Genomic DNA, 57,461 nt, shown 5'->3' with positions numbered 1-57,461 from the left:
GCCGCCCCGCGCGCCGCCGCCGCGGGCGCGCCCCGTATCGCGGTGGTCGGCGCCGGCATCGCCGGACTCACCGCCGCGCTCACCCTGTACGACGCCGGTCACCGCTGCACCCTGTACGAGGCCCACCCCGACCGGGTCGGCGGCCGTATGTACTCCCAGCGCGACCACTGGGCCTGGGGGCAGACCTCAGAGATCGGCGGCGAGCTGATCGACACCAGCCACAAGAAGATGCTGGAGCTGTGCCGCCGCTTCTCCCTGCCCGTGGAGGACTTCCTCGGCGGCGGGCCCAACGGCGCCGAGGAGGTCCTGTGGTTCGACGGCGCGTACTACTCGCGCGAACAGGCCGACGAGGACTTCAACGCTGTCCACCAGGCCCTCCACCGCGACCTGCAGGAGGCCGGCGAGGTGAAGTGGAACCGGACCACGCCCACCGGCACCGCGCTGGACAACATGTCCCTGTACGAGTGGATCGAGTCGCGCGTGCCGGGCGGCCACGCCTCACCGCTGGGCCGGTGGTTCGACGTCGCCTACAACGTCGAATACGGCGCCGACACCACCGACCAGTCCTCCCTGGCCCTGGTGCTGCTGATGGGCTACCAGACCAACCCCGGGAACTTCAACATCTGGGGCCTGTCCAACGAGCGCTACCACATCGTCGGCGGCAACGACCGACTCCCGCACGCCATCGCCGACTTCCTGCCCGACGGCACCATCCGCCACGGCTGGTCGCTGAAGGCGGTGAAGGCCGACAGCGACGGCACCCAGACGCTCACCTTCACCGAGTCGGGCGTCACCCGGACGGTGACCGCCGACCACACGATCCTGTGCGTGCCCCTGCCGGTCCTGAAGCAACTCGACCTCAGCCGGGCCGGGTTCGACACCCGCATGACGAACCTGATCCGCGACGCCCGCATGGGGTACTGCACCAAGCTCAACATGCAGTTCTCCAGCCGCCCCTGGCGCGGCACCGGCGCCTGGCCGGGCGTCTCCGCGGGCGACTGCTTCACCGACAGCCGCGTCCAGCAGACCTGGGACACCACCAAGGTCCAGCCCGGCACCGGCGGCATCCTCATCCAGTACCACGGCGGCACCCTCGCCAAGTCCCTCGCCCCGGCGGGGCCGTTCGGCGTCGAGAGCGACCCGTACGTGGCGAAGCTGGCGTCGGCCTACACCAAGGACATCGACGCCTTCTACCCCGGCACCTCCGCCGCCTTCACCGGCCGCGCCCAGCTGTCGGCCTGGCACCTCAACCCGTACGCCCAGGGCGCCTACTCCTACTGGCCGGTCGGCTACCTGCACCGCTACGCCGGCTACGAAGGCACCCCGCAGCGCAACATCCACATCGGCGGCGAGCACTGCTCCTACGACTTCCAGGGATTCATGGAAGGCGGCGCCACCGAGGGCGAGCGCGCCGCGCGGGAGGTGATCGCCGCTCTCTGACCGCCCCCGCTCTCCGACCGCCCTACGCCGGCTTGATGTTGTGGTTGAAGCGGAAGACGTTGTCCGGGTCGTACTTCCGCTTCAGCTCCGCCAGCCGCCGGGCGTTGTCGGCGCCGACCCCGGCCACCACCCGGTCGGCGCCCTCGTCGCCGATGAAGTTCAGGTACACGGCCCCCGTGCTCCAGGGGCGGGCGTCGGCGCGCACGTCACGCACCCACCGCACGGCCCGCTCGTCGTCCGCGGGGTCCTCCCACAACCCGAAGGGATGCACCCCCCAGGGCGCGTCCCGGTAGGGCACCGGATACTCGTGCGGACCTTCGGCGATCGCCCCGCCCAGCGGGAACAGCGCGTGCATGCTGCCGGACGGCACCGGCATGGACGCCGCGCGGGCGCAGTAGAGGTCCAGATAGGCGTCCGGGGCCCCGGTCAGGTACTCCGCCGACCAGTAGTTCCGGAACCCCGGCGGGTCGTCGATCATGCACTGGACATCGGCGTACGGCATCGCCCCCACGATCTCCGACACGTGCGGCAGCGCCAGCAGCGGCTCGGCGACCTTGCGCATGTCGGCCTCGGGCCCGGCGTAGGTCAGCAGTACACCGCACAGCAGCGTGCCGACCAGGTGCGGCGGTACGAACTCCTCCGGCGGGCCGGTGAAGTAGAGCAGGGCGCCGCTCGCCTCGTTCGGCCCGGCAGTGATCACATCGCGGTAGGTGCGCGCCACCTCGGGGCCGTTCTCCGGCAGGTACAGCAGCAGCGCGATGGCGAACTCGGGCAGTGGGTGCAGTCTCAGCGTGAGCGCGGTGGCCACGCCGAAGTTGCCGCCACCGCCGTGCAGCCCCCAGAACAGGTCCGGGTTGTCCTCGGCGCTCGCCCGGACGCGTTCGCCGTCGGCGGTGACCAGCTCCACCCCGAGCAGGTTGTCGACCGCGAGGCCGCACCAGCGGTCAAGCCAGCCGCTGCCGCCGCCCAGCACGAACCCGCCGACCCCGGTGGTGGAGGCCCGGCCGCCGGTGGTGGCCAGATGGTGGGGCTCGGTGGCGCGGTCCAGGTCGCTCATCGTGGCCCCGCCGGCGACCCGTACCGCCTGAGCGCCGGGATGGACGGTGACCGCCCGCATATGGCGCAGGTCCACCACCAGGCCGTTGTCGTTGAGCGCCGAGCCCGCCACGCTGTGGCCGCCGCCGCGCACGGCGATGTTCAGGTCCAGCTCCCGCCCGAAGCGGACGGCCCGCACGACGTCGTCCTCGTCCACGCACTGGGCGATCACGGCCGGCCGCTTGTCGATCATCGAGTTGAAGACCACCCGGGCCTCGTCGTACCCCGGGTCGCCAGGGGCGAACACATCGCCCGACAAATCCTCGCGCAGCGCGGTGAGGGCCGCGCCCGCCTTCGAGAGGGAAGCCATGGCCGCCCCCTTCATGTGCGGGGGGATGGTGTGCTTCCAGCCTAGGCAGGTGCGGCCCGGGCGGCGCGCTCAGCCGCCGTACGCCCCCGAAGCCGTCAGCCGCAGCGCGGTGTCGATCAGCGGGACGTGGCTGAAGGCCTGCGGGAAGTTGCCGACCTGGCGCTGCAGGCGCGGGTCCCACTCCTCGGCGAGCAGGCCCAGGTCGTTGCGCAGGCCGAGCAGCTTCTCGAACAGCCGGCGGGCCTCGTCGACCCGGCCGATCATCGCCAGGTCGTCCGCCATCCAGAACGAGCAGGCGAGGAAGGCGCCCTCGTCGCCCGGCAGGCCGTCGACGCCCTCGGACTCGCCCTCGGTGGGGTAGCGCAGGATGAAGCCGTCCGGGGTGGACAGCTCGCGCTGGATCGCCTCGATGGTGCCGATGACCCGCTTGTCGTCCGGGGGCAGGAAGCCCATCTGCGGGATCAGCAGCAGGCTCGCGTCCAGCTCCTTGGAGCCGTAGGACTGCGTGAAGGTGTTGCGTTCCTTGTCGTAGCCCTTCTCGCACACCTCGCGGTGGATGTCGTCGCGCAGTTCCTTCCAGCGCTCCAGCGGGCCGTCCGCGTCACCGGACTCGATCAGCTTGATCGTGCGGTCGACCGCGACCCATGCCATCACCTTGGAGTGCACGAAGTGCCGGCGCGGTCCGCGTACCTCCCAGATGCCCTCGTCCGGCTCCTGCCAGTGCTTCTCCAGGTAGCTGATCAGCTTCAGCTGGAGCAGCGAGGCGTAGTCGTTGCGGGCGAGGCCCGTCATGTGCGCCAGGTGCAGGGCCTCGGTGACCTCGCCGTAGACGTCCAGCTGGAGCTGGTGCGCGGCGCCGTTGCCGACCCGGACCGGGGCGGAGTTCTCGTAGCCGGGCAGCCAGTCCAGCTCGGCCTCGCCCAGCTCGCGCTCGCCGGCGATGCCGTACATGATCTGCAGGTTCTCCGGGTCGCCCGCGACCGCGCGCAGCAGCCACTCGCGCCAGGCTCGGGCCTCCTCGCGGTAGCCGGTGCGCAGCAGCGAGGACAGGGTGATCGCCGCGTCCCTGAGCCAGGTGTAGCGGTAGTCCCAGTTGCGCACGCCGCCGATGTCCTCCGGCAGGGAGGTCGTCGGCGCGGCGACGATGCCGCCGGTCGGGGCGTACGTCAGCGCCTTCAGCGTGATCAGGGAGCGGACCACCGGCTCGCGGTAGGGGCCGTGGTACGTACAGTGCTCGACCCAGTCGCGCCAGAAGTCCTCGGTCGCCGTCAGCGACTGCTCCGGCTCCGGCAGCGGCGGCGCCTCCTTGTGCGAGGGCTGCCAGGAGATGGTGAAGGCGATCCGTTCGCCGGGCGCCACGGTGAAGTCGGAGTACGTCGTCAGCGAGTGGCCGTAGGTCTCGGCCTCGGTGTCGAACCACACCGAGTCGGGGCCCGCGACGGCGACCGTGCGCTCGTCGTCATGCTTGTGCACCCAGGGCACCACACGGCCGTAGCTGAAGCGCATCCGCAGCGCCGACTGCATCGGCACCCGGCCGGAGACGCCCTCGACGATCCGGATCAGCTGCGGGGCGCCGTCACGAGGGGGCATGAAATCGGTCACCCGGACGGTGCCGCGGATGGTGTCCCACTCGGACTCCAGGATCAGCGAGTCACCGCGGTAGGTGCGCCGGTCCGCGACGGGCGGCGCGGTGTCGGGGGCGTGCGCCGGTCCGATGCGCCAGAAGCCGTGCTCCTCGGTGCCCAGCAGACCGGCGAAGATGGCGTGCGAGTCGAAGCGGGGCAGGCACAGCCAGTCCACTGTGCCGTCCCGGCAGACCAGGGCAGCGGTCTGCATGTCTCCGATGAGTGCGTAGTCTTCGATGCGCCCGGCCACGTGCATCTCCAGTCGAACGGCCACGTCACCCCATGTCGGGGCGGTCGCTAGTGCGGTCAAGGGGTCGTTGTGGTGCGTCGTTGAGCCGTGAGGCGGAACCGTCCCCGAGCCAGGGACACGGTCGACCATTCTCTGCTCAACGAACTGACGAGCTCTTGTTGTTCCGGGGTGTAACGGGCGGGGGTGGTGCCGTGTTTCCGGCCGGCTCGACAGCCAATGTCCGAGCAGGATACGACGCGCTCGGATGATCTGCGTCCGCCTCCGGGCAACCGGACTGGGCCGAACGGGTGAGCTGCGGGTGAGCCGCCGCCGGACCGGCGTCCGCCCAGTTCGGACGGGTGTCCGGACGTGCGCGGAGCGTGGCCGGAAGCCACCGGGCCGAGGCGCTGATACGCTGGTAGCCCGTGGACCGGTGGGCGTCCCTCCCAGGACAACGCACCCCCGAACCGCAGCGACGGCGCCCCCGGAGAACTCCGGCCCGGCAGCCGTACCGCCACTCCAGACAGCGACCACGGGAGCCCCCTCTTGGCCATGACGCCCAAATCCACGACGACCAAGCACATCTTCGTCACCGGGGGTGTCGCCTCCTCTCTCGGCAAGGGTCTGACGGCCTCCAGCCTCGGCATGCTGCTCAAGGCGCGGGGACTGCGGGTCGTGATGCAGAAGCTCGACCCGTACCTCAACGTCGACCCGGGCACGATGAACCCGTTCCAGCACGGTGAGGTGTTCGTCACCAACGACGGCGCCGAGACCGACCTGGACATCGGCCACTACGAGCGCTTCCTCGACCGCGACCTGGACGGCTCGGCCAACGTCACCACCGGTCAGGTCTACAACACGGTGATCGCCAAGGAGCGCCGCGGCGAGTACCTGGGCGACACGGTCCAGGTCATCCCGCACATCACCAACGAGATCAAGCACCGCATCCGCCGCATGGCGACCGACGAGGTCGACGTCGTCATCACCGAGGTCGGCGGCACGGTCGGCGACATCGAGTCGCTGCCGTTCCTGGAGACCGTCCGCCAGGTCCGCCACGAGGTCGGCCGCGACAACGTCTTCGTGGTGCACATCTCGCTGCTGCCCTACATCGGCCCGTCCGGCGAGCTGAAGACCAAGCCGACCCAGCACTCGGTCGCCGCCCTGCGCAACATCGGCATCCAGCCCGACGCGATCGTGCTGCGCTGCGACCGCGAGGTGCCGACCGCGATCAAGCGGAAGATCTCGCTCATGTGCGACGTCGACGAGGACGCCGTGGTGGCCTGCCCCGACGCGCGCTCCATCTACGACATCCCGAAGACGGTCCACGGCGAGGGCCTGGACGCCTACGCCGTGCGCAAGCTGGACCTGCCGTTCCGCGACGTGGACTGGACGACCTGGGACGACCTGCTCGACCGCGTCCACAATCCCGAGCACGAGGTCACCCTCGCCCTCGTCGGCAAGTACATCGACCTGCCCGACGCCTATCTGTCGGTGACCGAGGCGCTGCGCGCCGGCGGCTTCGCCAACCGCACCCGCGTCAAGATCAAGTGGGTCACCTCCGACGACTGCAAGACCCCGGCCGGGGCCAAGGCGCAGCTCGCGGACGTCGACGGCATCTGCATCCCCGGCGGCTTCGGCGACCGCGGTGTGCAGGGCAAGGTCGGCGCCATCCGCTACGCCCGCGAGAACAAGATCCCGCTGCTCGGCCTCTGCCTCGGTCTGCAGTGCATCGTGATCGAGGCCGCGCGCCACCTCGCCGACATCCCGGACGCCAACTCCACCGAGTTCGACCCGGCCACCGCCCACCCGGTCATCTCCACGATGGCCGAGCAGATGGACATCGTCGCCGGTGAGGGCGACATGGGCGGCACCATGCGGCTCGGCATGTACCCGGCCAAGCTGGCCGAGGGCTCGATCGTGCGCGAGGTCTACGACGGCAAGGAGTACGTCGAGGAGCGGCACCGCCACCGCTACGAGGTCAACAACGCCTATCGCGCGGAGCTGGAGAAGAAAGCGGGTATCCAGTTCTCCGGCACCTCCCCGGACGGCAAGCTCGTCGAGTACGTCGAGTACCCCCGTGACGTCCACCCCTATCTGGTCGCCACGCAGGCGCACCCGGAGCTGCGCTCGCGTCCGACGCGCCCGCACCCGCTGTTCGCCGGGCTGGTGAAGGCGGCCGTCGAGCGCCGGCGGGCGTAGGACGTGCGCAAGACCGCCGAGTGACACACCGGTTGTACGGTTGCCGGGGTGCGTTCCTTCAATGGAGCGCACCCCGGTTTCGTTTCCGCAGTTGAAAGGTCTGGCATGACGATCAAGGACACCCCCGCGGAGTGGGAGATCCGGGGCTCGCAGACCCCCTTCGTGGGCAACAAGACCTCCGTGCGCACGGACGAGGTGGTCATGCCCGACGGGACCGTGGTGCGGCGGGACTACCAGGTGCATCCGGGGTCGGTGGCGGTGCTCGCGCTCGACGAGCAGGACCGGGTGGTCGTGCTGCGGCAGTACCGGCATCCCGTGCGGCAGAAGCTGTGGGAGATCCCGGCCGGGCTGCTGGACGTGCCCGGGGAGAACCCGCTGCACGCGGCGCAGCGGGAGCTGTACGAGGAGGCGCACGTCAAGGCGGAGACCTGGCGGGTGCTGGCCGACGTGTACCCGACGCCGGGCGGGTGTGACGAGGCCGTCCGCATCTTCCTCGCGCGGGATCTCTCCGCGGCCGAGGGGGAGCGGTTCGAGGCGGAGCACGAGGAGATCGACCTGGAGCTGGACCGGGTGCCCCTGGATGAGCTGGTGAGGGGTGTGCTGGCCGGGGAGCTGCACAACACGTGCCTGGTCGTGGGGGTGCTTTCGCTCGTTGCCGCCCGGCAGGGTGGAGGGCTCGACTCGCTGCGTCCTGCGGACGCGCCCTGGCCTGCGCGGCCGTTCGACGCCTAGCGTGTGCCCTCATCTGTCGCCGTGCGGCTGACCCGCTGTCGTGGCTCGTCGCGCCCACGCGGCGGAGCCGTATGCCGATACGGCCCCGCGCCCCCGGGAAACCGTCCTACTGTCCGTTGATCCGATCGGGGAGTCCTGCCCGGCGTCGGCCCGCTCCTGCCCGGGGTGTTGCAGAGCGTGAACTAGGCTCTGGAAACGCCCTGACCGGAGTCCCGGCGGGCCTGGGCGTGTGGTGGGACGGGAGTGTGGCCCGTGACGGATCAGGTGGTGGACACGGACGCGTCTGTCCTGGCCGAGGAGGGCCGGTTCCTCGGCCGCACCCGGGAGTTGAAGGACCTGTGCGCCGACATCGAGCGGGCCGGTCTGGACACCCTGTCCGGGCGCAAGGCCCCCCGCGCGCGGGTGCTGCTGATCGCCGGGCGGCCCGGGTCGGGGCGGACCGCCCTCGCCGAGGAGCTGGTGCGGCAGATCGCGGACCGTTACGAGGACGGGGTGCTGCGGGCCCGGCTCAGTGAGCCCGACGGTACGCCCGTCGCGGTCGGGCGGGCGGCGCGGGAGATGCTCACCGCCCTCGACGTGGCGGTGCCGCCCGGGGCCGACGAGGACGAGGTGGCCCAGGTGCTGCGCGAGGCCCTCGCCGACCGCAGGACGCTGATGCTGCTCGACGACGCCGCCGACGCGGCGCAGGTGGACGCGCTGCTGCCGGAGGCGCCGCAGTGTCTGGTGGTCGCCGTCTCCGGGGGGCCGCTGACCGGGATCTCGGACGTGCGGCCGTGCACCCTGGGCGGCCTCGACACCAAGTCGGCCGTGGAGCTGCTGTCCCGGCACACCGGCTCGGTGCGGATCACCGTCGATCCACGGGCCGCCGAGGGGCTGGTCGAGGAGTGCCAGGCCCAGCCGGCCGCGCTGCGGCTGGCCGGCGGCTGGCTCGCCGCCCGGCCGAAGGCCGCTGTCGCGGATCTCGCCAAGCATCTGCACGCCGAGGGCGACGAGTCCGCCACCCCGCTCGCCCGGGTGTTCCGGCTCGCCTACACCTCGCTGCCCGCCCCGGCCGCCCGGATACTGCGACTGCTCTCCCTCGCCCCGGCCGGGCTCGTCGACCCGCACACCGCCTCCGCGCTGGCCGGCTGCTCGGTCAGCGGGGCCCGCACCACCCTGGACGACTTCGTCTCGCTCGGTCTGCTGCACGCCGTGGACTCGCCGCTGCCGCAGTACGAGGTGCCGGCCTGTCTGTATCCGATGCTGAAGGCCCTCGCCGAGTCCCAGGACCGCCCCGCCGAGATCCAGCTGGCCCGCGCCCGGATGCTGGAGCGGACCGTACGACTGCTGCAGTCCTGCCGCGCGATCACCGAGACCGACAGTCCGCAGGCCCGCGAGAAGCTCCTCGGCATGCCCCGCTCGCTGCGCTTCCCCAGCCCGCGTGCGGCCGCCGAGTGGCTGCGGCTGCGCAGGCCCGCGCTGCTCGCCTCGGCACGCCTCGCGGTCGCCGACGGTGAGCTGGACACCCTCGCGCGCCGGCTGATGTCCCAGCTGGTGCGGGCGATGGTCGCGCACTGGGGCACCCAGGCGGCGGCCGCCGACCTGTACCTCGTCCACGGTCTCGTGCTGGACGTGGCCGAGCGCCGGGGGCTGCACCGTGAGCGGGCCGCCGCGCTGCTGAACCTGGCCGACCTGGACGCTCGGACCGGGCGCACGGCCGAGGCGCTGGTGCGATATCGCACGGCTCTGGACGCCGGACGCAGAGCGAATGACCCGTACGCGACCGGTCGCGCAATGGAATCCGTAGGTGGCGCGCACCTGGAGCTGGGGGACTACGACCGGGCAGCCGACTGGTTCGGCCGGGCGCTGGCCCAGCGGCTGGCCCGCGAGGAGCGCGCGGACGCGGCCCGGCTGTACGGCCGTATCGCCACGGCGCACACCTACGCGGGCCGCTACGGGGAGGCGCTCAGGGCCTGGCGGGCCGCGGTCGCCGGGTTCCGCAAGGAGGGCGATGTCGCCTCCCAGGCACGGGCGTTGAGCGAGCTGGCCCGGGTGCAGGAGTACGCCGGCAGGCCCGAGGAGAGTCTGCGCACCTGCCAGGAGGCGGTGGAGTGGGCGCGGCGCGCGGAGGACGTACGGCTGCAGGCCGCGCTGCACCTGCGGATGGCCGACACCCTGGAGCACCTCGGGGACCCGGTGGCCGCCGCGCTGCAGCGCAGTACGGCCGAGCGCATGCTGGGGGAGGAGCTCCAGGAGGGCGATACCCCAGAGATCGTCCCGGAACAAGACGCTAACGCCTGCGAAATCCGCAGTGCATCCACTGAAGATTGATGCAATGAAAGGCTAGACAGCGGGAACGCCTTCATTAGACTGGCTCTGCCGCACGTTCTCCTGCGGTGTCTCCCGGTGTGCCCGTGGGTAGCCGGTATGTCGTGTAATACCCCCTCTGAGCCAAGGACCGTGATCGACGTGAAGGTCGGCATCCCCCGCGAGGTCAAGAACAACGAGTTCCGGGTGGCCATCACCCCCGCCGGTGTGCACGAGCTGGTGCGCAACGGCCACCAGGTCGTCATCGAGCGGGGCGCCGGTCTCGGCTCCTCGATCCCCGACAGCGAGTACATCGCCGCCGGCGCCGAGATCCTGGACACCGCCGACGAGGTGTGGGCCGCCGCCGACCTGCTGCTGAAGGTCAAGGAGCCCATCGCGGAGGAGTACCACCGCCTCCGCAAGGACCAGACGCTCTTCACCTACCTGCACCTGGCCGCCTCCAAGGAGTGCACGGACGCCCTGCTGGAGTCCGGCACCACCGCCATCGCCTACGAGACGGTCGAGCTGCCGAACCGCGCGCTGCCGCTGCTCGCCCCGATGTCCGAGGTCGCGGGCCGGCTCGCCCCGCAGGTCGGCGCCTACCACCTGATGCGCTCGGCCGGCGGCCGCGGTGTGCTGCCCGGCGGTGTCCCCGGTGTCGTCCCGGCCAAGGCCGTCGTCATCGGCGGTGGCGTCTCCGGCTGGAACGCCGCGCAGATCGCCATCGGCATGGGCTTCGACGTGACCCTGCTCGACCGCGACATCAACAAGCTGCGCGAGGCCGACAAGATCTTCGGCACGAAGGTCAAGGCCGTCATGTCCAACGCCTTCGAGCTGGAGAAGGCCGTCCTGGAGGCCGACCTCGTCATCGGCGCCGTCCTCATCCCGGGCGCCAAGGCCCCGAAGCTCGTCACCAACGAGCTGGTGTCCCGTATGAAGCCCGGAAGTGTCCTTGTCGACATCGCGATCGACCAGGGCGGCTGCTTCGAGGACTCCCGTCCGACGACCCACGCCGAGCCGACCTTCCAGGTCCACAACTCGGTCTTCTACTGCGTCGCCAACATGCCGGGCGCGGTGCCCAACACCTCCACCTACGCGCTCACCAACGCCACGCTGCCGTACATCGTGTCGCTCGCGAACAACGGCTGGGTCGAGGCGCTGCGCCGCGACGCCGCGCTCGCCAAGGGTCTGAACACCCATGACGGCAAGGTCGTCTACAAGGAGGTCGCCGAGGCCCACGGCCTGGAGCACGTCGAGCTGGAGAGCCTGCTCGGCTGACCCGCCGACCGACTGGACGGCCGCGCGCTCGGTTAAGTCACCTTCGCGCAAAGGCGATACGTCAACAAGACGCGTCAACCACACGCACCCGGCCGGACCTTGCCCGACAAGGTCCGGCCGGATGTGTGTATGGTCACTTTGCGGCTCTAGGTCAACTCGCCTCGAACGTAACCCTTGAACCGATTCGCACACCGGTGAAACCTGTCGTGCGACGGCCGTACGCCCTTGACAGGGGGTTGTTTCATTGCCGACACATCCTGCCGGGTCCGGCGGATTGTGTTGCTGCGGACCGCCGACACGCCATAGAGTCGCCAACCGTCGGCATGGTGCCACGCTGACCTTGTCTAGAAGTTTCCTGGTCACCAAGGAGGTAAGACGACTTGTGAATGAGTCGACATTTTCTCCCGGGGGTGGTCAACCAGGAATGCCTACGCGGGGCCAGGGCTCCACGGGGCTCGAGGCTGTCGGCTCCGTCGCTGTCCGAACCTTCGCAGCCCACCAGAGCCAGACCAGCCCCCACACGGCTCTGTCAGCACACCAGAGCATGGATGGCCATCACGTGAACGCCATGGCCGGCGACGGAAGTGGCGCGCCCCACAACCACTTCGCCGACTACGACGAACTGCCCGAAGGGCACTTCTACGATCCCGACGCCGAATACGAGCCGGACCCGGAGTACGCGGCCACGCTCGCACCCGACGCTGCCCGTCAGCGCCGTGAGCGCATCGGCCCGACCGGACGCCCGCTGCCGTACTTCCCGATCCCGGGCCCGCTGACCGAGCACGGACCCGCGAAGATCATCGCGATGTGCAACCAGAAGGGCGGCGTCGGCAAGACGACGTCGACCATCAACCTGGGTGCCGCGCTCGCGGAGTACGGACGCCGCGTGCTGCTCGTGGACTTCGACCCGCAGGGCGCGCTGTCGGTGGGTCTCGGCGTCAACCCGATGGAGCTCGACCTCACGGTCTACAACCTGCTCATGGAGCGGGGCATGTCGGCCGACGAGGTGCTCCTGAAGACGGCGGTCCCCAACATGGACCTGCTGCCCTCCAACATCGACCTGTCGGCCGCCGAGGTCCAGCTGGTCTCGGAGGTCGCGCGCGAGTCCACACTGCAGCGTGCGCTCAAGCCGCTGATGGACGACTACGACTACATCGTGATCGACTGCCAGCCCTCGCTGGGCCTGCTCACGGTCAACGCGCTGACGGCCGCCCACAAGGTGATCGTCCCGCTGGAGTGCGAGTTCTTCGCGCTGCGCGGTGTCGCGCTGCTGACCGAGACCATCGAGAAGGTCCAGGAGCGGCTCAACCCGGAGCTGGAGCTCGACGGGATCCTCGCCACGATGTACGACTCGCGCACGGTCCACAGCCGCGAGGTGCTGGCCCGCGTGGTCGAGGCATTCGACGACCACGTCTACCACACGGTCATCGGCCGCACGGTCCGCTTCCCGGAGACCACGGTCGCCGGTGAGCCGATCACCACGTACGCCTCCAACTCCGTCGGCGCCGCCGCCTACCGCCAGCTCGCCAGGGAGGTGCTCGCCCGGTGTCACGCCGAGTGAGTCTGCCCGGGGCCGACGAACTCTTCCGTACGACAGGCGGGATGGCGCTACAGCCGTCCACTCCTCGGCGCACGGCCAACGGTGAGGCCCGGGTGCCGGCTCCCGCGGGGGAGGGCGACGCCGCTGCCGCCGCCGTGGAGGACGCGCCGCAGTCGGTGCCCGTGCAGGGCGGCGACGGCGACGGCGCCGAGCATGTCGCGGCCGACCCGGAGCCGGCGGACGCCGGGGAGTCCCGCAGCCGGGCCGAGCGCTCCGCGCGGCGGCAGGCGACGCAGGAAGGTTCTGCCGCGGGTGCTTCCGGCGGTTCCGCGGCCGGTGCCGGCGCTGCCGCTCCGCGCAAGCGGGGGCGGTCGGGCACCCGGCGGCCGAGCGGGCGCGAGCGGCACGACGAGAAGATCACCGTGTACGTGTCCGCCGAGGAACTCATGGACCTGGAGCACGCGCGTCTGGTGCTGCGCGGTGAGCACGGACTCGCCGTGGACCGCGGGCGCATCGTCCGCGAGGCCGTCGCGGTCGTGCTCGCCGATCTGGAGACCCGTGGGGACGCCAGCATCCTCGTACGCCGGCTGCGAGGGCGCTAGAGGTAGCCTGCGGAGGCCATGACCTCGAACGACGTTCCGCCTCCCCGTGCCGGCCGTCGGCGCGCGCTGGGGCGCGGGCCGGGGCTGACGCACGAGCACGCGCCCGCGCCGCCGGCGGAGCGGTCCGGGGCCCAGGAGCCGCCGGGCGAGGAGCCGACGGGTAAGGGGCCGACGGGTAAGGGGCCCGAGGAACCGCCGGGCCAGGGGCCGAGGGCCCAGGAGCCGCCCGGGGGAGCCGGGGACGGGGAGCCCGCCCCGCGCGAGGAGGTCTCGGCGGAGCAGCCGGGGTCCGACGACGGTGTCTTCAAGGTCCGCCTCGCCAACTTCGAGGGACCCTTCGACCTGCTGCTCCAGCTGATCTCCAGGCACAAGCTGGACGTCACGGAGGTGGCCCTCTCCAAGGTCACCGACGAGTTCATGGCGCACATCCGGGCGATGGGGCCGGACTGGGACCTGGACCGGACGACCGAGTTCCTCGTCGTCGCCGCCACGCTGCTCGACCTCAAGGCCGCTCGGCTGCTGCCCGCCGCCGAGGTCGAGGACGAGGCCGATCTGGCGCTGCTGGAGGCGCGGGACCTGCTGTTCGCGCGGCTGCTGCAGTACCGGGCGTACAAGCAGATCGCCGACATCTTCGACCGGCGGCTGGACGAGGAGGCCCGGAGGTGTCCCCGTACCGTCGGGCTGGAGCCGCACCTCGCCGACCTGCTGCCCGAGGTCGTCATCAGCATCGGCGCCGAAGGGTTCGCGAAGCTCGCCGTGAAGGCGATGCAGCCCAAGCCCAAGCCGCAGGTGTACGTCGACCACATCCACGCCCCGCTGGTGAGCGTGCAGGAGCAGGCCGGGATCGTCGTCGCGCGGCTCAGGGAGCTGGGCGAGGCCAGCTTCCGGGCGCTGGTGGACGACACCGAGGACACCCTGACCGTCGTGGCGCGGTTCCTGGCGCTGCTGGAGCTGTACCGGGAGAAGGCCGTCGCGCTGGAGCAGGAGGCGGCGCTGGGGGAGCTGCTGGTGCGCTGGACCGGTGGGGACGGGGACGAGACGCCGCGGGTGACCGACGAGTTCGACCGGCCGCCCGAGGAGCCGAAGGAGGAGAGCAAGCCGTGAGCGAGACCGTCGCCGACCTCGACCTCAAACCGGCCCTGGAGGCCGTCCTGATGGTCGTGGACGAGCCCGCCGGCGAGGAGCACCTCGCCAAGATCCTCGAACGCCCCCGGCGGCAGATCGCGGACGCGTTGCGCGAGCTGGCCGACGAGTACGCCCGGCAGGGCCGCGGCTTCGAACTGCGGTACGTGGCGGGCGGCTGGCGGTTCTACACCCGGCCCGAGTACGCCGCGGCCGTGGAGAAGCTCGTGCTGGACGGGCAGACCGCCCGGCTCACCCGGGCGGCGCTGGAGACCCTCGCCGTCGTGGCGTACCGCCAGCCGGTCAGCCGCAGCCGGGTCTCGGCGGTGCGCGGAGTCAACTGCGACGGCGTGATGCGCACCCTCCTGCAGCGGGGTCTGGTCGAGGAGGCGGGCACGGAACCCGAAACAGGTGCGATCCTGTATGTGACGACGAACTACTTCCTGGAGCGGATGGGCCTGCGCGGCCTGGACGAGCTCCCGGAGCTCGCGCCCTTCCTCCCCGAGGCGGAGGCGATCGAGGCCGAGACCCAGGAAGGGGTTCCGTCATTCGATCCGGACGCTCCGGATTCCGACGAGGCAGACGACAAGACGGAACATTGATGCGAAGCAGCAGCGGCAGGAACAGCAGCGGAAACAACGGCGGGAGCCGTGGTGGCAACAGCGGCGGCCGCGGCGGGAGCAGCGGGAGCCGCGGGAGCCACCGCGGCGCCGGTGGCAACCGCGACGACAAGCAGGGAGGCCGTCCGAAGAAGCCCCGCCCCGAGGAGCGCCGCTACGACGTGGGCCCGGGCGCGACCAAGGACGGCCCCAAGTCCGGGCGCGGCGCCTCGGCGCGCGGCGGCGCCAAGGGCGGCCCCAAGCAGGGCCAGCAGGGCGGCGGACGCGGTCGTACGGCCCCCGCGCGCTCGCGCGAGTTCGAGACGCGGGTCGAGGAGCGCAACCGGGAGCGGTACGCGGGCAAGAAGGACGTCAAGCTGCCCAAGACCTTCCCCGGCGCCGAGCAGGAGGGCGAGCGGCTGCAGAAGGTCCTCGCCCGCGCGGGCTACGGCTCCCGGCGCGCCTGCGAGGAGCTGATCGACGAGGCGCGCGTCGAGGTCAACGGCGAGATCGTCACCGAGCAGGGCCTGCGGGTGGACCCGGAGAAGGACGAGATCAAGGTCGACGGCCTGACGGTCGCGACGCAGTCGTACCAGTTCTTCTCGCTGAACAAGCCCGCCGGTGTCGTCTCCACCATGGAGGACCCCGAGGGACGCCAGTGCCTCGGCGACTACGTCACCAACCGTGAGACGCGGCTCTTCCACGTCGGCCGGCTGGACACCGAGACCGAGGGCGTCATCCTGCTCACCAACCACGGCGAGCTGGCGCACCGGCTGACCCACCCGAAGTACGGCGTGAAGAAGACCTACCTCGCGCACATCGTCGGGCCGATCCCGCGCGACCTGGGCAAGCGGCTCAAGGACGGCATCCAGCTGGAGGACGGCTACGCCCGCGCGGACCACTTCCGGGTCGTCGAGCAGACCGGCAAGAACTACCTCGTCGAGGTGACCCTGCACGAGGGCCGCAAGCACATCGTGCGCCGCATGCTCGCCGAGGCCGGCTTCCCGGTCGACAAGCTGGTCCGGGTCGCCTTCGGCCCGATCACCCTCGGCGACCAGAAGTCGGGCTGGCTGCGACGGCTGTCGAACACCGAGGTCGGCATGCTGATGAAGGAAGTCGACCTCTAAGGGTTTGCCATCGGCTCCCACCCCCTTTTATAGTCGTGATGACTATTAAAGGGGGTGGGCGTCGTCATGGGCATGGACGGCTACGACAAGCACGCCCACGAACCCTTCGCCGTGACCGTCGACCTCGCGGTCCTGACCCTCCGCGACGGCGCCCTGCACGTGCTGCTCGTCGAGCGCGGACAGGAGCCGTACGCCGGCCGCTGGGCGCTGCCCGGCGGCTTTCTGCTGCCCGAGGAGTCCGCCGAGACCGCGGCCAGGCGCGAGCTCGCCGAGGAGACCGGGCTCGCGGACCTCTCCGGGCTGCACCTGGAGCAGCTGCGCACCTACAGCGAACCGGACCGCGACCCCCGTATGCGGGTGGTGTCGGTCGCCTTCACCGCGCTGCTGCCCGACGCCCCCGAGCCGCGCGGCGGCGGGGACGCGGCGCAGGCCCGCTGGGTGCCCCACCGCACCGCGGGGCCGCTCGCCTTCGACCACGACCGCATCCTGGCCGACGCCCACGCGCAGGTGGGCGCCCAGCTCGAACACACCTGCCTCGCGACCGCCTTCTGCCCGCCCGAGTTCACCCTCGGCGAGCTCCAGCAGGTCTACGAGACCGTCTGGGGCGTCCCGCTGGACCGGCCCAACTTCCGCCGCAAGGTGCTCGCCACGCCCGGCTTCGTCGAGCCGGTGCCGGGTGGCGCCCGGCTGACCGGAGGGCGGGGGAAACCGGCCGCCCTCTACCGCGCGGGCACCGCGACCACGCTGCATCCGCCCCTGCTCCGACCGACCCGGGAAGGACGTCCCGCATGACCGCCTTCGCAAGGAAGCACGCCGCGACCGGAGCCCTGCTGGGGCTCGCGCTCGGGGACGCGCTCGGGTTCCCCACCGAGTTCAACGACGTCCCCTCGATCCTCGCCAAGTGCGGACCCTGGCGGGAGATGGAGCTGCCGACCCCCGCGTTCGTCACCGACGACACCCAGATGACCCTCGCCCTCGGCCGTGGCCTGCGCACCGCCATGGACCGCGGGCACCTCGCGCCCAAGCGGCTGGAGCGGCCGGTGCGCGAGGAGTTCGTGGACTGGTACGAGTCGCCGGAGAACAACCGGGCGCCGGGCAACACCTGCCTCGTCGCGTGCGGTCTGCTCAAGGAGGAGGGCCGGGCCTGGCAGGACGCCAGCCAGATCCACTCCAAGGGCTGCGGCGCCAACATGCGGGTCGCGCCCCTCGGGCTCGCCCCCGGCCTCAGCGACGAGCAGCGCGCGGGCGCCGCCCAGCTCCAGGCGGCCCTCACCCATGGGCACCCGACCGCGCTCGCCGCGTCCGACCTCACCGCACACGCCGTACGGCTCCTCGCGCAGGGAGCCGAGCCGACCGGCCTGGTCGGGCTGCTGCGGTCGTACGCGCTGGACAACCGCACCCGGTACCACCACACCTGGCTCGGCGACCTGTGGACCCGGTCGCAGGACCCCGGCCCCGAGCACTTCATCGCGCGCGGCTGGGACGACTGCCTCGTCGTCCTGGAGCGGCTCCGGGAGGCGCTGCGCCGGCCCTCGCCGGAGACCGACCCGTGCCTGGCCACCGGGGAGGGCTGGCTCGCGGAGGAGGCGCTGGCGAGCGGGCTGCTGTGCTTCCTGCTCTTCGTCGACGAGCCGCTCACCGCGCTGCGCCGGGCCGCCTGCTCCTCCGGCGACTCCGACTCCATCGCCTGCCTGGCGGGCGCCTTCGCGGGGGCGTACCACGGGGCGAAGGCCTGGCCCGATGCGTGGGCGGACCGGATCGAGTACCACGGGGAGCTGGTGGCGCTCGGGGCGCTGTGGGACGAGTGACCGGCCGGTCCGGTGGCGGAGGGCGGGTACCCGGGTGACAGTGGGCCTCGCCGGAGGAGCTGATCCGGCGGCGGCCGCCGTGACGCGTCTCAGCGTGCGGGCGCCGGTGATCGACCCCGTGCGGGCTGACTAGGCTGGTCGGGCAGAACAGCCGTACAGCAGCAAGGAGCAGTGCCGTGGCGGTACGAGCGGTCCGCGGGGCCGTGCAGTTGGAGCGGGACGAGGCCGGACACATGGCGGAGCAGGTCACCGCGCTGCTCACGGCCGTCCTGGAGCGCAACGGGCTGACCGCCGACGACCTGATCAGCATCTGGTTCACGGCCACGCCCGACCTGCACAGCGACTTCCCGGCCGTCGCCGCCCGCAAGCTGGGCATCGTCGACGTGCCGCTGATCTGCGCGCAGGAGCTCGACATCGAGGGCGCCATGCCCCGGGTCGTCCGCCTGCTCGCGCACATCGAATCCGACAAGCCCCGTGCCGACATCGCACACGTCTACCTCGGTGCGGCGGCCGCCCTGCGCAAGGACATCGCCCAGTGAGGACCGCACTCGTCATCGGAACCGGGCTGATCGGCACCTCGGCCGCCCTGGCCCTCGCCCAGCGCGGTGTCGTCGTGCACCTCGCCGACCACGACCCCGAGCAGGCCCGCACCGCCGCCGCGCTCGGCGCCGGCACCGACGAGGCACCCGAGGGGCCCGTCGACCTCGCGATCGTCGCCGCCCCGCCCGCCCATGTCGCCGGGGTCCTCGCCGACGCCATCCGGCGGGGCGTGGCCCGCGGCTACCTGGACGTGGCCAGCGTCAAGGGCGGGCCGCGCCGCGAGCTGGAGGCGCTCGGCCTGGACCTCACCACGTACATCGGCACCCACCCCATGTCCGGCCGGGAGAAGTCCGGGCCGCTGGCCGCCACCGGCGACCTGTTCGAGGGCCGCCCCTGGGTGCTGACCCCGACCCGGGACACCGACACCGAGGTGCTGAACCTCGCGCTGGAGCTGGTCTCGCACTGCCGTGCCGTGCCGGTCGTCATGGACGCCGACGCCCACGACCGTGCCGTCGCCCTGGTCTCGCACATGCCGCACCTGGTGTCCAGCCTGGTCGCGGCCCGGCTGGAGAACGCCGAGGAGTCCGCCGTACGGCTGTGCGGGCAGGGCATCCGCGATGTGACGCGGATCGCCGCCTCCGACCCGCGGATGTGGATCGACATCCTCTCCGCGAACCCCGGGCCGGTCGCCGACCTGCTCGCGGACGTGTCCGCCGACCTCGACGAGACGGTGCGGGCGCTGCGGGCCCTGCAGTCCTCCGACGAGGACAAGCGGCGCGCGGGCGTGGCCGGCATCGAGGACGTGCTGCGGCGCGGCAACGCCGGGCAGGTCCGGGTCCCCGGCAAGCACGGCTCGGCCCCGCGGGTCTACGAGACCGTGGTGGTGCTCATCGACGACCAGCCCGGGCAGCTGGCCCGGATCTTCGCCGACGCCGGGCGGGCCGGGGTCAACATCGAGGACGTGCGCATCGAGCACGCCACCGGGCAGCAGGCCGGCCTGGTGCAGCTCGTGGTGGAGCCGAAGGCGGTGCCGGTGCTCACGGCGGCGCTGCGCGAGCGGGGCTGGTCGGTCCGGCAGTAAGGACCCTGCGCCGGGGCCGGTAACCTTGTGCGGGGCGCCCTCGCGTCCCGCACCCCACCGCCACACCGCACCAGGAAGGTGTCCCTCCGTGGAAAACGGCGCCGCCCCGACTGTGCCGCCCGTGATCGTCGCCATCGACGGTCCCTCCGGCACGGGCAAGTCGAGCACCTCCAAGGCCGTCGCCGCGCAGCTCGGCCTGAGCTACCTGGACACCGGCGCCCAGTACCGGGCGATCACCTGGTGGATGGTGAGCAACGGCATCGACATCGACGACCCGACCGCGATCGCCGCGGTCGCGGGCAAGCCGGAGATAATCTCGGGCACCGACCCGTCGGCCCCGACGATCACCGTCGACGGCGTCGACGTCTCCGGGCCGATCCGCACCCAGGAGGTCACCTCCCAGGTCAGCGCGGTCAGCGCGGTGCCCGAGGTGCGCGCCCGGATCACCGAGCTGCAGCGCTCCATCGCCGCGTCCGCGGAGCGGGGCATCGTCGTCGAGGGCCGGGACATCGGCACGACCGTGCTGCCCGACGCCGACCTCAAGATCTTCCTGACCGCCTCGCCCGAGGCCCGCGCCGCCCGCCGCAGCGGTGAGCTCAAGGGTGCCGACGTGCACTCCACCCGCGAGGCGCTGCTCAAGCGGGACGCGGCCGACTCCAGCCGCAAGACCTCGCCGCTCGCCAAGGCGGACGACGCGGTCGAGGTGGACACCACCGACCTCACCCTTCAGCAGGTCATCGAGTGTGTCGTCACCCTCGTCGAGGAGAAGCGGGCCGGCAAGTGAGTCTCCCTTCGCAGGAGGGCCTGCCGTCGGAGCGGGGCGCGGAGGTCGGGCGCCGGATCGGCGTCGGCCTGATGTACGGGCTGTTCAGGCCGAGGGTGCTGGGCTCCTGGAAGGTGCCCGCGACCGGGCCGGTGATCTTCGCGATCAACCACTCCCACAACGTCGACGGCCCGATGGTCATGGGCGTGGCGCCCCGGCCGACGCACTTCCTGATCAAGAAAGAGGCGTTCGTCGGGCCCCTCGACCCCTTCCTGACCGGCATCGGCCAGCTGAAGGTCGACCGCTCGGGCGCCGACCGCACGGCGATCGGCCGGGCGCTGGGCGTGCTGGAGAGCGGCGGCGTCCTCGGGATCTTCCCCGAGGGCACACGCGGCGAGGGCGACTTCGCCTCGCTGCGCGCCGGGCTCGCCTACTTCGCGGTCCGCAGCGGGGCGCCGATCGTCCCGGTCGCCGTGCTGGGAAGCTCCGAGCGCCGCGGACGGTTGATAAAGGGGCTGCCCCCGCTGCGCAGCCGCATCGACGTCGTCTTCGGCGACCCGTTCGAGGCGGGCGACGGTTCGGGGCGGCGGACGCGCACGGCGCTGGACGAGGCGACCGAACGCATCCAGAAGCAGCTCACCCTCCACCTGGAAAACGCCAGGCGCCTGACCGGGCGCTGAGCGACACTGAGTAGTGGATCACCTCCAAACCGGGGCAATCCACCGATCACCACGATGAACGACGAGGTACGGACTTCATGAACGACCAGATCCAGCCCGGCGGCTCGGACCACTTCGAGCACGACCACGGGGCGCTCGGCGACGCCGAGTACGCGGAGTTCATGGAGCTCGCCGCGGAAGAGGGCTTCGACCTCGAGGACGTCGAGGGTGCCATCGAGGCGGCCGGGCACGGCCCGCTGCCGGTGCTCGCCGTCGTCGGCCGCCCCAATGTCGGCAAGTCGACCCTGGTGAACCGCATCATCGGCCGCCGCGAGGCCGTCGTCGAGGACAAGCCGGGCGTCACCCGTGACCGCGTGACCTACGAGGCCGAGTGGGCGGGCCGCCGCTTCAAGGTCGTCGACACCGGCGGCTGGGAGCAGGACGTCGCCGGCATCGACGCCTCCGTGGCCGCGCAGGCCGAGTTCGCGATCGACGCGGCCGACGCGGTCGTGTTCGTCGTCGACGCCAAGGTCGGCGCCACCGACACCGACGAGGCGGTCGTACGGCTGCTGCGCAAGGCCGGCAAGCCCGTGGTGCTGTGCGCCAACAAGGTCGACGGCCCGAGCGGTGAGGCCGACGCCTCCTACCTCTGGTCGCTGGGCCTGGGTGAGCCCCACCCCGTCTCCGCGCTGCACGGCCGCGGCACCGGCGACATGCTGGACGCCGTCCTGGAGGCCCTGCCCGAGGCGCCCGAGGCCGGCTTCGGCGGCGCCGGGGTCGGCGGCCCGCGCCGCATCGCCCTGATCGGCCGCCCGAACGTCGGCAAGTCCTCGCTGCTGAACAAGGTGGCGGGCGAGGAGCGCGTCGTCGTCAACGAGCTCGCGGGCACCACCCGTGACCCGGTCGACGAGCTGATCGAACTCGGCGGCGTCACCTGGAAGTTCGTCGACACGGCCGGTATCCGCAAGCGGGTCCACCTCCAGCAGGGCGCCGACTACTACGCCTCGCTGCGCACCGCGGCCGCCGTCGAGAAGGCCGAGGTGGCGGTCATCCTGATCGACGCCTCCGAGTCCATCTCGGTGCAGGACCAGCGCATCGTGACGATGGCCGTGGAGGCCGGGCGCGCGATCGTGCTGGCCTTCAACAAGTGGGACACCCTCGACGAGGAGCGCCGCTACTACCTGGAGCGGGAGATCGAGACGGAGCTCGGCCAGATCGCCTGGGCGCCCCGGGTGAACGTCTCGGCGCGCACCGGCCGGCACATGGAGAAGCTGGTCCCGGCGATCGAGACGGCCCTCGCGGGCTGGGAGACGCGTGTCCCGACCGGCCGTCTGAACGCCTTCCTCGGTGAGCTGGTAGCCGCCCACCCGCATCCGATCCGGGGCGGCAAGCAGCCGCGCATCCTCTTCGGCACCCAGGCCGGCACCAAGCCGCCGCGGTTCGTCCTCTTCGCCTCCGGCTTCATCGAGGCCGGCTACCGCCGCTTCATCGAGCGCCGGCTGCGCGAGGAGTTCGGCTTCGAGGGCACCCCCATCCACATCTCGGTGCGGGTGCGCGAGAAGCGCGGCCAGAAGAAGAAGTGACGAGAAGGGGCGGCCCGAGCGGGCCGCCCCTTCTCCCGTCCGCACGTCGTGTGCGTCAGATGCCGCGCGTCCTGGGCGGCAGTCCGGCCGGCACATGTGTCATCGTGCCGTGCTGTCCGAGCTGACCGACCCGCTGCCACTGCGACGGGGACTGCTGCTGCCCCGTCCCGCCGCGCGCGCTGCTCGCTCCCGCGCTGTAGGCGCTGTACGAGCTGCCGTACGACCCGCTGCCGTACGTCCCCGGGTGCCGACTGCCGAACGCCGTGAAGCCCAGCTCCTCCTCCCCGCTGCGGTCACCCGGCAGGGAGCGGAACGTCCTGACGTACTCGGCGTACAGCTTGTCGTAGATCGGCGTGGCCGATGGACCGCCCTGCGGTTCATGGGCCGACCGGGCAGACGGGATCGGCGGAGGAACCTGGCGGCGGGGGACGTCGTATGAGTGCACGTAACTCCAAACGACGGGACACCCTCAGGGGATGCGCCCCTGGAAGGGGCACGGGGCTGTGCCGATGTGCGGCTCCGCCACGTGGGCGCGGCCGGCCGTGACCACCCGCAGCCGCCGACGACATGAGGCACCACCTCGGTGGGCGAGACTCACGTCCCCGCCAGAGGCAGCGCCGCCCCCACCAACTTCCCGTTCGCCGCGGCCTTGTCGAGCGCGTCCCGCAGAAGATCCTCCCGCGGCTGCCGCCCGATCGACCCCACCGGCGCGGCGAACATCAGCACCTGCTGGTGCTTGTTGGCCGCCGCCCGCCAGCCCTCGGTGACCTGGAGCGGCTGGTGCGCCTGCCACCAGGCGACCGGCTGCCCGCCGTTCGGCCCCGGCTGCAGCACCGCGTGCAGCTGCCCCATCGCCAGCAGCACCGACCAGCCGTGCTGCACCGGCGGCGCCGTCGACAGCTCGGTGACCGGCATGAACCCCTGCTCGATGAGCAGCGGCAGGAAGTCGTCCCCGAGCCCGGTGGAACCGGGCCGTACGATCGGTCCGGTCGGCTCGACCACCAGCGCGGGGTGCAACTCCCCGGAGATCAGGACGAGTCCGCTGGTCACCCCGAGCACGGCCTGCTCGGGCACGACCTTCTCGGGCTCCAGGTTGACGGTGTCGCCGCTGATCGACCGCACGGCACCGCGCAGCTGCTCCTCGGTGACCTGGACGACCTGCGAGGGCAGACAGCTGGCGTGGGCGAAGGCGAGGACGGCGGTCTCGTCCCCGACGAACAGGACGGTGCTGGTGCGCTCGTGCTCGGAGTCGCCCGGGGTGCGGCAGGACGTGCAGTCGTAACTGCCGGGGGCGTTGTCTCCGGCGAGCAGCCGGTCTGCTTCTTCGTCGCCGATCTCGGCGCGTACCTCGTCGCTGAGGTCGAGCATGCGCGGCACGGGTGGCTCCCTAGAGATGCGGTGGGATGAGACCGGGCGGCCTCATGAAGGACACAACGGGCCAGCTGTGGCGGGAGTCACGCTGCTGCACGAACGGAATCGCATCATCCGACGCGCAGGGTCACATGTGGCACGGAATCGGCCACTCATTGTCAAGTAATCGGAAGTCAAAGGAACTTGGCCGGGTGAGGTGGGTCACAGACTGTCATTTCCGGTCGGTCGACAAATCGGGATATCCACGGATCGAGCGGGTCATGCACAGAAGTTGATACCGGCGGTAACCCTGAACTGGCCTGGATCGACGGGCAGTTGGTTGATGTGCACTCGCCACGCTCCGTACATTCATCGGCCGTGTGCAACGAGCACCGCTCGGGTACGTCCGCCGGCCGCACCACCACAGCTCGAAGACCGACCCCACCGGCGGAGGGGGCGGAGCACGCGGAACGCGCCGACGCGCGGGACCGTGCCCCGCTCCGGGGGACCCCGGGTCCGTAGAGAGGGATGCTCATGTCCGAATGTGCCGATACCACCACGCACGACACCTCCTCCCGTAAGGCGCGTACGACCGCGGCTCTCGCCGGGGCGGCCCTGCTGGCACCGCTCGGCCTGCTGGCCGCGAGCGGCGGCGCCCACGCGGCGGACAGTGGCGTGTGGGACCGCATCGCCCAGTGCGAGAGCGGCGGAAACTGGCACATCAACACCGGGAACGGCTACTACGGCGGGCTCCAGTTCTCCGCCGGCACCTGGCGCGCGTACGGCGGCACCGCCTACGCCCCGACCGCGGACGGGGCCAGCCGCGAGCAGCAGATCGCCGTGGCCACCAAGGTGCAGCAGTCGCAGGGCTGGGGCGCCTGGCCGACGTGCTCGGCCCGGGCCGGCGCGTACGGCGGCGCACCGGCGGCCCCGGCGACCGGAGGGGCGTCGAACCCCCAGAGCACCGAGAGCACCGGGAGCGCCGGGAGCGCCGGGAGCGCCGGGAGCGACCGCGGCCCCCGGAGCGGCCCGGGCGCTTCGAGCGGCTCCGGCACCGCGAAGGCGGCTCCCGCCGCGCCCGCCCGCGCCTTCGGGCACACCGACCGGAACGCCTCCCGCGGGGACTACACCGTCCGCCGGGGCGACACGCTCAGCGCCATCGCCGCCCGGAACGGCACCAGCTGGCAGGCGCTGTACGCCGCCAACAAGGCCGTCATCGGCGGCGACCCCGATCTGATCGTGCCCGGCCTGCGACTGGACGTCTGAGCCGCGCATCCCCGTACGACCCGTACGACCCGTACGACCCGTGACCCGTACGACGTAAGACCCGTACGACGTAAGACCCGTACGACGTAGGACCCGTACTACCCGTGACACGTACGACGTAAGACCCGTACGACCCGCACGTCCCGCATTCGAGGCCCCGCCCGGTCCGCCGACCGGGTGGGGCCCCTGGCCCGGCGGGCGTGGCGGGAAGGGCCGGGCGAGGTCCGCTGCCTAGCGTGGCCGGATGTCCGTCCCACGCCGTGTCACACTCGCCGCCCTCGGCGCGGCGCTCCTGACCGCAGTCACCTCCGCGGGCGCGCCCGCCGCGCCCCTGCCGCCCGCGCCCGCGGCCGTCACCACCCGCGTGCCGTACGCCTGCGCCGAGGACGAGTGGCCCTGGGGGTGCATCGCCGAGTGCGAGAGCGGCGGGCGCTGGCACGCCGACACCGGCAACGGCTTCTACGGCGGGCTGCAGTTCGGGCAGGCCACCTGGGTGGACTTCGGCGGCCTGGAGTACGCGCCCCGCGCGGACCTCGCGACCCGCGCCGAGCAGATCGCGGTGGCCCGCGAGGTACTGGCCACACAGGGCTGGCAGGCCTGGCCGGTGTGCTCCCGGCGCTACGGGCTGACCGGCCGGATGCACACCGTGGCGGCCGGCGACACGCTCGCCTCGATCGCCCGCAAGTACGGCGTCAAGGACGGCTGGCAGGGCCTGTACGCGGCCAACGAGGAAGTGCTGGGCCAACGACCGGACCTGCTGCGCATCGGCATGCTGCTGGTCATCCCCGACGACTCGGCCCGGACGCAGGACCAGGACGGTCGTGGCCCGGCGGTGTTCGGTCCGCCGCTGCCCGCAGCTCCCACTCGGACGCCTCGCCGCTGAACACGACCGCGCCCCGGCGCAGTTCGTGCACGAACACCGTCCGGCCGCGCAACACCGGCGGCAGCCGCTGCTCGGCCACGACCACGCACGCGTCGAGCCCCGCCAGCAGCTCGTACGTACGGGCGGCGACCGGCGGCGCCATGCCCTGCGCGGGCTCGTCGACCAGCAGCACCCGCGGACGGGACAGCAGGGCGCGGGCGACGGCGAGCATCCGCTGCTCACCACCGGACAGCGTGCCCGCGCGCCGGTCGAGGAGCGGGGCGAGCTGCGGGTAGGCATCGAGGGCGGGCTGGTGCGCGGGGGAGGCGATGTCCAGGTTCTCCCGTACCGTCAGGGAGTTGAACACGGCCTGCCGTTCGGGGACGAGCCGCAGTCCGCGGCGTGCCCGCCGGTGTGCGGGCAGCCGGGTCACGTCGACGCCGTCCCACTCGACCGCCCCGCCGGACAGGGGCACGGTTCCGGCCAGCGCCCGCAGCACCGTCGTACGGCCCGAGCCGTTGCGGCCGAGCAGCACGGTCAGGCCGGGGGAGGGGGCGGTCAGGGTGACGCCGTGCAGGGCCTCCAGGGGGCCGTAGCGCACGCGTGCGTGCCGCAGGGCGAGGCTCATGCGCCCACCTCGCGCGCGTGCAGGACGCTGTCCGGCGGGCCGGTGGCGACGATCCGGCCGGCCGCCATGACGTGCACCACGTCGGCGAGACCTGCGACCAGTCCGAGGTCGTGCTCCACGACGAGCAGGGCGGTGCCGTCGGCGGCCAGGGCCGCGAGCACCCGGGTCAGCGCGGTGACCTCGGCGGTGTCGAGGCCGGCGGCGGGTTCGTCGAGCAGGAGGACCCGGGGATCGCCGGCGTAGGCGCGGGCGAGTTCGACCCGTCTGAGGGTGCCGGTGGGGAGGTCCGCGGCGGTCAGGTCGCGCAGCGGGCCGAGTCCGAAGAGTCCGAGGGCCCGGTCGGTCGTGTCCGTGCTTCCCCGGCCGTGCTCGGCGCCCACCTGGACGTTCTCGCGGACCGTCAGGGACGGGAACACCGCGAGCTGTTGGAAGCCGCGGGCCAGGCCGAGGCGGGCGCGGGCGTGCGGGGGGAGGCCGGTGATGTCCCGGCCGTCCAGCAGGACACGGCCCCGGCTGGGGCGCAGCGTGCCGGCCAGGCAGTGGAACAGGGTGCTCTTGCCCGCCCCGTTGGGGCCCACGACGGCGCTGACCTGCCCGGCGGACACGGTCAGGCCGACGCCGTCGAGCGCGGTGAACCCGCCGTAGCGCGCGTGCAGGCCGTGGGCGGCCAGGACCGGCTGCCGACCCGCACCACCCGTGCGGCTGTCGTCGCCGGGCGGCCCCTGCGGGAGGCGGGTGACGTCGGGGCCGAGGCCGGGCCGACGGCGGGCTCGCGGGCTGAGCGGGGCGGATGCGCGGTGAGCCGGGCCCGCGGCCTGCGGCGCGGCGTCTTCGCGCGGCCTGCCGCGTGCCGTGCCCCGGGTGGGTCCGGTGGCGGCGCCGGAGGGTCCTGGCGCCGTGTCTCCGAAGGGCCCGGCGGCGTCGGACGGTCCGTGTGCCGCGTCTTCGGCGGGCGCGGTGCCCCCGCCGGACGCACCGCGTGCCGGGGCCGCGAACCCCGCCCCCGCCGGTGCCGGGGCCGCGACCCCGCCCCCGGCCCCCGCCCGGAGTCTCGCGCGCAGCTCGCGCCCCCGGGGTGTGAGCCGCGGTGTCCGCCTCCGCCGTACGCCCTCGACCGCCGTGCGCAGTGCCTCGGGCACGCCTCCCGGGAAGCGGCCCACCAGTACCGCGAGGACGCCGATCAGGGCCGCCGCCACGCCGCCGCGGGTGCCGGCGTCCAGGCCGACGAGGAGCGCTGCGGCGGCGAGGGCGCCGAGGGTGCTGTCGGCGCCGAGGACGACGACCGCGGCGAACCACAGCAGGCCGCGGACGGGGTCGTAGGCGCCGGGGTCGAAGGCGCGCAGGCCCATGCCCAGCAGGCCGCCGCCCAGGGCCGCCAGGGCGGCTCCCGCGACGAAGGCCCGCAGTTTCAGGGACGGGACGCGCACGCCCGCCGCCTGGGCGCCCGCCTCGTGGTCGCGCATGGCCGCCAGTGCCCGGCCCGTGCGGCCCCTGCGCAGGGCGTGCACCGACAGCAGTGCGGCCGCGAGCAGCACCAGCTCCAGGACGTAGTACGCGCGGTCCCCCTCGAAGCCGGCAGGGCGGGCCAGGGACAGCCCGTGGGTGGCGTACGGCTGGGCGAAGACGAATCGGCTCACCGCGACACCGACCGCGAAGGTGGCCAGCGCCAGCGCGAGGCCCCGGCGGCCGATCGCGGGCCAGCCGGTCAGCAGGCCCAGCGGCGCGACCAGGAGCACCGCCGCGGCCAGGGCCGCCAGCTCCGGCAGCCGCGGCAGGCCCGGGAAGCGCCCTGCCGCGAGCAGCGCCGTGAACAGCGCGCCGAGCCCCGCGTACGCCGCCTGGCCCAGGGAGATCTGGCCGCCGCGGCCGGTCACCACCACCAGCGACAGCAGCACCACCGCGAGCGCCGGCACCTGCACCGAGGTGTGCAGGTCCGAGCCGGCGAAGCCCAGCGGCAGCAGGAACAGCACGACGGCCACCGGCCGGGCGCCCGGCGGGGCGGTGACCCGGGCGGCCGCCGGGCGAGGCAGCGCGTCCCGCGAGCCGACCCCGGGCAGGACCAGCGCCGCGACCAGCAGCGCCACCACGAACAGGTTGGCACCGACCGCCTGGAGCAGCGGTTCGCCCCAGCCGGAGGGATGCAGCCGGGTCAGCTGGCTCTGCGCCACCCCCACACCCAGCGCCACCACCACCGCCACCGCCAGGCTCCGCATCCGCGCGGCCACCGCGACCGCCACCACCTCCATCACCAGCAGCGGCAGACCGTACGGGTCGAGGCGGACGTACGGCGCGAGCAGGACGCCCGTCAGGCCCGCGGTGAACGACCCGAACGCCCAGCCCGCCGCCGCGACCCGGTCGGCGTCGAGGCCGGCGAGGACGGCGAGCCCCCGGTCGTCCACGACCGCGCGCAGCTCCCGCCCGAACCGCGTCCAGCGGATCACCGCCGCCACGCCCGCCGCGAGCACGACCACGACCGCCAGCTGCCCCCACGGATCGGCCGGCAGCAGCTCGGGCGCGTCGTCCCGCGCGCCCGGCCCCCACAGCAGCGCCGCCCCGCCCACCAGCAGCACGAACACGCCGAGCGACGCCACCAGGGTCTGCGCCGGGCCGCTCCCACGGACCGACAGGGGGCGGAAGACGAACCGTTCCAGGACCGCCCCGGTGCCCGGCGCCAGGACCAGCAGCACCATCGCCGCACTCGGCCACAGCGGCCAGCCCCGGTCGACCACGCAGGAGCGCAGCGCGTACGCGCAAACCATCGCGATCGCCCCGTGCGCGAGGTTCAGCACGCCCGTCGCGCGGTACGTCACCACCAGCCCGATCCCGGTGAGCGCGGCCGCGCCGCCGACGGACAGACCGGCCAGGGTGAGGTCGTAGGTGAGCGAGGACATCAGACGTCCGGCGCGCACACGGGGCACGGGTCGAGGCCGGCGCGGCCGTGCTCGTCCACCGGCCCCGCCTCCGCCTTGCCCGCCACCAGCGGGCAGTCCGCGCGGTGGAACAGGGTGCCGCCGGGGACCGCCACCAGTTCGCCCGCGACCGGCCGTTCCCCTTCCGCTTCCTCCCGCGGCGGTTCGGCCGCCACCAGCAGCGCGTACAGCTCCTCCACGCGCGCGGCCGCGGTCGCGTCCCGGCCGTGGGCCAGCAGCACGGCGGCCGCGACGATCAGGGCGGCTCCCGGAACGGTGCAGGACGCGAGATAGGGCAGCTGGCGTTCGGCGAACCGCTCGCCGGAGACGCCGTACCAGCCGATGACGCACAGCACCGCCCCCGCCGCGAGGGCGGCCCAGCCGGCCCACAGGACGGTGTGCGAGGTCCCCGCTCGTGACGTCCTCATCCTCGGCCTCCACACGTCCTGCGCCGGCGATCTGCCCAAGGCGGCCAATGGCTTGCACTATGCCTTCTGCCAGCTGACCCTGAAAGGACCGGGCGCGCACGCCCGGACCGACACCCGGTGGTGAGCCAGATGGTTAGCGGGAGCGACCTCATCAGGCGGCGCGACATGACGCGGCGGGGCACGGCGGTGGCGGCCGCGCTGCTGCTGTTCCTGGCCCCGGCCCTCACCGCGTGCAGCGACGACGAGGGCGGCGGCGGCCGGAGCGCGACCCCCGTGCCGACGCTCGACACCCCGACCGTGCTCCCCACGGTCAGCGAGCCCGAGGCCCGGCCCCGCCCGTCCGACCCGCAGGCGGCCGAGGCCGAGATCAGGGCGAACTGGCAGAAGTTCTTCGACCCGGAGACCTCCCTGAAGGACAAGCAGGCGGTCCTGGAGAACGGCGAGCGGATGGCCCCGGTGCTCCAGGCGTTCAACGGGGACGAACGCGGCGGCCAGGTCGGCGCGCAGGTCGAGAAGGTCGTCTTCACCTCGCCGACAGGCGCCGACGTGACGTACACCCTCACCCTCTCGGGCCGGACCGCGCTGCCGAACGCCTCCGGCACGGCGATCGAGCAGGACGGCACCTGGAAGGTCTCCGTCAGGACCCTGTGCGCGCTGGTGCAGCTGAGCCGGACCGGCAGTGCCTCCCAGTCGCCGATCCCGGGCTGCTGAGGCCGCCGCCGCGGCGCTGCTGGCGCTCCTGGCCGCGGCCTGCGGCAGCCGGCTGCCGGAGAGCGACTTCGAGCACCGCGACCGGGGCACCTCCACCCAGGCCGCGGCCCCGATCCGGGTCGGGATCATCACCAGCGCCACCAGCCCCGTCGGCGGCACCGCGTTCACCGGCCCGCGCGACGGCGCCAAAGCCTGGTTCGACCGGCTCGACGCGCACGGTGGCATCGACGGCCGGCGTGTCGAGGTGCGGGAGTGCGACGACGGCGGCAGCGGCGTCGGCAACAACGAGTGCGTGCACCGGCTCGTCGACGAGGACCGGGTCGTCGCCCTGGTCGCCACCACCGCCCTCGACTACGCCGGCGCCTCCCGCGTCTCCCACGCGCGCGTGCCCGACATCGGCGGCCAGCCCATCGGCGCCGCCTACGACACCTGGCCGCACCTGTACGGCATCTACGGCAGCCTCGCGCCCCGCGACGGCACCCCCGGCTGGGGCGGCACGCTGTACGGCGGCACCGAGGTGTACCGCTACTTCAAGCGTGAGCACGGCGCCCGCACCGCCGCCGTCGTCTCCTACAACCAGGCATCCTCCGCCGCCTACGCCCGGCTCGTCGAACGGGGCCTGAGGGCCGAGGGCTACAAGGTCGTCACCGAGCAGGTCGACTTCGCGCTGCCCAACTTCGCGGCCGTGGCCGCCGATCTGAAGGAGCAGGGCGCCGACCTCGTCTTCGACGCCATCGACAGCCACGGCAACGCCCGCCTGTGCGCGGCCCTGGACGACGTCGGCGCCCGGATCACCGCCAAGGTCACCAACGTCCAGAACTGGACCTCCACCGTCGCCGAGGACTACAAGGACGCGCCGCGCTGCCGCAACGCCCTCTGGGCGACCGGGTCCAGCCGCAACTTCGAGGACACCTCCCACCGGGCCGTACGGGAGTTCCGTGAGGCCACCGAGGGCTTCGGCACGCGTTCCCAGTGGCAGCTGGAGGGCTGGGCCGCCGCGAAGTGGTTCACCGACGCGGCCCGGTCGTGCGCGCCGAGCGGCATCACGCGCGCGTGCGTGGACGCCTTCATGCAGCGCACCCGGGGGTACACCGCGGGCGGGCTGCTGCTGCCGGTGTCGTACGAGCGGCAGGCCGAGCCGCCGAGGACGCGGCGGACCTGTCTGTCGGTCGCGCGCTGGCGGGACGGCGAGGGCTGGGTGTCCCAGGGGGACATGGACCGCACCTGTTTCGAGGTGCCCCAACTGCCGTACGAGCCCTGATGGACACTGTTGACCATGCTGGAGACCTCCGCCCGACTGCTGCGCCTGCTCTCCCTCCTCCAGGCCCACCGCGAGTGGTCGGGCCCCGAGCTGGCCGAACGCCTCGGTGTCACCCCGCGCACCGTGCGCCGGGACGTGGACCGGCTGCGCGAGCTGGGCTACCCCGTGCACGCCAGCCCCGGCACCGGAGGCGGCTACCAGCTCGGGGTCGGCGCCGAGCTGCCGCCGCTGCTCCTGGACGACGACGAGGCCGTCGCCGTGGCGGTGGGACTGCGCACGGCCGCCGGGCAGGGCGTCGAGGGCATCGGAGAGTCCTCGGTGCGCGCGCTGGCCAAGCTGGAGCAGGTCCTGCCGCACCGGCTGCGGCGCCGGGTGAGCGCCCTGAACACCTTCACCGTGCCGATGTTCCGGGACACGCGCCCCGACGCCGTCGACCCGGCGCTGCTCACCGAGCTGGCGGGCCTGTGCCGGGACGCCGAACGGCTGCGCTTCGCCTACGAGGACCACGGCGGCGCCGCCACCCGCCGTACGGTCGAGCCGCACCGGCTGGTGTGCTCCGAGCGGCGCTGGTACCTCGTCGCCTGGGACCTGGACCGGGAGGACTGGCGCACCTTCCGCGTCGACCGCATCACGCCCAGGCCGCCGCACGGGCCGCGCTTCACCCCGCGCGAGCCGCCCGCCGACGACCTCGCCGCGTACGTCTCCCGGGGCGTGTCCACCCGCGCGTACGCCGAGCAGGCCGTGGTGCGGCTGCTGGTGCCCCTGGAGGAGGCGGTCCGGCACGTCTCGCCCACCGCCGGGACGCTCCAGGCCGAGACGGAGGACACCTGCCTGCTGCGCACCGGCGCGGGGAGCCTCGACGCGATGGTCGTCCACGTGATGATGCTGGGCGTGGAGTTCGAGGTGCTGGAGCCGGCCGCCCTCACGGACGCGATCAGGAGGGGAAGGGACCTGTTGAGCCGTGCTCTTGCACGGGGTGCCGCTGCGCCGGCGCCGCGTACTCCGGATAGTGCAGGTCGAACGCCGGGGAGTCCGAGCGGACCCGGGGCAGCGTCGTGAAGTTGTGCCGCGGCGGGGGGCAGGACGTCGCCCACTCCAGCGAGCGGCCGTAGCCCCACGGGTCGTCGACCTCGACCTTCTCGCCGTACTTCGCGGTCTTCCAGACGTTGTGGAGGAACGGCAGCGTCGACAGGCCCAGCAGGAACGAGCCGATCGTGGAGACGGTGTTCAGCGCGGTGAAGCCGTCCGCGGCGAGATAGTCCGGGTAGCGGCGCGGCATGCCCTCCGCGCCCAGCCAGTGCTGCACCAGGAACGTGGTGTGGAAGCCCGTGAACAGCGTCCAGAACTGGATCTTGCCGAGCCGTTCGTCGAGCATCTTCCCGGTGAACTTGGGCCACCAGAAGTAGAAGCCGCCGAAGACGGCGAACACGACCGTGCCGAAGACGACGTAGTGGAAGTGCGCGACCACGAAGTACGAGTCGGTGACATGGAAGTCCATCGGCGGCGACGCCAGGATCACCCCGGTCAGCCCGCCGAACAGGAACGTCACCAGGAAGCCGGTCGCCCACAGCATCGGCGTCTCGAAGGACAGCGAGCCGCGCAGCATGGTGCCCGTCCAGTTGAAGAACTTCACGCCCGTCGGCACGGCGATCAGGAAGCTCATGAAGGAGAAGAACGGCAGCAGCACCGCGCCGGTGGCGAACATGTGGTGGGCCCACACCACCACGGACAGACCGGTGATCGCCATGGTCGCGCCGACCAGGGCGGTGTAGCCGAAGATCGGCTTGCGGCTGAAGACCGGGATGATCTCGGTGATGATGCCGAAGAACGGCAGCGCGATGATGTACACCTCGGGATGCCCGAAGAACCAGAACAGGTGCTGCCACAGCAGCGCCCCGCCGTTGGCCGCGTCGAAGACATGGCTGCCGAACCTGCGGTCGGCCTCCAGGCACAGCAGCGCGGCCGCCAGCACCGGGAACGCCATCAGGATCAGGATCGACGTGAACAGCGTGTTCCAGGTGAAGATCGGCATCCGGAACATCGTCATGCCGGGCGCGCGCATCCCGATGATGGTGGCCAGGAAGTTCACCGCGCCGAGGATCGTGCCGAAGCCCGCCAGCGCGAGCCCCATGATCCACAGGTCGGGACCGATCCCGGGCGAGTGCTCCCGGTCGTTGAGCGGCGCGTAGGCGAACCAGCCGAACGCGGCCGGGCCGTCGGGGGTGAGCAGCGAACCCATGACGATCAGCGCGCCGAACAGGAACAGCCAGTAGGACAGCATGTTCAGCCGCGGGAACGCCACGTCCGGGGAGCCGATCTGCAGCGGCATGAGCTCGTTGGCGAACCCGGCGAAGCTCGGTGTCGCGAACAGCAGCAGCATGATCGTGCCGTGCAGGGTGAACAGCTGGTTGAACTCCTGGTTCGACAGCAGCTGCAGACCCGGCCGGGCCAGCTCGGCGCGCATCAGCAGGGCCATCACCCCGCCGGCGAGGAAGAACACGAACGACGTGATCAGATAGAGATGGCCGATCTTCTTGTGGTCGGTGGTGGTCAGCCAGTCGACGATCAGCCGGCCGCCCCGCCTGCGCCGTACGGGTGCCGCCGTCGCCTGCGCGGTCTGCGTCCCCATGCCTCGCTCGCCCCTTCGCCTCGTCGCGCCCCGGGCCCGCCGGCGTCATGATGCTCGCGCCGTCCGCTCTCCGACAGGGGGCGTACCGGTTTCCCTGTGCCGTGAGCCGTGAATTGTTCCGCCGGGAACTTTTCGCGGGGTAATTCCGGGGCGCGCGCCGACACGCGGGAATTGCGTTCGAATACCTGCGGAAGGGTGAGGGAATCGCTCATCCGGGTGGTGTGGCCGGCCCGAAACGCCTGTGGTGATCTTGTGACAGAAGCGTGACCGGGGGCGGACGGGAGGGGGCCGAGGGGGGTGAGGGGGCAGGCGCCGACTACCCGCCGTGTCCGCCCCCGGCTTCCCCGGCGGAGGGCTTTGCGCCTAGCGTGGGCCGCATGGCACCGATACCGAATCCCGCCGCCGAACCCCAGGACGATCCGGACGCCTACGTCGGCCTCGACGCCGCCGGCGCGGAGCGGCTCGCGCGTGCGCGGGGGTGGTCGACCGTCCGCTCGCTGCCACCCGGGGCGATCATCACCATGGAGTACCGCCAGGGCCGGCTGAACTTCGAGGTGCGCGGGGGCCGCGTGGCCCGCGCCTGGAAGGGCTGACACCGCCGTACGACGCCGAAGGCCCCGGTTCCCGTCAGGGACAACCGGGGCCTTCGCGATGCGGGGCGGGTGTGTGCGTACCGGCGCCCCGCAGTCAGGGGCCGGTCAGCCGCCGGTCAGCGGGCGGGCCGGGGAGCCGCTGCCGCGCGGGACGCGGTCGGAGTGCGGCGGTCGGCGGCTGCCGGCCGGGGTGACCGGGGTGCGCTCCGAGCGGACCGTGTGCGGGCCGGGGGCCAGGTACACGGGGTTGCGCGGGGTGCGGGCGGCCGCCGAGGGGATCGTCTCGCGCACCGGCGTCGCGTCGCCGTCCTCGTCGCCGGTGCGGACCGAGGCGAGGACCGGGGCGGGCGCGGGGACGGGGACCGGGCCGGTGCGGCGGCCGGTCCAGCGGTCGCGCAGCGCCGGCAGGAGCGACTCGGCACGGGAGATCAGCGGCTCGAACCAGGGCAGGGCCAGCAGCACCAGCAGACCCGCGGCCCAGCCCAGCAGGACGTCGCTGAGCCAGTGCGTACCGAGGTAGACGGTGGTCAGACCGACGCTGAGGGACAGCACGGCCGACAGCGCCGACAGCCAGCGCCGGGTCCAGGGCGTGGACGCCAGATAGGCGAGGATGCCCCAGGTGACGACCGCGTTCGCGGTGTGACCCGAGGGAAATATGTCGCTTCCGGCTTCGAACCAGTGCCACATCTCGTTGGAGCCGACCTCGGTCGCGTAGTGCGGACCCGAGCGGCCGAGGCCGTACTTCACGGCGCCCACCGTGATGTTCAGCAGCAGCAGGGCCATGCCGAACGCCAGCAGCGGGCGCAGGGTGCGCTGCCGCCACGAGCGCCAGCCGAGCCAGGCCGAGACCATCACGGCCGTCGGGCCGCGCTGGCCGAGGACCACCCAGTAGTCAAGGAAGGCGTGGATCTCCGGCCACTGCTGGTACGGCCGGAAGAGCATGGCCTGCCAGTCGATCCGGACCAGCCAGGTCGTGGCCGCCACGGCGAGCACGATCGCGACGTAGAAGGCCAGGGTCGCGCCGAAGAGCACCACACGGTGCCGCGTCATCCGCGGCACGTCGAGGACGGGCCGTTCGGGCTCGCGGTCCAGTCTGGCGAAGATCCGGTCGAGCCGGGTCGGCTTTGGTTCGGTACGCACTCAATCGACGTTACAGCGAGTGAGGGACTCATCTCGCGGAAGCGCAGGCTTCGTAATGACGATGTGATGTGGGATTCCTCTCAGGGGGCGCTTTATTTCCACGGATTCCGCAATCGACGCGGCCCGCTTCCCTTCAATTCCTTTGATCATTCCGGTGGCCGGTTTTGTAGCGCTTCCGAATTCGTTCACCGGGGTATGGCGCGGAATTCACCGGGAGTGCGGGGCGGTCATGGTGGACCCGAGCCGTTCAGCCAGAACGCCCCGTACACCGCCGAGGCCACCGCCGCCACCGCCAGCACCGCCGCCGACCTGCGCGGACGCGCCCGCGCCAGCGCCAGGGCGAGCGGCAGCAGCAGCGTGAACGCCGGCATCAGCAGGCGCGGTTTCGAGCCGAAGTAACTCGACGCGCACAGCGCGAGGGCCGTGACCACACCCGTGTACACCAGCAACGGCAGCGGCTGGCCCTGCCGGACGCCGACGGCGTACAGCCACAGCACCAGGCCCACCCCGGCGATCAGGGCGAGGCCCGCGAGGGCGCCCGGAACCGAGGTGAACTTGTCGGCGACGAAACGGGCGAAGGCGTAGCCGCCGTCGAAGCCGTTGCGCCAGCCCGCCTGGACGTCCAGATAACCGAACACGCCCTTGCCGGTGCGGTGGCCGACCCACAGCACGTATCCGGCGGCGCCCAGGGGCGCGAGCAGAGCTGCGAGGGCGCGCCGCGGGACCGGTGCGCCCTCGCCGGACCGGCCGGGGACGGGGGAGGGGGCGTGCGGGGTCTCACGGGCGCCGGGAGGTGCTCCCCCGCTTCCGGTGTGCCCGAAAGAGGGGGAGCGGCGCTGGTGTACGAAGCTCGCGACGCCTGCCGCCCACACCGCCGCGACCACCGCGAGGCCGACCGGGCGGGTCAGCCCGGCCAGCGCGGCCAGCGTCCCCGCGGTGAGCCAGCGCCCGGTCAGCACGGCGTACAGCGACCAGGCGGCCAGCGCGGTGAACAGCGACTCGCTGTACGCCATCGACTGCACGATCCCGACCGGCAGCACCGCCCACACCAGGACCGCGCACACCCCGGCCCGGCGGCCGTACACCTGGTCGGCGACCGCGAAGATCCCCCAGGCCGCGGCGAGCGAGGCCAGCAGGGACACCACCAGCCCGGCGTCGGCGTACGACAGCGGGCTCACCGCGTGCAGCCCCCGCTCCAGCCACGGCAGCAGCGGGAAGAACGCCAGGTTGGAGTGGATGTCGCCGTTCGGCAGCCGCACCTCGTAGCCGTAGCCGAGCTCGGCCACCCGCGTGTACCAGAGGGAGTCCCAGCGGGCGGTCAGCAGGGTGTGCGCGCTCTTGCCGCGCGCGGCGCTCCACAGGGCCAGCGCGACCAGGCCCAGCGCGCGCACGGCGGCGTACCCGAGGAGGGCCGGGGCCGCCCGGCGCAGGGCGCGGGAGGTGCGGGCGAGGGCCGAGGAGGCCGGTGCCACACGCGTGTCAAGATCGGTCACGGGCTCGATTATCCGGTGTGTCCGCGACCGTCCCCGCCGCGCTGACGTGGAACGGGACGTGCACAGTGGCGTACGCCACACGGGTTCCGGGACACGGTGAGAGTTCCGCCACGCGACCGGCGCGCGAACTCGCGTACGCTGACGGCTCACTCGCGTATCCGTTGCGCGGGCCGGAGCCGCCGCTCACACTCCGGCCGTCGGCACGGGGAGTCCCCACCCTGAGAGCCCGCCGAACGCGAGGGGACATCTGGGAGGTACGTACATGTCCGGGACGACCACGGCTGCCCAACGCGCGCGCCGTCGGGTGGCCGGGGCCGGTGCCAACCGCTGGGTCGTCCTGGTGGTCCTCTGCGTCAGCCTGCTGCTCGTCGCGGTCGACGCGACCGTGCTGCACGTGGCGGTGCCCGCCGTCACCGAGGACCTCCAGCCCGGCGCGATAGAGCTGCTCTGGATCGTCGACGTCTACCCGCTGGTCTGCGCCTCGCTGCTGATCCTGTTCGGCACGCTCGGCGACCGCGTCGGCCGCAGACGCGTCCTCCTGCTCGGCTACGCCCTGTTCGGCGTGGCCTCCGCGCTGGCCGCGTTCGCGCAGGGGCCGCAGGTGCTGATCCTCGCGCGGGCGCTGCTCGGCGTCGGCGGCGCGATGATCATGCCGGCCACGCTGTCGATCCTGCGGCAGGTGTTCCCCGACCGGCGCGAGCGGGCGCTGGCCATCGGCATCTGGAGCGCGGTCGCCGCGGTCGGCGCGGCGGTCGGACCGCTGCTCGGCGGCTTCCTGCTGGAGCACTTCTGGTGGGGGGCGGTGTTCCTGGTGAACATCCCCCTGATGCTGGTCAGCCTGCCGGTCGGGCGGATGCTGCTGCCCGAGTCGACCGGCGACGGGAAAGGCCCCTGGGACGTCGTGGGCGCCCTGATGGCGGCCGGCGGGCTGTTCGGGGCGGTCCTCGGTGTGAAGCGGCTCGGCGGCGGCGAGTCCGCGGGCAGCGTGTTCACCCTCGTGCCGCTGGTGGTGGGCGCGGTACTGCTGGTGCTGTTCGTACGGCGGCAGCGGCGGCGGGCGCATCCACTGGTGGACCTGCGGATGTTCGCGCGGCCGGCGTTCAGCACGTCGGTGGGGTGCATCGTCCTCGCGATGCTCGCGCTGGTCGGCCTGGAGCTGATCGCGGCGCAGTACCTGCAGCTGGTGCTGGGTCTGTCGCCGCTGGAGACCGGCCTGCGGCTGCTGCCGCTGACCATAGCGGCGATGGCGGCCGGGCTGTTCGGGGCGCGGATCCTGCGCAGGTTCGGGCCGCGGCGGATGGTGTGCGCCGGGTTCTGCCTGACCGCGGCGGCCGTGGTGCTGCTGACGGCGATGGGCAGCGAGGACGACACCGGGCTGCTGCTCGCCGGGTTCGTACTGCTCGGCTTCGGTCTGGAGACGACCCTGTTCGGGGCGTACGAGTCCATGCTGAGCGAGGCGCCGGCCGAGCAGGCCGGCGGGGCGGCGGCCATCGGGGAGACCTCCTACCAGCTCGGGGCAGGCGTAGGCATCGCCCTGCTCGGCACCGTGATGAACGCCGCCTACGCCCCTGGCGTGGCCTCCGTCCCCGGCGTACCGGCGTCGGCGGCCGTGTCGGCGGGGCATTCGCTGGGGGAGGCGTACGCGGTGGCGGGGCGGCTGGGCGGGGACGCGGGTGTCGCGCTGCGCCGGGTGGCCCGGGACTCCTTCGTGCACGGGCTGCATGTGACCCTGCTGGTCAGCGCGGGGCTGCTGCTCCTCGGCGCGGCGATGGCGCTGCGGTTGCCGCGCGTCATGCAGTGCGAGGCCGTGGACGTGGAAGTGGAGCTGCCCGCGCCCCGGGGCGTTGCCGAGTCCAGGGTGTCGGCCTGAGAACCTCCTCCCACCCGCGCACCACCGGTCACCGGTCGGCCCAGAGGCTGAACCCTCCCGTGGTCGCTCGCCCGCCGTCGGCGGCTGTCCCGCCGCGGTCGTTCCGCCGTCGCCCGGCCCGCGCCGCGAGCTGCCGCCGCTGTCGCCCCGCCGTGTGTCGTCCTGCCGTTCCGTCGTGGTGGTCCCGGGCTGTTCGCCGTCGGGTCAGGGTGGACGTCGCCGGTGGTGCGTCGTAGCGTCGGGCCGTCGAGTTTGTTAGCGGTGCTAGTTTCCATTGTCGGAAGGTGAGCCGTGTCTGCGAAGTTGCCCCCCTTTGACCCCGCCGATCCGCTGGGGATCGACGATCTGCTGGAGCCCGAGGACATCGCGGTGCGGGAGACCGTGCGGCGGTGGGCCGGCGAGCGGGTCCTGCCGTATGTGGCCGAGTGGTACGAGAAGGGGGAGCTGCCCCGGATCCGGGAGCTCGCCCGGGAGCTGGGCGGCATCGGGGCGCTCGGGATGTCGCTGGAGGGCTACGGCTGCGCCGGGGCCTCGGCCGTGCAGTACGGGCTGGCCTGCCTGGAGCTGGAGGCCGCCGACTCGGGCATCCGGTCTCTGGTGTCCGTGCAGGGGTCCCTCGCCATGTACGCCATCCACGGCTTCGGCAGCGAGGAGCAGAAGCAGACCTGGCTGCCGCGCATGGCCGCCGGTGAGGTGATCGGCTGCTTCGGGCTCACCGAGCCCGACATCGGCTCCGACCCCGCCTCCATGCGGACGTACGCCAAGCGCGACGGCGGCGACTGGGTGCTGAGCGGGCGCAAGATGTGGATCACCAACGGCTCCGTCGCCGGGGTCGCGGTGGTGTGGGCGCAGACCGAGGACGGGATCCGCGGGTTCGTCGTGCCCACCGACACCGCCGGCTTCTCCGCGCCCGAGATCAAGCACAAGTGGTCGCTGCGCGCGTCCGTGACCAGCGAACTGGTCATGGACGAGGTGCGGCTGCCCGCCGACGCCGTACTTCCGGAGGTCACCGGCCTGCGCGGGCCGCTGAGCTGTCTGTCCCACGCGCGCTACGGCATCGTCTGGGGCGCGATGGGTGCCGCGCGGTCCTGCTTCGAGACCGCGGTCGACTACGCGAAGTCGCGGGAGCAGTTCGGGCGGCCCATCGGCGGGTTCCAGCTCACCCAGGCCAAGCTCGCCGACATGGCGGTCGAACTGCACAAGGGGATTCTGCTCGCCCACCACCTGGGGCGACGCATGGACGCCGGCCGCCTGCGTCCCGAGCAGGTCAGCTTCGGCAAGCTCAACAACGTCCGCGAGGCCATCGAGATCTGCCGTACGGCGCGGACGATCCTCGGTGCCAACGGGATCTCCCTCGAATACCCCGTGATGCGGCACGCGACCAACCTCGAGTCGGTGCTCACCTACGAGGGCACCGTCGAGATGCACCAGCTCGTGCTGGGCAAGGCGCTCACCGGACTCGACGCCTTCCGGTGAGCCCCGGGCGGGGCAGGGCCGAAGGAAGCGGCCCTGCCTCAGCTCTGGTTGAAGAAGCCGTCGGTGCGGTGCGCCGCCGGCTCGCCGTTGATGATCTCCGTGTTGGCGGGGGTCAGCAGGAACACCCGCGTGGACACGCGCTCGATGGAGCCGCGCAGCCCGAAGATCAGGCCGGCCGCGAAGTCGACGACGCGCTTGGCGTCGGCCGGCTCCATGGCCGTGAGGTTCATGATCACCGGGACCCCGTCCCGGAACAGCTCGCCGATGGCGCGGGCGTCCCGGAAGCTGTCCGGGGTGACCGTGCCGATCCGGCGGCCCTTCTCCTCGGCCGTGTCCGTGGCCACCTTCACCCGGGGGTCCGTGACCCAGGCGTCGCCGGAGTCGTTCCCCTCGTAGGTCTCGTCGTCGTAGTAGCGCTCGTCATCGTTGTCGTCGACGAGGCCGAGCCACGCACTCGCCTTGCGCACCGATCCCATGGACGCCTCCTCTCACAGCGGTCTTTCTTGCTTTCCGCATCCCTATGGTCATCCATGATGCGGACGGCGCGCCAAGTGGATAGACGCCGCGCGGGGGGTTTGTGACGGTACTGGTGCACAGCCGGCCCGTCGATAGCCCAGTTACCCCAAGGGTCGTGACACATGCGGCTGCTGACTGTGAGTGAAATATGATTCTTCACGGCACTCGGGTGACGGGCGGTGCGTACGAGTGAACGAGCCACCCCGAGGGAGCCCCGTGGTGTGACTGTCCGACCGATACGATGCGGCCACCTCGGCTCGTTCTCGACGCCGTGTCAAAGTCGCACGTCTCACGGGGGATCGTCGTGTTCGGAATCGTCAGGCCCTGCCGCCACCGCCTCGGTGAGCGGCTGAAGGCCCAGTGGATGGCCCACTTGTGCGGGCTGTGCCTCGCACTGCGCAAGGATCACGGGCAGCTTGCCCGGATCGTCACGAATTACGACGGTTTGCTCATCTCTGTTCTGACGGAGGCTCAGGCCCCGCACGAGCACTCCGGCACCGGGCGGCGCACGGCCGGTCCCTGCCCGTTGCGCGGTATGCGCACGGCCTCCGTCGCCCAGGGCGAGGGCGCACGGCTCGCGGCCGCCGTCTCGCTGGTGCTCGCCTCCGCCAAGGTCCGCGACCATCTGGCCGACGGGGACGGACTGCTGGCCCGCGCCCCGGTCGCGGTCGCCGCACGCCGGGTCGCCGACAGCTGGGGCCGGGCCGGGGCACGCGGCGGCTCCGCCGTCGGCTTCGACACGGACGTCCTCGTCGACGCCGTGGACCGGCAGTTCGGCCTGGAGGCGCTCGCCGGGCCCGGCACACCGATCCTCACCGTCACCGAGCCCACCGAGACCGCCACCGCGGCCGCCTTCGCCCACACCGCCGTCCTCGCCGGCCGGCCCGGCAACGCCGTGCCGCTCGCCGAGGCGGGCCGGCTCTTCGGGCGGCTCGCGCATCTGCTGGACGCGGTGGAGGACCGGACGGCCGACGCGGCGGCCGGGGCGTGGAACCCGCTCACCGCCACCGGAACTCCGCCGGCCGAGGCCCGGCGGCTGGCCGACGACGCCGTGCACGGGATTCGTCTCGCCCTGAAGGACGTCGAGTTCACCGACGGAGGGCTCGCGCACATGCTGCTCGCGCACGAGCTCTCCCGCTCCGTGGACCGGGCCTTCGGCACGGAGTCCTGCGGACATGTGCCGACCGGCGTCGAGGGGGTGTTCGGGCCGCCCCAGGGGCCGTACGCTCCCCCGCCGGGGCCCTATGGCGCCCCGCAAGGGCCCTACGGCGCACCGCAGGGGCCGTATGGCGCGCCGCAGCCGCCGCAGCACCCGGCCAAGCGTGGATTCTGGGCCGGGTGCGCCGCCGCGATCGGGCTGTGCTGCACCTGCAAGGTGTGCTGTGCGGACGAGTTCGAGGGGCCGTGGTCACGGAAGAAGCGGGACGGGTGGTGCAGCGGGTGCGGCAGCTGTGACTGCGGGTGCTGCGAGGCCTGCTCCTGCTGCGAGTGCTGCTCGTGCTGTGACTGCGGGTGTTAGCGCCTGCCCGCGGTGGGGCGTTGTGGTGACCGGCGGGTACGGGCCGTCTGTGTTTCCCGCGCGGTTCGCCGCGCCCCCTCAGGGCGTCTTCAGCTCGGGCGGTGAGATCTCCGACCTCGTGATCGCCGAGCCGGTGGTGCCCCACTTCTTCAGGATCCTGGCGTAGGTGCCGTCCTCGATGAGCTTGTTGACCGCCGCCTGGAAGGCGGGCGCCAGCTTCGTGCCCTTCTTGAAGGCGAAGCCGACGTCCAGGCGGTGGTACTCGTTGAGGAACCTCAGGCCCTCCTGGTGGGCGACGGCGTAGCGGAGGCCGTTGATGGTGGACATCACCACGTCGCTGCGGCCCTGCTGGAGGGAGGACCACAGGGCGCCGGACTCGTTGTAGGTCTGCACCTCGTACGGCTTCTCGCCGGCGTCCGCGCAGAGGTGCCGGTTCTCCTCCAGCGTGGCCTCGAAGGTGGTGCCGGCGCCGGTCGCCACGTCCAGGCCGCACAGCTGGACGAGGTCGGTGACCTTCGGCAGGTCGCTGTCCGCGCGGGTGGCGAAGCCCTGGCCGTCGTTGATGTACGTGACGAAGTCGATGGTCCTGCGGCGCTCGTCGGTGACGCCGAAGTTGCTGGCGCCGAAGTCGTATTTGCCGCTGTCCAGGGCGGGCAGGATCGCCTCGAAGCTCGCCTCCTGCGTCTCCAGCCGGATGCCGAGGACCTTGGCCACGGCCCGCGCGAAGTCGACGTCCTGCCCGGTGAGGGTCTTGCCGTCGTCGAGGTAGGTGGTGCCGGGCGGGGTGCCGCCGACGCTGACGGCGACGGTGAGGCTGTCGACGTCCGGCGGCAGGAGTCCCGCGGCGGCGGGGTCCTCGGCGATCTTCGAGACGAGGTCCGCGGCGGGGACCGGGTCCGACGTCTCCGGGGTGTCCGCACCGCATGCGGTGAGCAGCAGGGCCACCGAGGTGATCAGGGCGAAGGGGGCGTAATGGCGTGCGTGGGCGCGCACGGACGTACGGCGCATGGCGTGCGGTCTCCTGAGGGAGCGAAAGACGGAAGAAGCGCGGGGTGAGGGGAGGGCGCGCGTGTGAAGGCGGGAGAAGCGGGAGAAGGCGCCCCGGATCAGACAGGGCGGGCAGGGGGTCGGCTCAACAAGAACAGGACCACACGCGACCGAAGTCGATGTGGGAGCGCGTGACCAGCCACTGCTGCGGATGCATGGGCCAAGTGGAACAGGTCTCCGGTGGCGCGTCAACCACGGTGAGACGTAACGCTCACACTCTGGACACCCTTGACAGTGAAGGGAATCGGACCCGTAGTCTCGACGGACGGCCCTGCTGAGGGGCTCGGCCGTGAGGCGTCGTGCGCCCCGAGGCGCGTCCCGCCCGCCGTGTGAAGGCATCCGTCCATCGCGCCATGGAGCCTTCGCATGTCTTCCGAGACCCTCGCCAAAGCACCCGCCGCCCCTGACATACCCGCGGACGCCGACGTACCGCGGATCGTGCCGCAGCGCCGGTACGGACAGTGGGCCGCGGCCGTCGTCGTCCTCGCCCTCGCGGCCCTCGCCGCCGACTCCGTTCTGCGCAACGACGCCTTCCAATGGGACGTCGTCGCCCGCTACTTCACCTCCGCCTCGGTCCTGCGCGGACTGTGGCTCACCCTCTGGCTGACCGCCGTCGTCATGGTGCTCGGCTTCGCGCTGGGCACGCTGCTCGCCGCGTTCCGGCTGTCCGCCAACCCGGTGCTCAGGGCGGTGAGCTGGGGCTACGTCTGGCTGTTCCGGTCCATCCCGATCCTGGTGCAGCTGCTGCTGTGGTTCAACATCGGGGCGCTGTACCCGCGGATCCTCGGCGTCAGGACCGTCGACCTGCTCGGCCCGGTCACCGTCGCGATCGTCGGGCTGACCCTGCACGAGGCCGCGTACGCCGCCGAGGTGGTGCGCGGCGGGATCCTCTCCGTCGACCGCGGCCAGATCGAGGCCGCCCAGGCGCTGGGCCTGAGCCGGTGGCGGCGCTGGCGGCGGATCGTACTGCCGCAGGCGATGCGCTCCATCGTCCCGCCGGCCGGGAACATGCTGATCGGCACCCTGAAGGGCACCTCCATCGTCAGCGTCATCGCGGTCAGCGACCTGCTGTTCTCGGTCCAGCTCATCTACCACCGCACCTACCAGGTGATCCCGCTGCTGATGGTCGCCACCGTCTGGTACACGGTCGTCACCTCGGTCCTCGCCGTCGGCCAGTACTACGTCGAGAAGCACTACGCCCGCGGCTCGGAGACCTCCCGATGAGGCCCTCGCTGGTGATCGTCGGGGCCGGTCCGCGGGGGACCGGGCTGCTGGAACGGATCGCCGCCAACGCGCCCGGGCTGTACGCCGGCCAGGGCCTGGACATCCATCTCGTCGACCCGTATCCGCCGGGCGCCGGGCGCGTCTGGCGCGAGACCCAGTCACCACTGCTGTGGATGAACTCCCACGCCGAGGACGTCACGCTCTTCACCGACGACACGGTGAACATGGCCGGCCCCGTGCGCGAGGGGCCCACGCTGCACGAGTGGGCCGCCGTCGACGGCCGCGCCTTCACCGGCCGGCGGCTCCAGGGCGCCTATCTGCGCTGGGTGTACGACCGCACGGTGGCCGCGCTGCCTCCGGGGATCAGCGTCCAGCACCATCCGAGGCGCGCCCTGCGGGTGAGCGGCCCGCGCGAGGGCCGCCAGCAGGTGTGGCTGGAGGGCCGTCCACGGCCCCTTCCGGCCGACCTCGTCGTCCTGACGCTGGGCCACCTGGACGCCGAACTCGACGCCGAGCAGCGGCGGCTGGCGGACTACGCCCGGACCCACGGACTGGTCCACCTGCCGCCCGACTTCACCGCCGACAGCGATCTGTCCGCGCTGGAGGCCGGCGAGCCCGTCCTCGTGCGCGGCTTCGGGCTCGCCTTCGTCGACCTGATGGTCCTGCTGACCGAGGGCCGCGGCGGACGCCACGAGGGCGACACGTATGTGCCGTCGGGGCGGGAGCCCGTGCTGTACGTCGGGTCACGGCGCGGAGTGCCGTACCACTCGAAGACCGGCTACGACTGGACGGGCGAACGCCCGCCGCTGCCGCGCTTCCTGGGCCCGGCCGAGATCGACGAACTGCTCGCACGCCCCGGAGGGTTCGACTTCCGCAGAGACGTGTGGCCGCTGGTCGAGAAGGAGCTGGGCTTCGCGCACTACCACCGCCTGTTCACCGCCCACCCCGGCCGCACCGCCCTGCCCTGGGCCGACTTCGAGGCGAAGTACGCCGTCGCCGACGCAGCCGAGCGGGCGGCGCTGGTGGCGTCCGCCGTGTCCGACCCCGCCGACCGGCTGGACCTCGCGGCCCTCGACCGGCCGCTGGACGGGGTGCGGTACGCGGACCCGGAGGGCCTTCAGCAGGGCCTCCGGGACTACATCGAGCGGGACCTCACCAGACGCCACGACCCGCGGCACAGTCCTGACCTGGCCGTCTTTCTCGCCCTGCTCTCCGTCTACGGGCAGCTCGTGCGGCTCGGCGACATCGGGGGCTGGTGGCACGGGTTCTTCAGCTGCCTGGCCTCCGGACCGCCCGGGCCCCGGCTGCGGCAGATGCTCGCGCTGTCGCGGGCCGGGGTGCTGCGGTTCGTCGGCGCGGACATGGCCGTGACCGCCGAGGGCGGGGTGTTCCGGGCGTCCAGCCCGACCGTGCCGGGCTTCCACGTCGAAGCCCGCGCCCTGGTCGAGGCGCGGCTGCCGCAGCCGACCGTGGAGCGGGCGCGCGATCCGCTGCTGCGGGAGCTGTACGCCGACGGGGCCGCCGCCACCCCGGACGGGCTGCTGGCCGTCGACCCCGCCGACGGACGGGTCCTGGACCGGGCCGGGCGCCCGCACCCGCGGCGGTTCGCGCTCGGGCCGCACACCGACGCCCGCGGCTCGGGCGCCTTCACCCGGCCGCGCACCGGCGGACCGGCCTTCCGGCAGAACGACGCCACCGCACGGGCGGCGCTGTCCTTCCTCGCCGAGCAGACGGGCCGGGCCGCCGCCTAGGCCATGCAACCGGCCGGTTCGTGCGGCCCGTCACGTCGCCGGTCGGTGCGGCTCAGGCCGGTCGCACGGTTCGGAACGTCGCCGGTCGGTGCGGCTCACGCCGGTCGCACGTCTCGCTTCCACGTGAAGCACACGGCTCACTTCCGTTCACTTCCACGCGAATCAAGGGATGCACGCGATGACCGTCATGGTCGACATCAGATCCGTCCACAAGAGCTTCGGCTCCCTGGAGGTCCTCAAGGGCATCGACCTGGAGGTGCGCGCCGGACAGGTCGCGGTGATCCTCGGGCCCTCCGGTTCGGGCAAGTCCACGCTGCTGCGCACGATCAACCACCTGGAGAAGGTGGACTGCGGCGCGATCAGCGTCGACGGGGTGCTCATCGGCTACCGCCGCTCGGGGAACCGGCTGCACGAGCTGCCCGAGCGCGAGGTGCTCCGGCAGCGCACCCGGATCGGGTTCGTCTTCCAGAACTTCCACCTCTTCCCGCACCTCACCGCGCTGGAGAACGTCGTCGAGGCGCCGGTGTCCGTGCTGAAACGGTCCCGCAAGGACGCCGTCGCGGCGGCGCGCGGGCTGCTGGACCGGGTGGGCCTCGCCGACAAGGCCGACGCCTATCCGCGGCAGCTGTCCGGCGGGCAGCAGCAGCGGGTGGCGATCGCCCGGGCGCTCGCGCTGGAGCCGGGGCTGCTGCTGTTCGACGAGCCGACCTCGGCGCTCGATCCCGAGCTGGTCGGTGAAGTCCTCGACGTCATCAAGGACCTGGCCCGGCAGGGCACCACCATGATCGTCGTCACGCATGAGATCGGGTTCGCCCGGGAGGTCGCCGACACGGTGGTCTTCATGGACGCCGGGCGGATCGTCGAACAGGGCCCGCCCGGTGAGGTGCTCGACGCGCCGCGGCACGAGCGCACCCGGGCCTTCCTCTCGAAGGTGCTGTGACCATGGGGCTGTTGCATCTGGCCGCCGGCCTCGACGGCGACCCGGGCCCGGAGGCGGTCCTGCTCGCCGAGCGCGGCGGGCTCGACTTCGCGACGCTCGCCGGTGCCGACCCGCTCGGACTGCTGACGCTCACCTCCCGGATCGGGCTGGTCACCGAAGCCGTCCCGGGGCCCGGCCACGACCGGGTGGGCCTGCGGACCGAGGAACCCGGCCTGTACGGCCGTACGGCGGACGCGGCCGTGGTGGTCGCCGAACTCTCCTCCCGGCAGGGCGACTTACAGCTCGCCGCCCGGTACGCCGACGTGGTGCTGGTACGGGCGGCCGGGCGGGCGCAGGCGGGGGACGTGCGCGCGGAGCTGCGCGGGCGGGCGGCCTCGGCCGGGCGCGACCCGGACGCGCTGCGGGTGCTGGCGAGCCTGCGGATCGACCTCGGCGGCGGCGAGCACGCGGCCGAGCCCGGCCACGGCGGGGGCGGACCCCGGCACACCGCGCGCGGGCCCCTCTACCGGGGCGGGCCCGTCGACCTCGCCGAGCTGATCGCGCGGTGGCACGCGGAAGGCGTCACCGACGGCTTCCACGTCGTCCCGGTCGAACCCCGCCGCGACCTGGAGCGGTTCGTCAACGGCACGGTCGCCCTGCTCCAGCACCGGGGGCTGTTCCGCACCTTCTACCCGGGCGGCACGCTCCGTGAGCACCTGGGGCTGCCGCACGCCGGGGCCGCCCTGGCGCCGGCTCTGGCGCCCGGCTCCTCTCCCACCCCGTCTCCCACCCTGTCCTCCCCGTGGAAAGGTTGATCACATGACGACGACGGACGCGTTCGACGCGTGGAAGCAATGGCACGAGAACCGCGTGGAGACGGTGTCGGCTCCCTACGGTCCGCTCGCCCTGACCGGCACTCACTGGCTCGAGGACTATCCGGAGGGTCTACTTCCGGCCATTCCGGGGCGGTGGCGGGCCGACGGGGACGCGGTGGTGCTGACGGCCGCCGCCGAGGACGGCCTGACCGTGGACGGGGCGCCCTTCGCCGGCGAGGCGCGCCTGACGGCCGACTCCGGTCCGGCGGCCGGGGCCCGGGTGGCCCTCGGCGAGCGGCGTCTGGTGGTGCTGATACGCGAAGCCGTCTGGGGCGTGCGGGACTTCGACCCGGTGTCCGAGGCGCGGCGCGCCTTCCGGGGCATCGAGGCCACGCCGTACGACCCGCGCTGGTCGGTGCCGGGGCGCTTCACGCCGTACGGCGAGGACCGTACCGTGCGCGTGGCGAACGCGGACGGGCGCGAGCGGGGTCTCGGGCTCGGCGGTGAGCTGTCGTTCGCGCTGGACGGGCGGGAGTTCACGCTCCAGGTGAGCGTCGAGGCGGACGGCTCGCTGTGGGCGGTGTTCGCCGACGCCACCAGCGGCGGGAGCAGCTACCGCTTCCGGTTCCTGCGGCCGGCCGCGCCGGACGCCGAGGGCCGTACGACGGTCGACCTCAACCGCGCGGTGCTGCCGCCGTGCGCCTTCGCCGACCACTTCGTGTGCCCGTTCCCGCCGCCGGGCAACACCCTGGACGTGGCGGTGGAGGCGGGGGAGCGCAACCTGCTCTGAGCCCTGCTCCTCGCACGACACGCGCGTCGGCGGCCGTACCGCCGGCGCGCGTCGCGGCGTTGGGCCGAGCGGGTTCCCCCGCCCCGCGCCCCTGCGGGTGGTCTTGTGCGCGGGCCGGTGCGCGGGCATTCTCCCCTGCGGCGCATGTCAGGAGCCACGCCACCCCCACAGCGTCTCACGGGCCCCCAACCCGCCGGGCCTTCCGCTCCCACGAGGAGGATCAGTGAGAACCCAGCGCATCCGACTGCTCGCCGTAGCCGCAGGTCTCGTCGCCGCCACCCTGGCCGGACTGCCCACGGCGGGCGCGTCCGTCCCCGCCCCCGACGGAGCCGAACTCGCCCGGGCCGCCCAGGCCGTGGCCGCGAACGCGCCGGGCGGCACCGCCTGGTACACCGACCGGGCGTCCGGGCAGGTCGTCGTGACCGCCGACAGCACGGTGTCGGCGGCCGAGATCGCCCGCATCGAGAAGGCCGCCGGCGCCGACGCCGTCGAGGTCAGGCGCACCCCCGGCACCATCCGCCCGCTGCTGTCCGCCGGAGACGCCATCTACGGCGGCGGCTACCGCTGTTCGCTCGGCTTCAACGTGGTCAGCGGCGGCACGTACTACTTCCTCACCGCAGGTCACTGCGGCAAGTCGGTCAAGACCTGGTACACCGACTCCGCCCACCGCACCCTGATCGGTCCGACCGTCGGCGCGGACTTCCCCGGCAACGACTACGCCCTCGTCCGCTACGACAACACCGCCCTCAGCCACTCCGGGGGCTACAGCGCCGCCAACGCGTACGTCGGTGAGAACGTCAAGCGCACCGGCTCCACCACCGGCACCCACGGCGGGACCGTCACCGCGCTCGGCGTGACCGTGCGCTACCAGGGCGGCGGCACCGTGCACGGCATGATCCAGACCACGGTCTGCGCCGAGCCCGGCGACTCCGGCGGTCCGCTCTACGACGGCACCAAGGCGCTCGGCATCACCTCCGGCGGCAGCGGCGACTGCCGGACCGGCGGCACCACCTTCTACCAGCCGGTGCCCGAGGCGCTGAGCGCGTACGGCGTCAGCATCTACTGAACTCCCGGACGGACCCGCCCCGTTCGCGCCGGTCCACCGGACGTACGGTTCATCCCCGTCGAATCCGCATCGAATCCGCATCGAACCTGATGGACGCGCGTGGACCGGCGGGCCGTTGAAAGCCGCACGGCCGAAAGGCGCCCTTGCGCCGCTCGGCCGTGCGGCCGAATACTCCCCCACAGCGCTTGTCAGGGGCACGACGTGTTCGGGATCCGGGCACCTGCCTCCGACTGCGCCTCACGGGCCCCGACCCCACGCGGGCCCCCGACTTCCTTTGTGGAGGAACGAAAAGTGAGGATCAAGCGCACCACCCCCCGCAGCGGTATCTCGAGACGGACCCGGCTGACCGCCGTATCGACCGGTCTCGTGGCCGCGGCCGCGATCGCGATCCCCAGCGCGAACGCATCCGACGTCACCACGTACAGCGCCGCACAGCTCAACCAGGCGGGCAACGCCGTGCTCAAGGCCGATGTGCCGGGCACCGCCTGGGCCGTCGACGCCAAGAACCACAAGCTGCTGCTGACCGTCGACAGCACGGTCTCCCAGGCGGAGATCGCGAAGATCAAGCGGCAGGCCGGCGCCAACGCCGGCGCCATCAGCATCAAGCGCACCCCGGGCAAGATGAACAAGCTGATCTCCGGAGGCGACGCCATCTACGCGAGCAGCTGGCGCTGCTCCCTCGGCTTCAACGTCCGCAGCGGCAGCACCTACTACTTCCTGACCGCGGGCCACTGCACCGACGGCGCGGGCACCTGGTACTCCAACTCCTCGCGCAGCACGGTGCTCGGCTCCACGGCCGGCTCCAGCTTCCCGACCAACGACTACGGCATCGTGCGCTACACGAACACGTCCGTGACCAAGTCGGGCACGGTCGGCAGCGTCGACATCACCAGCGCCGCGACGCCGAGCGTGGGCACCACGGTGTACCGCCGCGGCTCCACCACGGGCACCCACAGCGGCCGGGTCACCGCCCTCAACGCGACCGTCAACTACGGCGGCGGCGACATCGTCTACGGCATGATCCAGACCACGGTCTGCGCCGAACCCGGCGACTCCGGCGGCCCGCTGTACTCCAACAGCGGCATCGCCTACGGTCTGACCTCCGGCGGCAGCGGTGACTGCAGCTCCGGCGGCACGACCTTCTTCCAGCCGGTCACGGAGGCGCTGAGCGCCTACGGTGTCAGCGTCTTCTGAGCGCGACCGCTGAGGACACCTGCCTGGAGGGCGTCTGCCTGAGGGCGCTTGCCCGAGGGTGTCCTCACGCCGGCCTTCTGAGCCCCCGCACGCAACCGGCGTGCGGGGGCTCGCTCTTGCGCGGACGCGACCGGAGGGGCGAATTCCGGCCACGGCTGAACGTCACGCTCCGCCTAGCGGTTACTCGCGCGCCGCAGCAGGGGGCTTCTGTTTGCGCAGGCCCGCCGCCAGCAGGGTGATCACGATGCCGGCCAGCGCCCAGGCGCCCAGCACCAGCAGGGACGCGGTCATGTCGTTGCCGCGGAAGTAGGCGATCGAGCGAGCGGCCCAGGTGCCGGCGCCCGGCGGCAGGGCCGGGCCGATGGCGTTCCAGAAGGGCGGCAGCATCGGCAGCGGGAAGGCGCCGCCCGCGCTCGGGTTGCCCAGGACCACCACGAGCAGGATCGCCAGGCCGATGCCGACGATGCCGAAGATCCCCTGGAGGGCGAGCGTGGCGGCGCCGACGGCGAAGGTGATCAGCGCGCCGAGCCACCACAGGGCGACCACGCTGCCCGGCAGGGCGTCCAGGATCGGCCCGACGATGACCGCGCCGCCGAGGCCGCCCACGACCGAGACCAGGGCCATGGCGCCGAGCCTGATCGCCGCCCGGGAGGGGTTGGCCGGCCGGGCCCCGGTGCTGATCGCCAGGATCGAGGCGCAGAGGTAGCCGCCCACGCACCAGCCGACCACCAGATAGAAGGAGGACAGGCCGTCGAAGTCCCGCGGCGAGGCCGGCGCCACGTCGACCGTGCGGACCGTGCGGCCCTGGGCCCTCTCCAGGGCGGAGGTGAGGTTCTCCAGGGTGGTGGCGAGCACCGTGCCGCCGCCCGAGGCGACCAGGAGGGTGTCGGTGGTGCCGGCCGGGTCCACCAGCAGGGCGCCGTCGATGTCCCGGTCCAGGATCTGCTTCCGGGCCGTCGCCTCGTCCGCCACCGCACGCGGGTCCAGCGGGGAGCCGGGCAGCCGCTCCAGCCGGGTCACCGCCTGTCCGGCCGCGGCCCGCGGCGCCACCACCCCGAAGGGCACGTCCTTGGGCTTCGGGTCGTGCAGCGCCCCCACGTAGGAGGCGATGAACAGCAGCTGGAGCGCGACCACGCCGATCACCAGCAGCGTGGCCCGCGGGGTGACGGCGTCCTTCACCTCGGACAGGGTGCTCTGTGTCATGTCCCCAACGCTCCAGGGCGACGGGTGTTTGCGCAGGTGGGAGGCGCCCGAACGGCTGTCGTACATACGTTCGGGTTTTGGTCTATGGTGGGGGTGAGCAGGTTGGGAACGAATGTTCGACAGTAGTCGACAGCAGGAGGTGTGGATGCCGGGGTTCACGCATCTGCACACCGTCTCCGGGTTCTCCCTGCGCTACGGCGCCTCCCACCCGGAGCGGCTGGCCGAGCGCGCCTCGGAGCGGGGCATGGACGCCCTCGCCCTCACCGACCGCGACACCCTCGCCGGTGCCGTCCGGTTCGCCAAGGCCTGCGCCAGGGCCGGCATCCGCCCGCTGTTCGGGGCCGACCTGTCGGTCGCCCGCCCCGAGCCGGGCCGGCCCGAGGGCCACGACGACTCCGTACGCCGGGAGCGGCGGCGCACCCCCGTGCGCGGCGGCGCCTTCGTCGACGAGTCCGCCCCGCGCGTCACCTTCCTCGCCCGGGACGGCGCCCGCGGCTGGGCCGACCTGTGCCGGCTCGTCAGTGCCGCCCACACCGCCCCGGACACCCCCCTGCTGACCTGGGCCGACAACCACGCCGACGGGCTGACCGTGCTGCTCGGCCCCGACTCCGACGTCGGTCGCGCCCTCGCCGCGGGCCGCCCCGACCGCGCGGCCGCGCTGCTCGCCCCCTGGCGGGAGGTGTACGGCGACGCCCTGCGCCTGGAGGCCGTCTGGCACGGCCGCAAGGGCACCGGCCCCGGCTCCCTGCGGCTGGCCGCCCGCACCGTGGGCTTCGCCGCCGAGCAGGGCGTGCGGCCGGTCCTCAGCAACGCCGTGCGGTACGCCGACCCCGGCCAGGGTCCGGTCGCCGACGTGCTGGACGCCGCCCGCCGGCTGGTCCCCATCGACCCGGCCGGGGAGCTGGACTCCGGCGAGGCCTGGCTGAAGGACGCCGGGGCCATGCTGCACACGGCCGAGCGGATCGTGGAGGCGGCGGGCTTCCGCCGGGACACCGCCCACCGGCTGCTGGAGCAGACCGCGGCCGCGGCCGCCGAGTGCCTCGTCGACCCCGAGGACCACCTCGGCATGGGCAGCGTCCACTTCCCCGAGCCGCACCTCGTCGGCGCGGGCCGCCGCACCGCCCAGCGGACGCTCGCCTCCCGGGCCGCGGCCGGCATGGTGCGGTACGGCTACACCGGCCGCCGCGCCTACTGGGAGCGGATGCACCACGAGCTGGACATCATCGCCCACCACGGCTTCGCCTCCTACTTCCTGACGGTCGCCCAGGTGGTGGACGACGTACGGGACATGGGCATCCGGGTCGCCGCGCGCGGTTCCGGCGCCGGGTCCCTCGTCAACCACCTCCTCGGTATCGCGCACGCCGACCCCGTCGAGCACGGGCTGCTCATGGAGCGCTTCCTGTCCAAGGAGCGGCTCGTACTGCCCGACATCGACATCGACGTGGAGTCCGCGCGCCGTCTGGAGGTCTACCGGGCGATCATCGGCCGCTTCGGCACCGAGCGGGTCGCGACCGTCGCCATGCCCGAGACCTACCGGGTGCGCCATGCCGTCCGGGACGTCGGCGCGGCCCTGTCCATGGACCCCGCCGAGATCGACCGGATCGCCAAGTCCTTCCCGCACATCCGCGCCCGCGACGCCCGCGCGGCCCTCGAGGAACTGCCCGAGCTGAAACAGCTGGCGGGGGAGCGGGAGAAGTACGGCAGGCTCTGGGAGCTGGTGGAGGCGCTCGACGCCCTGCCGCGCGGGGTCGCCATGCACCCGTGCGGGGTGCTGCTGTCCGACGCCTCCCTGCTGACCCGGACGCCGGTGATGCCGACCAGCGGCGAGGGCTTCCCCATGTCCCAGTTCGACAAGGACGACGTGGAGGACCTCGGGCTGCTCAAGCTGGACGTGCTCGGCGTGCGGATGCAGTCGGCGATGGCGCACGCGGTCGCCGAGGTGAAGCGGGCCACGGGCACCGAGGTCGACCTGGACGCGGTGCCGCCGGGCGATCCGGCGACGTACCGGCTGATCCGGTCCACCGAGACGCTGGGCTGCTTCCAGATCGAGTCGCCGGGCCAGCGCGACCTGGTGGGGCGCCTTCAGCCCTCGACTTTCCATGACCTTGTGGTCGACATCTCGCTCTTCCGTCCCGGCCCGGTCGCCGCCGACATGGTGCGGCCGTTCATCGCCGCCCGGCACGGACGGGAACCGGTGCGCTACCCGCACCCGGACCTTCAGGAGCCGCTGCGCGACACCTACGGGGTCGTCGTCTTCCACGAGCAGATCATCGACATCGTGGCGATCATGACCGGCTGCGGGCGCGGCGAGGCCGACCGGGTGCGGCGCGGGCTGTCCGACCCGGAGTCGCAGGGGCGGATCAAGGTGTGGTTCGCCCAGCACGCGGCGGCTCGCGGATACGACGCAGAAACGATTCAGCGAACCTGGGAGATCATCGAGGCCTTCGGCTCCTACGGCTTCTGCAAGGCGCACGCGGTCGCCTTCGCCGTGCCGACCTACCAGTCGGCCTGGCTGAAGGCGCACCACCCGGCCGCTTTCTACGCCGGGCTGCTCACCCACGACCCCGGCATGTACCCCAAGCGGCTGCTGCTGGCGGACGCCCGGCGACGCGGGGTGCCGGTGCTGCCGCTGGACGTGAACAAGTCCGGGGTCGCTCACCGAATCGAACTGGTGTCCGGTGCCTGGGGGCTGCGGCTCGCCCTGTCCGATGTGCACGGCATCAGCGAGGCCGAGGCGAAGCGGATCGCCGACGGGCAGCCGTACGCCTCCCTGCTGGACTTCTGGGAGCGGGCCCGCCCGAGCCGCCCCGTGGCCGGACGGCTCGCCCAGGTCGGCGCGCTGGACGCCTTCGGCGCCAACCGGCGTGATCTGCAACTGCACCTGACCGAACTGCACCGGGGCGCTCGCGGGACGGGCGGCGGCGGGGGCCAGCTCCCGCTGGCCGGGGGCCGCAGGACCGCGCCCGCCGGGCTGCCCGACCTGTCCGACGCCGAGAAGCTCAGCGCCGAGCTCGGGGTGCTCTCCATGGACGCCTCGCGCAACCTCATGGACGACCACCGCGCCTTCCTCGACGAGCTGGGCGTGGTCTCCGCACGCCGGCTGCGCGAGGCCCGGCACGGCGAGACCGTGCTGGTCGCGGGCGCCAAGGCGGCCACCCAGACCCCGCCGATCCGGTCCGGCAAGCGGGTCGTCTTCACCACCCTGGACGACGGCACCGGCCTGGTCGACCTGGCCTTCTTCGACGACTCCCACGACGCCTGCGCCCACACCGTGTTCCATTCGTGGCTGCTGCTGGTGCGGGGTGTGGTGCAGCGGCGCGGGCCGCGCAGCCTCAGCGTGGTGGGCTCCGCCGCCTGGAACCTCGCCGAGCTGGTCGAACTGCGCGCCGAGGGCGGCCTCGACGAGGTCGCGGCCCGGCTGGCCGAGCCGGGGCCCGAGGCGGACTCCGGCACGGGGGACCCGACCGGTGGGCGGCGTATCCATCTGCCGACCGGTTACGAGATGCATCCGTGGGCCGATCTGCGGCCCGCGGGACAGGAGGCCTCACAAGGGCCCTCCGCGGCAAGGAAGTTGTGGCACCAGAGCCCAGGGAGTGCGGGATGACCATCCTCTGCGTACGTTTCCGGCTGCCGCCGATGTACGAGGCGGCCCTGCCGGGGCTGCTCGGCCTGCTGGAGGAGTTCACACCGGTCGTCGAGGCGCTGCCGCCGGACGGGGCGCTGGCCGATCTGGGCGGCGCCGAACGCTACTTCGGGCGCACCGCCGTCGAACTGGCCTCGGTGATCCGGGTCCGGGCGCTCGCCCTGCACGGCGTCGACTGTGTGATCGGCGCCGGACCCGGCCCGATGCTCGCCCGGATGGCGCTGCGCGCGGCCCGGCCCGGCGTGACGTGCGTGGTGCCCGAGGACGCGGACGGAATCCGGGAGTTCCTCGCCGGCCGGCCCGTCCTCGCGCTGCCCGGCGTGGGACCGGCCACCGCCCGCACCCTGGACGAGTACGGCCTCGACACCCTCGGCCGGGTCGCCGCCGCGCCGCTGTCCACGCTCCAGCGCCTGGTCGGTGCGCGGGCGGGGCGCGAACTGCACGAGAAGGCGAACGGCGTCGACCGGGGGAGGGTCGTCCCGAACGCCGTCTCACGCTCCCTCGCCGCCGAACGGCCCTTCTCCCGCGACGAGCTGGACC

47 protein-coding genes and 1 pseudogene (2 of these 48 running past the window's edge) are annotated in these 57,461 nt (G+C 72.7%); 35 read left to right on the top strand and 13 right to left on the bottom strand.

What is annotated here, in order from left to right:
• Nucleotides 1–1,440 carry the 3' portion of a flavin monoamine oxidase family protein gene (locus tag ACIGXJ_RS24435; protein ID WP_399649040.1) on the top strand. Its footprint begins 153 nt before the window's first position, so the window shows 1,440 of its 1,593 coding nt (coding positions 154–1,593); the start codon falls outside the window, past its left edge; its stop codon occupies nucleotides 1,438–1,440.
• 22 nt (nucleotides 1,441–1,462) lie between these two features.
• Here ACIGXJ_RS24435 and ACIGXJ_RS24430 read toward each other — a convergent pair whose 3' ends face one another.
• Nucleotides 1,463–2,845, bottom strand: a complete 1,383-nt coding sequence (locus ACIGXJ_RS24430; RefSeq protein ID WP_399649037.1) for an FAD-binding protein — start codon at nucleotides 2,843–2,845, stop codon at nucleotides 1,463–1,465.
• A 69-nt stretch (nucleotides 2,846–2,914) separates the two neighbouring features.
• Complete coding sequence (locus tag ACIGXJ_RS24425) at nucleotides 2,915–4,720, bottom strand: glycoside hydrolase family 15 protein (protein ID WP_399649132.1); 1,806 nt, start codon at nucleotides 4,718–4,720, stop codon at nucleotides 2,915–2,917.
• Between the two features lie 531 nt (nucleotides 4,721–5,251).
• On the opposite strand from ACIGXJ_RS24425, the gene ACIGXJ_RS24420 reads away from it, so the two are divergent.
• The 16 genes from ACIGXJ_RS24420 to der all read left to right on the top strand — a co-directional run bounded on the left by ACIGXJ_RS24420 (nucleotide 5,252) and on the right by der (nucleotide 22,618).
• Nucleotides 5,252–6,898: a CTP synthase gene (locus ACIGXJ_RS24420; RefSeq protein ID WP_399649034.1), complete on the top strand. Its 1,647-nt coding sequence runs from the start codon at nucleotides 5,252–5,254 to the stop codon at nucleotides 6,896–6,898.
• A gap of 105 nt (nucleotides 6,899–7,003) precedes the next feature.
• Complete coding sequence (locus tag ACIGXJ_RS24415) at nucleotides 7,004–7,630, top strand: NUDIX domain-containing protein (protein ID WP_399649031.1); 627 nt, start codon at nucleotides 7,004–7,006, stop codon at nucleotides 7,628–7,630.
• Between the two features lie 252 nt (nucleotides 7,631–7,882).
• On the top strand, nucleotides 7,883–9,940 hold the full coding sequence (locus tag ACIGXJ_RS24410) for a tetratricopeptide repeat protein (RefSeq protein ID WP_399649029.1): 2,058 nt from the start codon (nucleotides 7,883–7,885) through the stop codon (nucleotides 9,938–9,940).
• A gap of 129 nt (nucleotides 9,941–10,069) precedes the next feature.
• Nucleotides 10,070–11,194 carry an alanine dehydrogenase gene (ald, locus tag ACIGXJ_RS24405; RefSeq protein WP_399649026.1) on the top strand — a complete coding sequence of 375 codons (1,125 nt, stop codon included), beginning with the start codon at nucleotides 10,070–10,072 and terminating at the stop codon, nucleotides 11,192–11,194.
• Between the two features lie 424 nt (nucleotides 11,195–11,618).
• Nucleotides 11,619–12,755 carry a ParA family protein gene (locus ACIGXJ_RS24400; protein WP_399649023.1) on the top strand — a complete coding sequence of 379 codons (1,137 nt, stop codon included), beginning with the start codon at nucleotides 11,619–11,621 and terminating at the stop codon, nucleotides 12,753–12,755.
• A complete protein-coding gene (locus ACIGXJ_RS24395) occupies nucleotides 12,740–13,336 on the top strand; it encodes a hypothetical protein (protein ID WP_399649020.1) in 597 nt (198 codons plus the stop codon). Before ACIGXJ_RS24400 ends, ACIGXJ_RS24395 begins: the two co-directional genes overlap by 16 nt.
• Nucleotides 13,337–13,354: 18 nt before the next feature.
• Nucleotides 13,355–14,440, top strand: a complete 1,086-nt coding sequence (locus ACIGXJ_RS24390) for a segregation and condensation protein A (RefSeq protein ID WP_399649017.1) — start codon at nucleotides 13,355–13,357, stop codon at nucleotides 14,438–14,440.
• Nucleotides 14,441–14,490: 50 nt separating this feature from the next.
• Nucleotides 14,491–15,060 (top strand): SMC-Scp complex subunit ScpB, encoded by a 570-nt coding sequence (scpB, locus tag ACIGXJ_RS24385; protein ID WP_399649129.1) that lies wholly within the window; start codon nucleotides 14,491–14,493, stop codon nucleotides 15,058–15,060.
• Nucleotides 15,060–16,184, top strand: coding sequence for a pseudouridine synthase (locus tag ACIGXJ_RS24380; protein ID WP_399649015.1), 1,125 nt, complete (start codon nucleotides 15,060–15,062; stop codon nucleotides 16,182–16,184). The genes scpB and ACIGXJ_RS24380 overlap by 1 nt, the downstream gene beginning before the upstream one ends.
• A 72-nt stretch (nucleotides 16,185–16,256) precedes the next feature.
• Nucleotides 16,257–16,976, top strand: coding sequence for an NUDIX hydrolase (locus ACIGXJ_RS24375; RefSeq protein ID WP_399649127.1), 720 nt, complete (start codon nucleotides 16,257–16,259; stop codon nucleotides 16,974–16,976).
• Nucleotides 16,973–17,992 (top strand): ADP-ribosylglycohydrolase family protein, encoded by a 1,020-nt coding sequence (locus ACIGXJ_RS24370; RefSeq protein ID WP_399649012.1) that lies wholly within the window; start codon nucleotides 16,973–16,975, stop codon nucleotides 17,990–17,992. The genes ACIGXJ_RS24375 and ACIGXJ_RS24370 overlap by 4 nt, the downstream gene beginning before the upstream one ends.
• Before the next feature lie 176 nt (nucleotides 17,993–18,168).
• Nucleotides 18,169–18,531, top strand: coding sequence for a chorismate mutase (aroH, locus tag ACIGXJ_RS24365; protein WP_399649009.1), 363 nt, complete (start codon nucleotides 18,169–18,171; stop codon nucleotides 18,529–18,531).
• Complete coding sequence (locus ACIGXJ_RS24360) at nucleotides 18,528–19,613, top strand: prephenate dehydrogenase (RefSeq protein ID WP_399649007.1); 1,086 nt, start codon at nucleotides 18,528–18,530, stop codon at nucleotides 19,611–19,613. The genes aroH and ACIGXJ_RS24360 overlap by 4 nt, the downstream gene beginning before the upstream one ends.
• Before the next feature lie 88 nt (nucleotides 19,614–19,701).
• Entirely contained in the window at nucleotides 19,702–20,397 is a 696-nt protein-coding gene (cmk, locus tag ACIGXJ_RS24355; RefSeq protein WP_399649004.1) for a (d)CMP kinase, read from the top strand.
• Complete coding sequence (locus ACIGXJ_RS24350; protein WP_399649002.1) at nucleotides 20,355–21,056, top strand: lysophospholipid acyltransferase family protein; 702 nt, start codon at nucleotides 20,355–20,357, stop codon at nucleotides 21,054–21,056. The genes cmk and ACIGXJ_RS24350 overlap by 43 nt, the downstream gene beginning before the upstream one ends.
• A 77-nt stretch (nucleotides 21,057–21,133) precedes the next feature.
• On the top strand, nucleotides 21,134–22,618 hold the full coding sequence (gene der, locus ACIGXJ_RS24345; protein ID WP_399649000.1) for a ribosome biogenesis GTPase Der: 1,485 nt from the start codon (nucleotides 21,134–21,136) through the stop codon (nucleotides 22,616–22,618).
• 55 nt (nucleotides 22,619–22,673) lie between these two features.
• On the opposite strand, the gene ACIGXJ_RS24340 is transcribed toward der, so the two are convergent.
• Nucleotides 22,674–23,063, bottom strand: coding sequence for a hypothetical protein (locus ACIGXJ_RS24340; RefSeq protein ID WP_399648998.1), 390 nt, complete (start codon nucleotides 23,061–23,063; stop codon nucleotides 22,674–22,676).
• Nucleotides 23,064–23,212: 149 nt separating this feature from the next.
• Nucleotides 23,213–23,995 (bottom strand): hypothetical protein, encoded by a 783-nt coding sequence (locus ACIGXJ_RS24335; protein WP_399648995.1) that lies wholly within the window; start codon nucleotides 23,993–23,995, stop codon nucleotides 23,213–23,215.
• A gap of 507 nt (nucleotides 23,996–24,502) precedes the next feature.
• Between ACIGXJ_RS24335 and ACIGXJ_RS24330 the strand changes: the two genes are divergently transcribed.
• The gene (locus ACIGXJ_RS24330) at nucleotides 24,503–25,234 is read left to right on the top strand and encodes a transglycosylase family protein (RefSeq protein ID WP_399648993.1); all 732 of its coding nucleotides are present in this window, start codon (nucleotides 24,503–24,505) and stop codon (nucleotides 25,232–25,234) included.
• Between the two features lie 244 nt (nucleotides 25,235–25,478).
• Entirely contained in the window at nucleotides 25,479–26,117 is a 639-nt protein-coding gene (locus ACIGXJ_RS24325; protein ID WP_399648990.1) for a transglycosylase family protein, read from the top strand.
• Here the strand turns inward: ACIGXJ_RS24325 and ACIGXJ_RS24320 are convergent.
• The 3 genes from ACIGXJ_RS24320 to ACIGXJ_RS24310 are packed head-to-tail and all read right to left on the bottom strand — an operon-like array spanning nucleotide 26,014 to nucleotide 30,061.
• Entirely contained in the window at nucleotides 26,014–26,724 is a 711-nt protein-coding gene (locus ACIGXJ_RS24320) for an ABC transporter ATP-binding protein (RefSeq protein ID WP_399648988.1), read from the bottom strand. The two genes, ACIGXJ_RS24325 and ACIGXJ_RS24320, sit on opposite strands and share 104 nt — an antisense overlap.
• The gene (locus ACIGXJ_RS24315; RefSeq protein WP_399648985.1) at nucleotides 26,721–29,615 is read right to left on the bottom strand and encodes an ATP-binding cassette domain-containing protein; all 2,895 of its coding nucleotides are present in this window, start codon (nucleotides 29,613–29,615) and stop codon (nucleotides 26,721–26,723) included. Before ACIGXJ_RS24315 ends, ACIGXJ_RS24320 begins: the two co-directional genes overlap by 4 nt.
• Nucleotides 29,615–30,061, bottom strand: a complete 447-nt coding sequence (locus ACIGXJ_RS24310) for a hypothetical protein (RefSeq protein ID WP_399648982.1) — start codon at nucleotides 30,059–30,061, stop codon at nucleotides 29,615–29,617. The genes ACIGXJ_RS24315 and ACIGXJ_RS24310 overlap by 1 nt, the downstream gene beginning before the upstream one ends.
• Nucleotides 30,062–30,190: 129 nt before the next feature.
• Between ACIGXJ_RS24310 and ACIGXJ_RS24305 the strand changes: the two genes are divergently transcribed.
• Genes ACIGXJ_RS24305 through ACIGXJ_RS24295 form a run of 3 tightly spaced genes read left to right on the top strand, consistent with a single transcriptional unit; the run spans nucleotide 30,191 to nucleotide 33,092 of the window.
• Entirely contained in the window at nucleotides 30,191–30,772 is a 582-nt protein-coding gene (locus ACIGXJ_RS24305; protein ID WP_399648980.1) for a hypothetical protein, read from the top strand.
• Entirely contained in the window at nucleotides 30,741–32,033 is a 1,293-nt protein-coding gene (locus ACIGXJ_RS24300; protein ID WP_399648978.1) for an ABC transporter substrate-binding protein, read from the top strand. The genes ACIGXJ_RS24305 and ACIGXJ_RS24300 overlap by 32 nt, the downstream gene beginning before the upstream one ends.
• 15 nt (nucleotides 32,034–32,048) lie before the next feature.
• The gene (locus tag ACIGXJ_RS24295) at nucleotides 32,049–33,092 is read left to right on the top strand and encodes a helix-turn-helix transcriptional regulator (protein ID WP_399648976.1); all 1,044 of its coding nucleotides are present in this window, start codon (nucleotides 32,049–32,051) and stop codon (nucleotides 33,090–33,092) included.
• Here the strand turns inward: ACIGXJ_RS24295 and ctaD are convergent.
• Nucleotides 32,980–34,662: pseudogene (ctaD, locus tag ACIGXJ_RS24290) on the bottom strand (cytochrome c oxidase subunit I); the annotation flags it as partial. The gene ACIGXJ_RS24295 and the pseudogene ctaD overlap by 113 nt on opposite strands.
• A gap of 377 nt (nucleotides 34,663–35,039) precedes the next feature.
• Between ctaD and ACIGXJ_RS24285 the strand changes: the two are divergent.
• Entirely contained in the window at nucleotides 35,040–35,255 is a 216-nt protein-coding gene (locus tag ACIGXJ_RS24285; protein WP_399648973.1) for an I78 family peptidase inhibitor, read from the top strand.
• 105 nt (nucleotides 35,256–35,360) lie between these two features.
• On the opposite strand, the gene ACIGXJ_RS24280 is transcribed toward ACIGXJ_RS24285, so the two are convergent.
• Nucleotides 35,361–36,395 (bottom strand): phosphatase PAP2 family protein, encoded by a 1,035-nt coding sequence (locus ACIGXJ_RS24280; RefSeq protein ID WP_399648971.1) that lies wholly within the window; start codon nucleotides 36,393–36,395, stop codon nucleotides 35,361–35,363.
• Nucleotides 36,396–36,622: 227 nt separating this feature from the next.
• Nucleotides 36,623–37,888, bottom strand: a complete 1,266-nt coding sequence (locus ACIGXJ_RS24275) for a glycosyltransferase family 39 protein (protein WP_399648968.1) — start codon at nucleotides 37,886–37,888, stop codon at nucleotides 36,623–36,625.
• 262 nt (nucleotides 37,889–38,150) lie between these two features.
• On the opposite strand from ACIGXJ_RS24275, the gene ACIGXJ_RS24270 reads away from it, so the two are divergent.
• Nucleotides 38,151–39,758, top strand: coding sequence for an MFS transporter (locus ACIGXJ_RS24270; RefSeq protein WP_399648966.1), 1,608 nt, complete (start codon nucleotides 38,151–38,153; stop codon nucleotides 39,756–39,758).
• Between the two features lie 303 nt (nucleotides 39,759–40,061).
• A complete protein-coding gene (locus tag ACIGXJ_RS24265) occupies nucleotides 40,062–41,234 on the top strand; it encodes an acyl-CoA dehydrogenase family protein (RefSeq protein WP_399649124.1) in 1,173 nt (390 codons plus the stop codon).
• 38 nt (nucleotides 41,235–41,272) lie between these two features.
• Here ACIGXJ_RS24265 and ACIGXJ_RS24260 read toward each other — a convergent pair whose 3' ends face one another.
• Nucleotides 41,273–41,710, bottom strand: coding sequence for a cell division protein SepF (locus ACIGXJ_RS24260; protein ID WP_399648963.1), 438 nt, complete (start codon nucleotides 41,708–41,710; stop codon nucleotides 41,273–41,275).
• Nucleotides 41,711–42,054: 344 nt separating this feature from the next.
• On the opposite strand from ACIGXJ_RS24260, the gene ACIGXJ_RS24255 reads away from it, so the two are divergent.
• The gene (locus ACIGXJ_RS24255) at nucleotides 42,055–43,269 is read left to right on the top strand and encodes a DUF5685 family protein (protein ID WP_399648961.1); all 1,215 of its coding nucleotides are present in this window, start codon (nucleotides 42,055–42,057) and stop codon (nucleotides 43,267–43,269) included.
• Nucleotides 43,270–43,347: 78 nt separating this feature from the next.
• On the opposite strand, the gene ACIGXJ_RS24250 is transcribed toward ACIGXJ_RS24255, so the two are convergent.
• Nucleotides 43,348–44,277: an ABC transporter substrate-binding protein gene (locus ACIGXJ_RS24250; RefSeq protein WP_399648959.1), complete on the bottom strand. Its 930-nt coding sequence runs from the start codon at nucleotides 44,275–44,277 to the stop codon at nucleotides 43,348–43,350.
• Nucleotides 44,278–44,682: 405 nt separating this feature from the next.
• On the opposite strand from ACIGXJ_RS24250, the gene ACIGXJ_RS24245 reads away from it, so the two are divergent.
• The 7 genes from ACIGXJ_RS24245 (at nucleotide 44,683) to ACIGXJ_RS24215 (ending at nucleotide 52,075) form a co-directional block, all read left to right on the top strand.
• Complete coding sequence (locus ACIGXJ_RS24245) at nucleotides 44,683–45,540, top strand: amino acid ABC transporter permease (protein ID WP_399648957.1); 858 nt, start codon at nucleotides 44,683–44,685, stop codon at nucleotides 45,538–45,540.
• Nucleotides 45,537–47,291, top strand: a complete 1,755-nt coding sequence (locus ACIGXJ_RS24240) for an FAD/NAD(P)-binding protein (RefSeq protein WP_399648955.1) — start codon at nucleotides 45,537–45,539, stop codon at nucleotides 47,289–47,291. Before ACIGXJ_RS24245 ends, ACIGXJ_RS24240 begins: the two co-directional genes overlap by 4 nt.
• Before the next feature lie 178 nt (nucleotides 47,292–47,469).
• The gene (locus tag ACIGXJ_RS24235) at nucleotides 47,470–48,231 is read left to right on the top strand and encodes an amino acid ABC transporter ATP-binding protein (protein ID WP_399648953.1); all 762 of its coding nucleotides are present in this window, start codon (nucleotides 47,470–47,472) and stop codon (nucleotides 48,229–48,231) included.
• A gap of 2 nt (nucleotides 48,232–48,233) precedes the next feature.
• A complete protein-coding gene (locus ACIGXJ_RS24230) occupies nucleotides 48,234–49,025 on the top strand; it encodes an FMNH2-dependent monooxygenase (protein WP_399648952.1) in 792 nt (263 codons plus the stop codon).
• A gap of 4 nt (nucleotides 49,026–49,029) precedes the next feature.
• Nucleotides 49,030–49,815, top strand: coding sequence for a DUF1684 domain-containing protein (locus tag ACIGXJ_RS24225; RefSeq protein WP_399648949.1), 786 nt, complete (start codon nucleotides 49,030–49,032; stop codon nucleotides 49,813–49,815).
• Between the two features lie 223 nt (nucleotides 49,816–50,038).
• Complete coding sequence (locus ACIGXJ_RS24220) at nucleotides 50,039–50,881, top strand: S1 family peptidase (RefSeq protein ID WP_399648947.1); 843 nt, start codon at nucleotides 50,039–50,041, stop codon at nucleotides 50,879–50,881.
• A 291-nt stretch (nucleotides 50,882–51,172) separates the two neighbouring features.
• Nucleotides 51,173–52,075, top strand: a complete 903-nt coding sequence (locus ACIGXJ_RS24215) for a S1 family peptidase (RefSeq protein ID WP_399648945.1) — start codon at nucleotides 51,173–51,175, stop codon at nucleotides 52,073–52,075.
• Between the two features lie 180 nt (nucleotides 52,076–52,255).
• On the opposite strand, the gene ACIGXJ_RS24210 is transcribed toward ACIGXJ_RS24215, so the two are convergent.
• The gene (locus ACIGXJ_RS24210) at nucleotides 52,256–53,278 is read right to left on the bottom strand and encodes a DUF3533 domain-containing protein (protein WP_399648943.1); all 1,023 of its coding nucleotides are present in this window, start codon (nucleotides 53,276–53,278) and stop codon (nucleotides 52,256–52,258) included.
• A 145-nt stretch (nucleotides 53,279–53,423) separates the two neighbouring features.
• Here ACIGXJ_RS24210 and ACIGXJ_RS24205 point away from each other — a divergent pair, with 145 nt between their 5' ends.
• Together ACIGXJ_RS24205 and ACIGXJ_RS24200 are read left to right on the top strand one after the other, a co-directional pair.
• Nucleotides 53,424–56,882, top strand: coding sequence for a DNA polymerase III subunit alpha (locus ACIGXJ_RS24205; protein ID WP_399649121.1), 3,459 nt, complete (start codon nucleotides 53,424–53,426; stop codon nucleotides 56,880–56,882).
• On the top strand, nucleotides 56,879–57,461 hold the 5' portion of the coding sequence (locus ACIGXJ_RS24200) for a DNA polymerase thumb domain-containing protein (RefSeq protein WP_399648941.1). 392 nt of this gene lie beyond the right edge of the window; only the first 583 of its 975 coding nucleotides appear in the window; its start codon is at nucleotides 56,879–56,881; the stop codon falls past the right edge of the window. The genes ACIGXJ_RS24205 and ACIGXJ_RS24200 overlap by 4 nt, the downstream gene beginning before the upstream one ends.

This window comes from Streptomyces sp. NPDC053367, assembly GCF_044545925.1.
Lineage (GTDB): Bacteria > Actinomycetota > Actinomycetes > Streptomycetales > Streptomycetaceae > Streptomyces.
The sequence above is the reverse complement of the archived record's forward strand: the minus strand, read 5'-3'. Positions and strand labels throughout refer to the sequence as shown.

Excerpts from the sequence above, each read along its gene's own strand:
- ACIGXJ_RS24375 (WP_399649127.1), top strand. The coding sequence starts at position 16,257 with ATGGACGGCTACGACAAGCACGCCCACGAACCCTTCGCCGTGACCGTC.
- ACIGXJ_RS24235 (WP_399648953.1), top strand. The coding sequence starts at position 47,470 with ATGACCGTCATGGTCGACATCAGATCCGTCCACAAGAGCTTCGGCTCC.
- ACIGXJ_RS24240 (WP_399648955.1), top strand. The coding sequence starts at position 45,537 with ATGAGGCCCTCGCTGGTGATCGTCGGGGCCGGTCCGCGGGGGACCGGG.
- ACIGXJ_RS24330 (WP_399648993.1), top strand. The coding sequence starts at position 24,503 with ATGTCCGAATGTGCCGATACCACCACGCACGACACCTCCTCCCGTAAG.
- ACIGXJ_RS24420 (WP_399649034.1), top strand. The coding sequence starts at position 5,252 with ATGACGCCCAAATCCACGACGACCAAGCACATCTTCGTCACCGGGGGT.
- ACIGXJ_RS24225 (WP_399648949.1), top strand. The coding sequence starts at position 49,030 with ATGACGACGACGGACGCGTTCGACGCGTGGAAGCAATGGCACGAGAAC.
- ACIGXJ_RS24305 (WP_399648980.1), top strand. The coding sequence starts at position 30,191 with ATGGTTAGCGGGAGCGACCTCATCAGGCGGCGCGACATGACGCGGCGG.
- ACIGXJ_RS24250 (WP_399648959.1), bottom strand. The coding sequence starts at position 44,277 with ATGCGCCGTACGTCCGTGCGCGCCCACGCACGCCATTACGCCCCCTTC.
- ACIGXJ_RS24210 (WP_399648943.1), bottom strand. The coding sequence starts at position 53,278 with ATGACACAGAGCACCCTGTCCGAGGTGAAGGACGCCGTCACCCCGCGG.
- ACIGXJ_RS24325 (WP_399648990.1), top strand. The coding sequence starts at position 25,479 with ATGTCCGTCCCACGCCGTGTCACACTCGCCGCCCTCGGCGCGGCGCTC.
- ACIGXJ_RS24415 (WP_399649031.1), top strand. The coding sequence starts at position 7,004 with ATGACGATCAAGGACACCCCCGCGGAGTGGGAGATCCGGGGCTCGCAG.
- ACIGXJ_RS24320 (WP_399648988.1), bottom strand. The coding sequence starts at position 26,724 with ATGAGCCTCGCCCTGCGGCACGCACGCGTGCGCTACGGCCCCCTGGAG.
- ACIGXJ_RS24390 (WP_399649017.1), top strand. The coding sequence starts at position 13,355 with ATGACCTCGAACGACGTTCCGCCTCCCCGTGCCGGCCGTCGGCGCGCG.
- ACIGXJ_RS24370 (WP_399649012.1), top strand. The coding sequence starts at position 16,973 with ATGACCGCCTTCGCAAGGAAGCACGCCGCGACCGGAGCCCTGCTGGGG.
- ACIGXJ_RS24270 (WP_399648966.1), top strand. The coding sequence starts at position 38,151 with ATGTCCGGGACGACCACGGCTGCCCAACGCGCGCGCCGTCGGGTGGCC.
- ACIGXJ_RS24380 (WP_399649015.1), top strand. The coding sequence starts at position 15,060 with ATGCGAAGCAGCAGCGGCAGGAACAGCAGCGGAAACAACGGCGGGAGC.
- ACIGXJ_RS24205 (WP_399649121.1), top strand. The coding sequence starts at position 53,424 with ATGCCGGGGTTCACGCATCTGCACACCGTCTCCGGGTTCTCCCTGCGC.
- ACIGXJ_RS24285 (WP_399648973.1), top strand. The coding sequence starts at position 35,040 with ATGGCACCGATACCGAATCCCGCCGCCGAACCCCAGGACGATCCGGAC.
- ACIGXJ_RS24230 (WP_399648952.1), top strand. The coding sequence starts at position 48,234 with ATGGGGCTGTTGCATCTGGCCGCCGGCCTCGACGGCGACCCGGGCCCG.
- ACIGXJ_RS24400 (WP_399649023.1), top strand. The coding sequence starts at position 11,619 with ATGCCTACGCGGGGCCAGGGCTCCACGGGGCTCGAGGCTGTCGGCTCC.
- scpB (WP_399649129.1), top strand. The coding sequence starts at position 14,491 with ATGGTCGTGGACGAGCCCGCCGGCGAGGAGCACCTCGCCAAGATCCTC.
- ACIGXJ_RS24315 (WP_399648985.1), bottom strand. The coding sequence starts at position 29,615 with ATGTCCTCGCTCACCTACGACCTCACCCTGGCCGGTCTGTCCGTCGGC.
- ACIGXJ_RS24260 (WP_399648963.1), bottom strand. The coding sequence starts at position 41,710 with ATGGGATCGGTGCGCAAGGCGAGTGCGTGGCTCGGCCTCGTCGACGAC.
- ACIGXJ_RS24430 (WP_399649037.1), bottom strand. The coding sequence starts at position 2,845 with ATGGCTTCCCTCTCGAAGGCGGGCGCGGCCCTCACCGCGCTGCGCGAG.
- ACIGXJ_RS24295 (WP_399648976.1), top strand. The coding sequence starts at position 32,049 with ATGCTGGAGACCTCCGCCCGACTGCTGCGCCTGCTCTCCCTCCTCCAG.
- ACIGXJ_RS24310 (WP_399648982.1), bottom strand. The coding sequence starts at position 30,061 with ATGAGGACGTCACGAGCGGGGACCTCGCACACCGTCCTGTGGGCCGGC.
- ACIGXJ_RS24245 (WP_399648957.1), top strand. The coding sequence starts at position 44,683 with ATGTCTTCCGAGACCCTCGCCAAAGCACCCGCCGCCCCTGACATACCC.
- der (WP_399649000.1), top strand. The coding sequence starts at position 21,134 with ATGAACGACCAGATCCAGCCCGGCGGCTCGGACCACTTCGAGCACGAC.